At 39.6% G+C, this 57,671-nt stretch carries 53 protein-coding genes, 1 other RNA gene, 3 pseudogenes and 1 riboswitch (2 of these 58 only partly in view); of the genes and pseudogenes, 11 read left to right on the top strand and 46 right to left on the bottom strand.

The window, feature by feature from the left end:
* Together QFZ73_RS22065 and QFZ73_RS22060 are read right to left on the bottom strand one after the other, a co-directional pair.
* A protein-coding gene (locus QFZ73_RS22065) for a M14 family zinc carboxypeptidase (protein WP_251436384.1) crosses the window boundary here: on the bottom strand, window positions 1-463 show its beginning. Its footprint begins 731 nt before the window's first position; 463 of the gene's 1,194 nt are visible here — the first part of the coding sequence; the start codon lies at window positions 461-463; the stop codon falls past the left edge of the window.
* Window positions 464-1,389: 926 nt separating this feature from the next.
* Window positions 1,390-1,743, bottom strand: coding sequence for a GNAT family N-acetyltransferase (locus QFZ73_RS22060; RefSeq protein ID WP_251436387.1), 354 nt, complete (start codon window positions 1,741-1,743; stop codon window positions 1,390-1,392).
* Window positions 1,744-2,317: 574 nt separating this feature from the next.
* Between QFZ73_RS22060 and QFZ73_RS28990 the strand changes: the two are divergent.
* From QFZ73_RS28990 to QFZ73_RS22045, 3 genes and pseudogenes are all read left to right on the top strand, one after another.
* Window positions 2,318-2,858: pseudogene (locus QFZ73_RS28990) on the top strand (GerAB/ArcD/ProY family transporter).
* Window positions 2,859-3,486: 628 nt separating this feature from the next.
* Window positions 3,487-4,053, top strand: a complete 567-nt coding sequence (locus QFZ73_RS22050; RefSeq protein ID WP_285847373.1) for a DUF2238 domain-containing protein — start codon at window positions 3,487-3,489, stop codon at window positions 4,051-4,053.
* A 20-nt stretch (window positions 4,054-4,073) separates the two neighbouring features.
* The gene (locus QFZ73_RS22045) at window positions 4,074-4,649 is read left to right on the top strand and encodes a DUF2238 domain-containing protein (RefSeq protein ID WP_251436395.1); all 576 of its coding nucleotides are present in this window, start codon (window positions 4,074-4,076) and stop codon (window positions 4,647-4,649) included.
* A 440-nt stretch (window positions 4,650-5,089) separates the two neighbouring features.
* Here the strand turns inward: QFZ73_RS22045 and QFZ73_RS22040 are convergent, their stop codons facing one another.
* Together QFZ73_RS22040 and QFZ73_RS22035 are read right to left on the bottom strand one after the other, a co-directional pair.
* Window positions 5,090-5,560: a hypothetical protein gene (locus QFZ73_RS22040; RefSeq protein WP_251436397.1), complete on the bottom strand. Its 471-nt coding sequence runs from the start codon at window positions 5,558-5,560 to the stop codon at window positions 5,090-5,092.
* On the bottom strand, window positions 5,550-5,930 hold the full coding sequence (locus QFZ73_RS22035) for a hypothetical protein (protein ID WP_251436399.1): 381 nt from the start codon (window positions 5,928-5,930) through the stop codon (window positions 5,550-5,552). The genes QFZ73_RS22040 and QFZ73_RS22035 overlap by 11 nt, the downstream gene beginning before the upstream one ends.
* A 509-nt stretch (window positions 5,931-6,439) precedes the next feature.
* Here QFZ73_RS22035 and QFZ73_RS22030 point away from each other — a divergent pair.
* Window positions 6,440-6,877, top strand: coding sequence for a DUF5392 family protein (locus tag QFZ73_RS22030; protein ID WP_251436402.1), 438 nt, complete (start codon window positions 6,440-6,442; stop codon window positions 6,875-6,877).
* Between the two features lie 113 nt (window positions 6,878-6,990).
* On the opposite strand, the pseudogene QFZ73_RS22025 reads toward QFZ73_RS22030, so the two are convergent.
* The 5 genes and pseudogenes from QFZ73_RS22025 to hmpA all read right to left on the bottom strand — a co-directional run bounded on the left by QFZ73_RS22025 (window position 6,991) and on the right by hmpA (window position 13,104).
* A pseudogene (locus QFZ73_RS22025) lies at window positions 6,991-8,347 on the bottom strand (IS1182 family transposase).
* A gap of 315 nt (window positions 8,348-8,662) precedes the next feature.
* On the bottom strand, window positions 8,663-9,106 hold the full coding sequence (locus tag QFZ73_RS22020) for a general stress protein (protein ID WP_307270690.1): 444 nt from the start codon (window positions 9,104-9,106) through the stop codon (window positions 8,663-8,665).
* Between the two features lie 80 nt (window positions 9,107-9,186).
* Window positions 9,187-10,434, bottom strand: coding sequence for a glutamate-5-semialdehyde dehydrogenase (locus QFZ73_RS22015; protein ID WP_307270686.1), 1,248 nt, complete (start codon window positions 10,432-10,434; stop codon window positions 9,187-9,189).
* 38 nt (window positions 10,435-10,472) lie between these two features.
* Window positions 10,473-11,561 carry a glutamate 5-kinase gene (gene proB, locus QFZ73_RS22010; RefSeq protein ID WP_251430700.1) on the bottom strand — a complete coding sequence of 363 codons (1,089 nt, stop codon included), beginning with the start codon at window positions 11,559-11,561 and terminating at the stop codon, window positions 10,473-10,475.
* A gap of 334 nt (window positions 11,562-11,895) precedes the next feature.
* Window positions 11,896-13,104 carry an NO-inducible flavohemoprotein gene (gene hmpA, locus QFZ73_RS22005; RefSeq protein ID WP_251430697.1) on the bottom strand — a complete coding sequence of 403 codons (1,209 nt, stop codon included), beginning with the start codon at window positions 13,102-13,104 and terminating at the stop codon, window positions 11,896-11,898.
* A 170-nt stretch (window positions 13,105-13,274) separates the two neighbouring features.
* On the opposite strand from hmpA, the gene QFZ73_RS22000 reads away from it, so the two are divergent.
* Complete coding sequence (locus QFZ73_RS22000) at window positions 13,275-13,736, top strand: RrF2 family transcriptional regulator (protein ID WP_251430692.1); 462 nt, start codon at window positions 13,275-13,277, stop codon at window positions 13,734-13,736.
* Window positions 13,737-13,750: 14 nt separating this feature from the next.
* Here QFZ73_RS22000 and QFZ73_RS21995 read toward each other — a convergent pair whose 3' ends face one another.
* From QFZ73_RS21995 to QFZ73_RS21980, 4 genes are all read right to left on the bottom strand, one after another.
* A complete protein-coding gene (locus tag QFZ73_RS21995) occupies window positions 13,751-14,350 on the bottom strand; it encodes an HD-GYP domain-containing protein (RefSeq protein WP_251430689.1) in 600 nt (199 codons plus the stop codon).
* A gap of 17 nt (window positions 14,351-14,367) precedes the next feature.
* Window positions 14,368-14,667, bottom strand: coding sequence for a hypothetical protein (locus tag QFZ73_RS21990; protein WP_251430686.1), 300 nt, complete (start codon window positions 14,665-14,667; stop codon window positions 14,368-14,370).
* An 83-nt stretch (window positions 14,668-14,750) separates the two neighbouring features.
* The gene (locus QFZ73_RS21985) at window positions 14,751-14,936 is read right to left on the bottom strand and encodes a zinc-finger domain-containing protein (RefSeq protein WP_192205281.1); all 186 of its coding nucleotides are present in this window, start codon (window positions 14,934-14,936) and stop codon (window positions 14,751-14,753) included.
* A 5-nt stretch (window positions 14,937-14,941) separates the two neighbouring features.
* Window positions 14,942-15,613 carry a reverse transcriptase-like protein gene (locus tag QFZ73_RS21980; protein WP_251430683.1) on the bottom strand — a complete coding sequence of 224 codons (672 nt, stop codon included), beginning with the start codon at window positions 15,611-15,613 and terminating at the stop codon, window positions 14,942-14,944.
* A gap of 222 nt (window positions 15,614-15,835) precedes the next feature.
* On the opposite strand from QFZ73_RS21980, the gene QFZ73_RS21975 reads away from it, so the two are divergent.
* Complete coding sequence (locus tag QFZ73_RS21975; RefSeq protein WP_307270674.1) at window positions 15,836-16,249, top strand: reverse transcriptase-like protein; 414 nt, start codon at window positions 15,836-15,838, stop codon at window positions 16,247-16,249.
* Window positions 16,233-17,141, top strand: a complete 909-nt coding sequence (locus QFZ73_RS21970) for a DMT family transporter (protein ID WP_251430677.1) — start codon at window positions 16,233-16,235, stop codon at window positions 17,139-17,141. The genes QFZ73_RS21975 and QFZ73_RS21970 overlap by 17 nt, the downstream gene beginning before the upstream one ends.
* 44 nt (window positions 17,142-17,185) lie before the next feature.
* On the opposite strand, the gene QFZ73_RS21965 is transcribed toward QFZ73_RS21970, so the two are convergent.
* The 8 genes from QFZ73_RS21965 to QFZ73_RS21930 all read right to left on the bottom strand — a co-directional run bounded on the left by QFZ73_RS21965 (window position 17,186) and on the right by QFZ73_RS21930 (window position 25,996).
* Window positions 17,186-17,467 (bottom strand): DUF6123 family protein, encoded by a 282-nt coding sequence (locus QFZ73_RS21965; RefSeq protein WP_251430674.1) that lies wholly within the window; start codon window positions 17,465-17,467, stop codon window positions 17,186-17,188.
* A gap of 121 nt (window positions 17,468-17,588) precedes the next feature.
* Complete coding sequence (locus QFZ73_RS21960) at window positions 17,589-18,464, bottom strand: 5'-3' exonuclease (RefSeq protein WP_251430711.1); 876 nt, start codon at window positions 18,462-18,464, stop codon at window positions 17,589-17,591.
* Between the two features lie 85 nt (window positions 18,465-18,549).
* Entirely contained in the window at window positions 18,550-19,377 is an 828-nt protein-coding gene (locus tag QFZ73_RS21955; protein WP_307270666.1) for a sulfurtransferase, read from the bottom strand.
* A 12-nt stretch (window positions 19,378-19,389) separates the two neighbouring features.
* Entirely contained in the window at window positions 19,390-20,151 is a 762-nt protein-coding gene (locus QFZ73_RS21950; protein ID WP_307270663.1) for a DNA polymerase beta superfamily protein, read from the bottom strand.
* A 15-nt stretch (window positions 20,152-20,166) separates the two neighbouring features.
* Window positions 20,167-23,877, bottom strand: a complete 3,711-nt coding sequence (locus QFZ73_RS21945) for a dynamin family protein (protein WP_307270660.1) — start codon at window positions 23,875-23,877, stop codon at window positions 20,167-20,169.
* 193 nt (window positions 23,878-24,070) lie between these two features.
* Window positions 24,071-24,229, bottom strand: a complete 159-nt coding sequence (locus QFZ73_RS21940; RefSeq protein WP_251430661.1) for a hypothetical protein — start codon at window positions 24,227-24,229, stop codon at window positions 24,071-24,073.
* Window positions 24,230-24,377: 148 nt separating this feature from the next.
* Window positions 24,378-24,908, bottom strand: coding sequence for an isoprenylcysteine carboxyl methyltransferase family protein (locus tag QFZ73_RS21935; protein ID WP_251430658.1), 531 nt, complete (start codon window positions 24,906-24,908; stop codon window positions 24,378-24,380).
* Complete coding sequence (locus tag QFZ73_RS21930; RefSeq protein WP_307270655.1) at window positions 24,908-25,996, bottom strand: type III polyketide synthase; 1,089 nt, start codon at window positions 25,994-25,996, stop codon at window positions 24,908-24,910. Before QFZ73_RS21930 ends, QFZ73_RS21935 begins: the two co-directional genes overlap by 1 nt.
* 417 nt (window positions 25,997-26,413) lie before the next feature.
* Here QFZ73_RS21930 and QFZ73_RS21925 point away from each other — a divergent pair, with 417 nt between their 5' ends.
* Window positions 26,414-26,578 (top strand): chemotaxis protein CheC, encoded by a 165-nt coding sequence (locus tag QFZ73_RS21925; protein ID WP_307270652.1) that lies wholly within the window; start codon window positions 26,414-26,416, stop codon window positions 26,576-26,578.
* A 425-nt stretch (window positions 26,579-27,003) separates the two neighbouring features.
* On the opposite strand, the gene QFZ73_RS21920 is transcribed toward QFZ73_RS21925, so the two are convergent.
* The 14 genes from QFZ73_RS21920 to QFZ73_RS21855 all read right to left on the bottom strand — a co-directional run bounded on the left by QFZ73_RS21920 (window position 27,004) and on the right by QFZ73_RS21855 (window position 43,855).
* A complete protein-coding gene (locus QFZ73_RS21920; RefSeq protein ID WP_307270649.1) occupies window positions 27,004-28,317 on the bottom strand; it encodes a nucleobase:cation symporter-2 family protein in 1,314 nt (437 codons plus the stop codon).
* Window positions 28,310-28,909, bottom strand: coding sequence for a xanthine phosphoribosyltransferase (locus QFZ73_RS21915; RefSeq protein WP_063233348.1), 600 nt, complete (start codon window positions 28,907-28,909; stop codon window positions 28,310-28,312). Before QFZ73_RS21915 ends, QFZ73_RS21920 begins: the two co-directional genes overlap by 8 nt.
* A 161-nt stretch (window positions 28,910-29,070) precedes the next feature.
* Window positions 29,071-29,172: riboswitch (purine riboswitch) on the bottom strand.
* Window positions 29,173-29,439: 267 nt separating this feature from the next.
* Entirely contained in the window at window positions 29,440-30,957 is a 1,518-nt protein-coding gene (locus QFZ73_RS21910) for a carboxypeptidase M32 (protein ID WP_307270643.1), read from the bottom strand.
* 138 nt (window positions 30,958-31,095) lie between these two features.
* Window positions 31,096-32,444 (bottom strand): IS3 family transposase gene (locus QFZ73_RS21905; RefSeq protein ID WP_307270638.1). Its coding sequence is split into 2 segments (ribosomal slippage): window positions 31,096-32,000 and window positions 32,000-32,444, totalling 1,350 coding nucleotides; the frame shifts between segments, so codons are not numbered across the junction.
* 86 nt (window positions 32,445-32,530) lie between these two features.
* Window positions 32,531-34,447: an ATP-dependent DNA helicase gene (locus QFZ73_RS21900; protein WP_373458963.1), complete on the bottom strand. Its 1,917-nt coding sequence runs from the start codon at window positions 34,445-34,447 to the stop codon at window positions 32,531-32,533.
* Window positions 34,448-34,670: 223 nt separating this feature from the next.
* Window positions 34,671-34,871, bottom strand: a complete 201-nt coding sequence (locus QFZ73_RS21895) for a cold-shock protein (protein WP_034307871.1) — start codon at window positions 34,869-34,871, stop codon at window positions 34,671-34,673.
* Between the two features lie 192 nt (window positions 34,872-35,063).
* The gene (locus tag QFZ73_RS21890; RefSeq protein WP_307270631.1) at window positions 35,064-36,212 is read right to left on the bottom strand and encodes a THUMP domain-containing class I SAM-dependent RNA methyltransferase; all 1,149 of its coding nucleotides are present in this window, start codon (window positions 36,210-36,212) and stop codon (window positions 35,064-35,066) included.
* 638 nt (window positions 36,213-36,850) lie between these two features.
* An RNA gene (gene rnpB, locus QFZ73_RS21885) (RNase P RNA component class B) lies at window positions 36,851-37,240 on the bottom strand.
* An 80-nt stretch (window positions 37,241-37,320) separates the two neighbouring features.
* Window positions 37,321-37,632 carry a cell division regulator GpsB gene (gene gpsB / locus QFZ73_RS21880; RefSeq protein ID WP_057915139.1) on the bottom strand — a complete coding sequence of 104 codons (312 nt, stop codon included), beginning with the start codon at window positions 37,630-37,632 and terminating at the stop codon, window positions 37,321-37,323.
* A gap of 204 nt (window positions 37,633-37,836) precedes the next feature.
* Complete coding sequence (locus QFZ73_RS21875) at window positions 37,837-38,388, bottom strand: SLOG family protein (RefSeq protein WP_251430634.1); 552 nt, start codon at window positions 38,386-38,388, stop codon at window positions 37,837-37,839.
* A gap of 65 nt (window positions 38,389-38,453) precedes the next feature.
* A complete protein-coding gene (locus QFZ73_RS21870) occupies window positions 38,454-38,936 on the bottom strand; it encodes a CotD family spore coat protein (RefSeq protein WP_307270610.1) in 483 nt (160 codons plus the stop codon).
* A gap of 456 nt (window positions 38,937-39,392) precedes the next feature.
* Window positions 39,393-40,649: a ribonuclease H-like domain-containing protein gene (locus tag QFZ73_RS21865; RefSeq protein ID WP_307270607.1), complete on the bottom strand. Its 1,257-nt coding sequence runs from the start codon at window positions 40,647-40,649 to the stop codon at window positions 39,393-39,395.
* A gap of 36 nt (window positions 40,650-40,685) precedes the next feature.
* Entirely contained in the window at window positions 40,686-42,962 is a 2,277-nt protein-coding gene (locus QFZ73_RS21860) for a DEAD/DEAH box helicase (protein WP_251430626.1), read from the bottom strand.
* A 122-nt stretch (window positions 42,963-43,084) separates the two neighbouring features.
* Complete coding sequence (locus QFZ73_RS21855) at window positions 43,085-43,855, bottom strand: alpha/beta fold hydrolase (RefSeq protein WP_251430623.1); 771 nt, start codon at window positions 43,853-43,855, stop codon at window positions 43,085-43,087.
* Between the two features lie 141 nt (window positions 43,856-43,996).
* Between QFZ73_RS21855 and QFZ73_RS21850 the strand changes: the two genes are divergently transcribed.
* On the top strand, window positions 43,997-44,449 hold the full coding sequence (locus QFZ73_RS21850) for an Hsp20/alpha crystallin family protein (RefSeq protein ID WP_251430620.1): 453 nt from the start codon (window positions 43,997-43,999) through the stop codon (window positions 44,447-44,449).
* A 68-nt stretch (window positions 44,450-44,517) separates the two neighbouring features.
* Here the strand turns inward: QFZ73_RS21850 and QFZ73_RS21845 are convergent, their stop codons facing one another.
* The 4 genes from QFZ73_RS21845 to QFZ73_RS21830 all read right to left on the bottom strand — a co-directional run bounded on the left by QFZ73_RS21845 (window position 44,518) and on the right by QFZ73_RS21830 (window position 47,216).
* Window positions 44,518-45,120: a YppG family protein gene (locus QFZ73_RS21845; RefSeq protein ID WP_307270600.1), complete on the bottom strand. Its 603-nt coding sequence runs from the start codon at window positions 45,118-45,120 to the stop codon at window positions 44,518-44,520.
* Between the two features lie 76 nt (window positions 45,121-45,196).
* On the bottom strand, window positions 45,197-45,565 hold the full coding sequence (locus QFZ73_RS21840; protein ID WP_307270597.1) for a YppE family protein: 369 nt from the start codon (window positions 45,563-45,565) through the stop codon (window positions 45,197-45,199).
* Window positions 45,566-45,634: 69 nt separating this feature from the next.
* Window positions 45,635-45,913: a hypothetical protein gene (locus tag QFZ73_RS21835; RefSeq protein WP_251430612.1), complete on the bottom strand. Its 279-nt coding sequence runs from the start codon at window positions 45,911-45,913 to the stop codon at window positions 45,635-45,637.
* A 355-nt stretch (window positions 45,914-46,268) separates the two neighbouring features.
* Complete coding sequence (locus QFZ73_RS21830) at window positions 46,269-47,216, bottom strand: DUF2515 family protein (RefSeq protein WP_307270594.1); 948 nt, start codon at window positions 47,214-47,216, stop codon at window positions 46,269-46,271.
* Window positions 47,217-47,359: 143 nt separating this feature from the next.
* Here QFZ73_RS21830 and recU point away from each other — a divergent pair, with 143 nt between their 5' ends.
* Window positions 47,360-47,971 carry a Holliday junction resolvase RecU gene (gene recU, locus QFZ73_RS21825; protein ID WP_251430607.1) on the top strand — a complete coding sequence of 204 codons (612 nt, stop codon included), beginning with the start codon at window positions 47,360-47,362 and terminating at the stop codon, window positions 47,969-47,971.
* A 27-nt stretch (window positions 47,972-47,998) separates the two neighbouring features.
* Window positions 47,999-50,731 (top strand): PBP1A family penicillin-binding protein, encoded by a 2,733-nt coding sequence (locus QFZ73_RS21820; RefSeq protein WP_307270591.1) that lies wholly within the window; start codon window positions 47,999-48,001, stop codon window positions 50,729-50,731.
* Between the two features lie 36 nt (window positions 50,732-50,767).
* On the opposite strand, the gene QFZ73_RS21815 is transcribed toward QFZ73_RS21820, so the two are convergent.
* The 7 genes and pseudogenes from QFZ73_RS21815 to QFZ73_RS21785 all read right to left on the bottom strand — a co-directional run.
* On the bottom strand, window positions 50,768-51,307 hold the full coding sequence (locus QFZ73_RS21815) for a YpoC family protein (protein WP_251430601.1): 540 nt from the start codon (window positions 51,305-51,307) through the stop codon (window positions 50,768-50,770).
* A complete protein-coding gene (gene nth / locus QFZ73_RS21810; RefSeq protein ID WP_307270585.1) occupies window positions 51,304-51,960 on the bottom strand; it encodes an endonuclease III in 657 nt (218 codons plus the stop codon). The genes QFZ73_RS21815 and nth overlap by 4 nt, the downstream gene beginning before the upstream one ends.
* A 22-nt stretch (window positions 51,961-51,982) precedes the next feature.
* Window positions 51,983-52,678: a DnaD domain-containing protein gene (locus tag QFZ73_RS21805; protein WP_251430594.1), complete on the bottom strand. Its 696-nt coding sequence runs from the start codon at window positions 52,676-52,678 to the stop codon at window positions 51,983-51,985.
* A gap of 116 nt (window positions 52,679-52,794) precedes the next feature.
* Entirely contained in the window at window positions 52,795-54,087 is a 1,293-nt protein-coding gene (gene asnS, locus QFZ73_RS21800; RefSeq protein ID WP_251430590.1) for an asparagine--tRNA ligase, read from the bottom strand.
* 255 nt (window positions 54,088-54,342) lie between these two features.
* Window positions 54,343-56,202 (bottom strand): XylR N-terminal domain-containing protein, encoded by a 1,860-nt coding sequence (locus tag QFZ73_RS21795; RefSeq protein ID WP_307270578.1) that lies wholly within the window; start codon window positions 56,200-56,202, stop codon window positions 54,343-54,345.
* Window positions 56,203-56,351: 149 nt separating this feature from the next.
* The gene (locus QFZ73_RS21790; RefSeq protein WP_307272972.1) at window positions 56,352-57,032 is read right to left on the bottom strand and encodes a 4-hydroxyphenylacetate 3-hydroxylase C-terminal domain-containing protein; all 681 of its coding nucleotides are present in this window, start codon (window positions 57,030-57,032) and stop codon (window positions 56,352-56,354) included.
* A 111-nt stretch (window positions 57,033-57,143) separates the two neighbouring features.
* Window positions 57,144-57,671, bottom strand: a pseudogene (locus QFZ73_RS21785) (4-hydroxyphenylacetate 3-hydroxylase N-terminal domain-containing protein) (its annotated part continues 209 nt past the right edge of the window); the annotation flags it as partial.

The following is a 57,671-nucleotide window of genomic DNA, read 5'->3' as shown; positions in this document are numbered from 1 at the left end:
CTTCCCAGGTCATATCATTTCCCCGACGGTTCAATTCAGCAGCATCCGGATTCATTTTAGGCAAAGCGACCAAGGTAATTTCTTTACGAATTTTCTCCGCTTCAGGAGAATTGGTCCCCAAAAACTTCAAGATATTCAAGATGGCATCCGTACCAGTTTTCTCATTTCCATGGATCTCACTTTGAATTAAAACAACTTTGTCGCCTGTTCCCACAGTTGCTTTATAGATTTCTCTATTTCTATTGGAATATCCAGCTACATCCACTTTTACTTTACCTTGGCTATCACTCGCAATTTGTTCTAGCTTTTTCCCTAGTTCAGCATGATCTGTAAAACCTGAAACCGAATAAGTTTGTTGAATGGGTGTTCCCGGGGATGTTTCATTAGCTGCAAACGTTGGTGCCGCAATACTCGCCGATAAAACGGCAACTCCTAGAGCTGAAACAATTTTCCTGTTTTTCATATTACAACAATCACTCCCTTAAAATATTTTTCTATCTCATTATATAAAATGGCAAAGTAGAATTATGCCGGAATTTGATGTCGTATTATGGCTTTTTTGAATCGGGCATCCGTTTTACCTATAAGATGGGTGCTACACTCCCTTATTCAGATCGTAATTATATGCTTGTTGAAAAGTGCCGATTTTCCCATACAAAAAGATCCGCGACATGTGTATCACGGATAGTTCCCGAAAGTCCTTAAACATGTATAAAGTTAGGCTGTGATTTCGCCATGTGGTAGCGAATCCTTTCCCATTTGGGATTAATTCTGTAAGCCACATCCAGATGCAACATTCACTTGAAAATATCTAATGAGATGCAAGTTGCCTTTTCCTTTTCCTAACTTTACCAATCACTAATAATAACAATGGCAGAAAAAAACAAATCGTTAAGGAAAAAGGGGTCCAAGCTGTGGCTATAAAGTTTTGATAATGTACTATATCGGGATGAGAAAAGATGGTAATGACCATATTTTCAAAATATCTTATGAGTAAATGCATAGATTGCCAATATTCGCATAATCTATTATCATTTATTTTTGAGAGCAACGACTTCAATTTTTGCCTATTTGTGGCAGAAAGTTGGATGGTTTAGGGGCACCAAAAAAGAGAAATGAAGAAAAACTCTGCAGAGATTTCTCTCCACAGAGTTTCTATGAGCTTTCAACTAATTTTCGGATGGCAGGGCACCTTCCCTTTCTTAAACTTGTTCAGATGTTTGTTCCATCCCAAGTTTATTAATACCTGGTTTTTCCAACTTCATGACACTCTAGAAGTCGTAAAATTTCATTACTGGTACATATGTACGAAAAAAGAACAACACCCAATAGGTACCATCCCCATCCTAAAAAAATTGTACATTTATGTATGGGGTCAAGGCACCTAATTCAAGATTCCAATGTAATATATTCAGCTCCATGTTCTTTTGCCCAATTATTTATAAAACTGAGCAGACTATATCCAAGGCCACTAGGACGATGATTTACATCAGTAACCAAATCTTGTACATGTACATAGCGTTCATTATATGAATCTTCACGCCAGCTAATACCTGCTAATGCTACGATGCTTGTATCATGATATAAAGCAAATAACTGTTTACCCTCCTTACGCATATCATTTAATAATTCTAGATATTCCTTTAAAGTCAAATCAGAACGTAACTGACTCAATATAGGATAAGCCTGTAGGAATTGATGTTCAACAGTTAACTCTACTATATTTTCCACTGGTATTTTCATACTAATATTCTCCTAACCTTTATAAGTTTAATTGCTTTGCCTTCCCTTTATGAATCCGTATTCATTTTCTGACATATAAACCTATCCAATATGCTTGATAACCAAGGGCTTAAATGTTCTTCAATAATTATGTGTCTTACAGTTTCCTATTCCTATCTCTTCCTTTCTCCATATACTAGATATACCAACAAATTATATGCAAGAATCGTGCCATTCCAAAGGAAATATCAACTTATGATAATGCTGCAATTAATATGCTTAAAAAATTATCACTAACATTTGCACCAAACTCACCTATTGCAAAGCAGAATTTTGTTGCACCTTTTCCTTAATTGAAAAACGAGGCAGATTAATCAGAAAATCTCACGCAATTTACATCGTCTAGGAAAATCGCGAAGGACCGTATCAGCAAGTACAATGAGGATTGATGAAAAGGCCTGAAAAATTGAGACCGAATGAAACGGGGATGGATTGTTGAAGAAAGGCAATTAATTTCTTTCTGAATAACTTTTACATGAATAGCCAAAAATAAGGAGTATTAAGAAGGAAGAAACAAACAAAAAGGTGAAAAATAATGCCTGGTAGTTTCAGAATTTCATCACATCAATTGATGATTTTAATCCTTTTGTATTCGGTAGGAACCGTTATTTTGCATACTCCTTCTCCTTTAGTTAGTTTTGCAAAGCAGGATGCGTGGCTTGCTGCATTACTTGGGACAGGAATCGCATTAATTTTTGTATGGTTTTACATCAGGGTTGGAAATTTATATCCTGATCTCGCTTTAAATCAAATAAATGAAAAGGTTTTCGGTGTTAATCGGAAAGATGATCAATCTCACATTTTTTTCTTGTCTTTTTCCACTGCTGCCGAGACTACTTAGGAATTTCATTGAAACTTTTTGGATGCCGGATACTCCACTTGTAGCATTAAATATATTGTTAGCTGCAGTAGTGACCTTTACAGTTCGTCTTGGTATTGAAACTTTTACACGCACGTTGGAAATATTCTTCATACCCGTATTAATATTATTGACTATTTTTTGGTTTCCATCATTCCTCGAGCAAATATCCAAAACATTCAGCCAGTATTTGAAAATGGGACCAAACCAGTCATAAGGGCGACGCTTTTTTTCGTCAGTCTGTTCACGCTGTCCCCTGTTATGTTTTTAATGATTTTCCTCAAAAGTCAATGAAAATAAAAAAAGGGGGAAAAGCCATTGATCGGAGGAATCATTTTAATTCTTGTTATCATGCTGGATATCCTTGGACCCGATAGCACTGCAAGAAATATCGCTCCAAGTTATACGATGGCAAAAAAATAAATGTAGGGAATTTCCTAATGCGGATTGAAGCTATAATTGCTACGATTTTGATCTTTACAACCTATACCAGGACGGTGATGTATTTTTATGTATCGTTTGTTGTATTTTCAAACATTTTCAATATAAAAGATTATCGTCCATTTACTACAGCTTTAGGGATGATAATGGTTTTTTTCATTGATTGTTTTTCCGACGGTCCCATCATCCGGGGAATTCAATAAAAATATATGGTTATTCTATGCATCGACTTTTGGTCTGGTCATGCCTTTTTTATTGTTAATCACGGCTAAATTTAAAAACATCATTAAAAAGCACCATGGTAGCCAATGATAATACTAATGTGAGTTGGAGAATAAAACATCATAAAAATACCCCCAAGTTGGGTTTGATCGTAATGAATATTTACGAATGAGGTGAGTATATTGAAACATAAAATAATCATTATTTTTAGTCTGGTTTTTATAGCATTCATGACTGGTTTACTCATCTTTTACCTCATAAAAGATGATTCTTCCCGATGGATGGTAGCTCTTGGGGGAATATTGGTAAGTGCCTTGCCCATTTCATTACTGTTTGTAAAAAATAATCCCTTTAACATTCCAATCATAATCGGTTATTATGTTTTTGTTTTCTGTACGACATTTTTAGGGTCTATCGCAAATTTTTATGTTGATTTTAAATGGTGGGACTCTAGCCTTCACTTCTACAAGGGTATTTTCGTGGGTTTTGTCGGGATTGCTCTTTATAAACTATACATCCCTCAAAAAGCGAGAAAAGATGTTTCAGGGTGGGTCATCTTTCTTTTTATTCTCTCACTTTCAGTCCTTGCCACTGTTCTTTGGGAAATATATGAGTTCGCAGGAGATCTCACTTTTACTCATACCATGCAGCGAGGCGGTAATAAAGATACCATGTACGATATAATTTTCGGTCTTACCGGCGGCATTCTAATCTCCATTTATTCTAGTGTGCAAAAATTAAAAATATGAAGATTTGTTGAGGTAATCATATGAATCGTAAGCTAGTTATTTCGTTAAGTTTAGTGTATGTACTTTTCATGGCAGCTTTATCTATTTTTTACTATTCAGCCGATGAAACTTTCAAATCACTGGTTTCGATAGGCGGTGTGGTATGTGGGGCAGTTCCCCTTTTATTGGCCCTATTTACCAAGCTTCAATTCAATCTGCCAATTATCATTTCCTATTTAATCTTCTTATTCGGTTCACAATTTTTGGGATCTATTTTAGGTTGGTATGGACTGGGGTGGTGGGACACATTCTTACATTTACTAAGCGGTTCCCTTCTTGCTTTTACGGGAATTGCTTTATATGAACGATTGGTATACAGAAGCGCAGGCAAAGAGATATCCCCTTGGTTTGTCTTTTTGTTTACCCTCTCTTTCTCAGCACTTGGTGGTGTAATTTGGGAGATCTACGAATTTAGTTCTGATCAATTATTCGGAATGACACTACAAGGCGGGGGAAATAAAGATACAATGATAGATTTAATCGCGGATACTATTGGAGGACTTATCATTGCAGTGTGGGCCGGAGTGCGGACAAAGATTAAGGTCAAGAAAACATGAAAAAACTCTTGGTTTAATAACAGCTAACCATTTCTTAGAAGGTATATTGAGTTGACTGCATTAAAAAAACGTTCCAGCTTGGTTTCAGAAATCCATTGAGGTTTCATAAAACATTAAGAACCATAAAGAGCGAGTTTATCTACAGTTTTTTTATTTAAAAAACGTTCAAGTTGTTTTCAGAAATCCGCTCCCTGTCCGCCGACAGTCTTCCATGCCTCCTCGCCTCAAGCGCCTGCGGGGTCTCGGCTAGACAGTTATTCGGCAGGAGTGTCGCATATTTCTTCAATCCAGTAAGGGATTCATCACATATAAAAACAGTAAAAAACCATAGGAAATAACTCCCTCAATAAAATCTTGAAAGGGGTTCGGGATAAGGCCATACCTAATCCCCTTTTGTCGACAAACTGAAACGACCATCTAATGGATGGTCGTTTTTATGTTCATTTAAATATGATGGAAATGATTTTTTCCGTCGTCATCGCACTATCTACCACATATGTTCCAGGTCGCAATCCGTTGGCCTTGCCTTTCTTTTCAACCGCGTCAGAAAACTCATAGGCATTTTTAATGACTTTAGCCTTTTGCAGGGTTTTACCCACATCGATGCTTGTCGAGCCTTTAGACACAGTAAGAACAGTACGGTATATGATTTTTTCCGTTGGTTCTTTTACCGTTTCTTTTTCCGCCTCCGCTTTATCTTTAACCGACTGTGCTTCAGCAATCTGATCTTCCCATTCTTTTTCGGAATGTATGACATACCCTTCTGAAGCCAGAGACTCTTTCATTTCATCTTCTGATAGTTTCTCTGATGTGCCGGTCGCTTCACCTGGACCAAAGAAGTACACTGCACCGCATAAGCCTGCTGCAACAACAAGGCCTCCGGCAAAGCTGCGCATTGATTTAGATGTCATTGGCCACATTTCTCCTTTCATTCTTCGTTTTTATGTAAGGAGTAAGCATGTGTTCAATTTCATCTTCCGGCTGTTTTGTCTTTAATGCAATGCTTTCAAATGAATAGCCTCGCTTATGTAGGTCTAGTACTTCACGTAACAAGTTCCGCTTTTCGGAAGACATTGCAAGAATGCCTGCCTCTTGCACCGTAATTTCAGCATCTATCTCGATGTTCCTGATTTTTTCCTGTAACACATTCATTTCATCCCCAAAAGTGATAGCAAGCTGTTCCAATTGACTGTCCACTTTTGCAGAATCCTTTTTAATAAACGATAAAATGAACAGTAATACTGCTACAGCAAACAAAATGATCAGAGCCCATTCCATCATTCTATGTCCCTCCTTAATCTTTTAATCTAATATCTCGCTTTCTAATTATATATTTATTTGTTCCAAAACTCGATTTAAAAGTACTAAATACCACAATAGTCACGTATTTATGGCAAAAAAAAGGCGCGGGATGGCCATCCATAACTATTACTAATGAAAAAACGAATAATATAGCTTCCATTTGAGGACCATTTTACCATAATCCATTCATCATTTATACCATTGTTAGTATATTAAGGCAATTGATCTTTATTTGTCCCCCTCCTCATACTGCAAGAACGTTGTCTATCTGGGATAGTTCAACACATATAACTGGACAATTCCATTCATCAAACACATGCGTCACTGCGTTTACTTTTCCCTTAAAAAATTCCAAGGGGTATATTAAATGACAAACACGTTTCCAAACGATAAGATATATATTATTAGGTTCCTGTTTCATTGAATAGGTACGATTTTTTCAGTGCCATTCACTTATTGGATGCATGCAAGATATTAAGGAGGATACAATGAATATCAAAATAAATAATATACCGGGTTTCATGCAGGCCGAAATCGAACAACTTCAATCAAAATTGTCCCCCTTGTTGAAGAAAAATTTGAAATACGGTTTTTTTTCGACGGTGATGATAGGCTTTTCCATCATTAATCTTTTTTTCCTTTTATTTAAGAACGAATCTTTACCCATCTCGAAAATCGCACTTGGAATCTATGCATTGGTGGGAGCCGTAGGATTTGCCTTATTAAAAGAAAACAAACACAACCAAAAAGAAATAGTGAAAATGAGTCAAAAATATATGTTGGAAAGAATCAAAAAAAGCGGCTATTTAACAGATGCCAGAAAAAGTAACTACTTTAAAAGAGTAAATGAGCATCCGCTTACTGCCATGAATGTTTTTTTTGAGTTTCTTGCTGAAGAACAACAAAGGAAACAAATCTTTCCATAATGAGTAAAAAGGACAAAAGGGGTTCAGAATTAAAAAATTCTGAACCCCTTTTGAAATCCCCTTTGAATTTTCGCCTAAAGTCAAGAGAATTGGGGCTCTACGAGCCCACTATGTTAGGCCATTTTTGGACCTCGCCATGTCCAATTGGCCATCTTCTTTAAATTAATGGCAGCGAAAGTAAGCATCGCCTGCATCGACAATTTTAAGTCCCCTTAAAGTAGTCCAACGCATACCATGCTTTTCTTTTGCATCTGCGAATACACGCTCAATCGTTTCTTTACGTTTTGCATATATAGGTTTTACATCTTGATGATGACGTAGATGATCTGCTTCTTCCACATGTGTTTGCCAGATATGCCGTGTAACCACTTTTTGACAGTCTTTGCTTTCTGTACACCGAGATAAAAATGAGCATGTTGTACAAATTTGTTTTGGCGATTTGTACTCGCGATAGCCCTCTTTATTTGTTGTTGAGTACTTTAAAGTTTCGCCCGAAGGGCAAAGGTAACAATCAAAATGTTCATCGTATACATAGTCCTGTTTGCGGAAAAATCCTTCTTTGGTGCGAGGACGTGTATAAGGTAAAGCCGGTATGATTTCTTTGTTAAATAGGTAGCTTGTAATCGCTGGTGTTTTATAAGCTGCATCTGCGGCAACGGCTTCCGGTTTTCCAACTTTCTCAATCACTTGTTCAACTAGTGGCTCTAAGATCTGACTGTCATGTGTATTTCCAGGTGTTACAATCGTTCCCAATACAAAACCGTTGCGGTCTGCGGCCGCGTGGAATGAATAGGCAAACTGTTTTGTTCGTTCATCTTTCACATAGTAGCCACTCTCAGAATCCGTTGTACTTTCTTTAATCTCTTTGGTCTCTTCTTTATCAAATTTATCTGGTGGAAAAGGCTTTTTTCCATGGTTTTCACGATCTTGATTGATTTCTTCTTGAAGACGTCCTTGATACGCTCGTGTTTCTTTACGAACGATTTTCTTTTCAAATTTCCGTTTATTCGCACTGGCTTTCACATGTGTGGAATCCACGAAAACGTGTTCAGCACTTATTAACTTTTTATTAGCAGCTGTCATTAAAATGCGATAGAAAATCTGTTCAAATAGGTCTGTATCTTTAAAGCGTCGCTCATAATTTTTCCCGAACGTAGAGAAATGAGGTACTTTATCATGGAAACCATAGCCTAAGAACCAACGGTAAGCCATATTGGTTTCAACTTCTTCAATCGTTTTACGCATGGAACGAATACCGAAGGTATATTGAATGAAAGTCAGTTTAACTAAAATAACTGGATCAATACTTGGGCGTCCTACCTCTGAATACATATCTTTCACCAAGTCATAAATGAAAGTGAAGTCAATGGCAGCCTCCATTTTACGAACCAAATGGTTCGGTGGCACCAGTTGATCTAAAGTAATCATTTCAAGTTGATCTCGCTGAATAGAATCATGTTTAGAAAGCATCCTCATCACCTCAAGTTTTAATACTTCTATTTTAAAACAAAAATGACTCCAGGCAAAAGTGTTCTATCTAAAAGGTAAGACAAAGTTGATTGGAACGGAAGGTACGAGACTCCTGCGGGAAAAGCGCGTCTAGGGGAGACCCCGCAGGGGAAAGCCGAGGAGGCTCCCCGACCGCCCGCGGAAAGCGAGTGCCTGGAGTGGAAATCAACGTCCAAATTGTACAAGCCATAAAAATAGACAAACTCGATTTTCATCGAGTTTGTCTACAGTCTGAATCCCCATATGATATATCATAAGGGGATTTTTACTATCCATTCATTTACTTAAAACTGGATCGGCGATGACAAGGATTTTCCCTGCTTTAATATCCTCCACATATTGATCGACTTCGGCTTCCTCCATTCCAATATCCAATAATGGCTTTCTCAATCCGCCCGCTCCCGATGCTGCCCCGGCTGCGGCTCCGCCAAAAGTGGCGAAAATTGGTCCTGCTGCCAATATCGGACCAATTCCTGGTATGGCTAATGCACTCATGCCAATAAGCAGGCCTGTCAATCCCACAGCTCCACCCGCTGCTGCCCCAGCTACTAATCCATCGGCCTTTGCCAGGCTGACTTCCTCGGCTTCATTGGGTAATTTATCAATGTTTTTCGCAACTACAGATATTTGATCGGATGTATATCCTTGTTCCTTTAAATTTTCGACTGCTGAAGTCGCTTCATTTTCATTTTCATATATTGCTATAAACCTCTTGTCCATGGTATCTGCTCCTTTAAAAGTTTTGTAATATACAATACCCTTAAATGAGTTTTAATAACCTTCCATGAAAGAAATGAATTTCACTCCCGGATTTGCCCCTTGCCATAAATGAAGTACTTGCTTGATGTTAAGGCCGGTAAACCCATTGGTCCACGTGCATGCAGCTTTTGTGTGGAAATGCCGATTTCTGCGCCATAACCGAATTCAAAGCCGTCGGTAAAACGGGTGGAAGCATTGTGATAAACTGCTGCGGCATCTACTTTATTCAAAAATGCGGAAGCGTTTTGTTCATCCCTCGTTAGGATTGCTTCAGAATGCTTGGTGCCGTATCGGTTAATGTGTTCAATCGCATCGAATACACCTTTTACAGTTTTCACGCTGATTTTTAAAGCCAGGTACTCAGTTGACCAATCTTCCTCCATAGCCGTTTTCGCTCTCGGAAAGGCACTGCAAACCGCTTCATCTCCATATACTTCAATACCTTTTTCGTCCAGGAGTTCCAAAATACTCACTCCATTTTCTTCAAACCATTTTTCATGAATTAGAAGCCCCTCGATAGCATTGCATACGGATGGACGCTGAGTTTTACCATTTAAGACGATTTTCTCCACCATCGTGATATCTGCGGTCTGATCGATGAAGATATGGCAATTGCCTGCTCCTGTTTCAAGGACGGGAACAGTTGACTCCTTAATGACCGTTTCAATTAAATTCTTTCCACCGCGAGGAATCAAGACATCTAAATATTCCTTAAGATGAAAAAGTTCCTTGGCGGTTTCACGACTCGTATCCTCGATCAACTGAACTGCTTCTACAGGAATTACCGTATTCTCCAATGCTTTATGAATGGAGGAGACGAGTGCCATATTGGAGTATTTGGCTGACGAGCTGCCTCTTAATAGGACGGCATTCCCCGTTTTCAAGGACAATGTAGCTGCATCGATGGTCACGTTCGGCCTGGCTTCATAAATCATCCCTATTACCCCGATCGGCACCCGTAACTTTTTAATCAATAAACCATTCTCTTTTTCGATCGTCTCCAATTGTTCCCCAATCGGATCTTTTAAATCGATCAAAAGCATAATGGCCGCTGCCATGTCATCAATACGGTTAACATTTAACATGATCCGATCTAATGTAGACTCACTGTAGCCTTTTATCCTGCCTTCTTCCAGATCCTTTTGGTTTTCTTTTATCAAAAAATCTTTATCGATAATAAGTTGCTTAGCAATTTTTCCAAGTGCCTCATTCTTCTTTTCCGTCGTCAATCCGATTAGCTGATAACTCGCTTTTTTGGCTGCCTTACCTTTCGCCGTCACTTCACTCATTTCCAAATGCCCCCTTTTCTTACTCTGATATTGATTATCTATGCTTTCACCCATTTATCGCGATGGATCACTTCTATGGAAGTGATCACAAGCTCGGATGTCCTCTTTCCCATCGCCTGTTTTAATTCTTCGTCGGAATAAAGGACCTCACCCCGCCCCAATAATCCATTTGCACCAAAGACTTCGACAACATCCCCCTTATTGAAGACTCCTTTAATTTCATAAATTCCAGCTGGCAGCAGACTGCTGCCATTTGAAACTAAAGCCCTTTCGGCACCTTCATCAACGAAAATTTTCCCGGATACTTGTGAGTGAAGGGATATCCATTGTTTGTTTTTCGTTACTGTCGTCATGACATCATTCCCAATATACGTGCCATCACCATTGCCTTCAAGGATTGTTAGAAGTTTATCACTCCCCAACCCTGATCCGATGAATACTTTCACCCCAAGGGACAATGCAGTTTGCGCTGCAATCAGCTTCGATTTCATACCCCCTGTTCCGACATTAGATCCTGCGCCTTCTGCCATTTGCAATAAATCCGCCGTTACTTCGGATAACTTTTCAAATCGTTTCGCCCCTGGATTTGTCTGTGGATTGGAATCATAGAGCCCATTAATGTCCGTTAATATGATCAAGTTGGTGGCGTGAACCAACCCGCTTACTAAGGCGGATAGCATATCATTATCACCAAAAGTCAACTCCTCGACCGATACTGTATCATTTTCATTTATAATCGGAAGGATGCCGCGTTCAAGCAATTCCATCAATGTTGCATATGCATTTTTATACCTATCTTTTTTCGAGAAATCTTTCCTTGTTAATAAAATCTGCGCCGGAACGATTCCAAAGTGCCCTAATTGTTCCATATATGATTGAATCAATAGGCTTTGCCCTACAGCTGCAGCAGCTTGTTTTCCTTTGAGTGTGACAGGTCTCGTAGGGTAGCCGAGCTTTCGAAAACCTGTCGCTACAGCACCTGATGAAACAAGGACAACTTCATGTCCCGCTTTCCTTAATGCTGCCACTGCCTGGATATGATCGGAAAATTTATCTTGGTCGATTTCACCTTGTGTGTTGGTCAAAGAACTACTTCCTATCTTTACAACGATACGTTTCTTTTCCATCGATTTCTTCCTCCAATAAATATCTAAGACATGAAAAAAAGCCCTTTTCATCCTCGAAATAAGGACGAAAAGGGCTGCTCTCCGTGGTACCACCTTCATTGAATGCAAGTTCATGCATTCCACTTTGCCTGATAACGCCAGGATTTGCGCCTATGTTTTGCATAGGACTCAAGAAGCAGGTTCTGCGCTTTCCTGTCGCGGGCCTTCCAGCAATTGACGCCGCTCTCTGTCACAGTGATTCTCGCATACTAATCTTCTCTCAACGTTCATTGTTTTAATATAGTATGCAAAATTATCTGCTTAATGTCAATAACATTCCTTCGATGAATGAACCTTATAATGCCATGGCTGGGCCGAAGAACTCATAGTGAATTTTATCCGTATCTATCCCCAATTCTTTTAGGTAAGTAATAATGGCCTTCATGAAAGGAACAGGGCCACACACATAATAATCAGCTTCAGGTTTAACAAAACTGCTCAATAATTCCTTATCGATATACCCTTCCTTTTCAAAATTCGGCAGGTTCTTATCATCCTCACTCGGATTTTTAAAGACAAAAGATAAATGATAGCTGGCAAGCTTGTGCGTCAGTTCAGTCAGTTCCATTCTGAACGGCTGTAAATTGCCATTATCGGACGCATGAATGAATTGGACATCACGCTCGGGTGTTTGTTCAGCTACCGCATGAACCATACTCATGAAAGGCGTTATGCCAACGCCTCCGCTCAAGAATACCGCCGGTGTCCGTTTTTCCAAATCGATGGTGAAATCACCTGCAGGAGCCGTTACGTCTATACTGTCACCCATCTGAATGGATTCATGCAAGTAGTTAGAAACCCTTCCATCAGGAGAGGTTCCCGGCTTTTCTTTTTTAACGGAAATCCTGAAGTAATCTTTTCCCGGAACATCAGACAAACTGTACTGACGGTTGAATAAATAGCGTTCACCCGGTATCTCGAAACGAACTGTAATATATTGTCCAGGAAGAAATGATGGAACCTTATCTCCATTTGATGGCTTTAAATAAAAGGAAGTGATTACGTCACTTTCCCGTACCTTTTCCACGACTGTGAATCGTTTGAAATCAGACCATCCGCCGACCTGATTGGAAGCTTGGTCGTACATTTCCTTTTCGATGCTAATGAAAGCATCGGCAATGACTCCATAAGCCTCCCCCCAAGCCTGGAGGATTTCTTCTGTAGCTGCATCTTGTAACACTTCCTTGATTGCACCTAATAAATATTCTCCAACAATGGGATAATGTTCGGCTTTAACTGCAAGACTTCTGTGTTTTTGTGCTATTTGCTTTACGGCAGGTATTATCGTTTCAAGTTGATCTATATATTTAGCTGCAGCCAAAACCGTGTTGGCAAGTGCATTTTGCTGGCGCCCCTTTTTTTGATTGGCATGATTAAAAATATTTAATAATTCAGGATGTGCTTCGAAAAGATTTTTATAGAATACAGTTGTGATAGTGGTACCATGCACTTCTAATACAGGTACGGTTGATTTGATAACATCGATAGTTTTTTGGGATAACATAGTTAAACCTCTTTTCATAAACAAGTATTTTAAATACATGTTTATATTAGAACTTAAATGCATTAAAAGCAATATTTTTTATACATCTTTTCAAATAATAAGTTTTCATGTTTATAAAATGTTCACATTTATGATATAGTCAAATGGGGATAGAATGTGAGGCGATAAACATGAGGTTGACGAGTTATTCCGATTACTCACTTAGAGTGTTGATTTACCTGGCTTCCCACGACCAAAGCAAATTATCAAATATTAAAGAGATTTCTGAAGTATATCAACTGTCTAAAAATCATTTGATGAAGATTGTTCATAATTTAGGTAAATTAGGCTATATTGAGACGATACGAGGAAGAAATGGCGGTTTCCGGCTTGCAAAATCACCCGCTGAAATAAATGTAGGGGAACTGGTGCGGAGAACCGAAGAAGATTTTTATCTAGTGGAATGTTTTAAAGATCACGATAACTGTGTGATTTCTCCCGTTTGTTCATTGAAATTTGTCCTTAATAATGCCTTGGATGCTTTTCTACAGGTCCTTGATCAATATACGATTGCAGACTTCAGCGAAAATAAAGTAATGCTCAAAACCTATTTTGATTCGGTAAAGCAGAATGACGAAGAGCCCGATTTTTAAAATCGGACTCTTTTTCATTCACCGATGATTCGTTCGATCTGCCATTCTTTTTCCATTCGCAAATCTATGATCCTTTTACTGGTTTTCAATAAAACTTTAAGGGAATCGTATGGATTGATCATGATGATCGTCCCGATTCTTCCATTGGTAAGCCTGACTTCTTTTCCGACCAAAGTGGACATTAATCGGCTTACAAACTCCAGCAGGATTTCTGGATTGAATTTACTGAACATATCGCTGTTCATTTGCTCAATCACCTTATAAAACGGCATGGCCTGATGATATACACGATTTGAAGACATCATATGGAATACATCGGCTCTAGCGACGATTTTCGAATGATGATGGATATCATTCCCCTTCAGACCAAGTGGATAGCCTTGCCCATCTTCCCGTTCATGGTGCTGAAGGGCTGTTAATGCAATCGATGGTGGGATTCCAAGGATATTTTTAAGTGATTCATACCCATAAATGGTATGGCGTTTCATTTCTTCATATTCTGCCGCAGTTAGTTTACCCGGTTTTCCTATCGAAATCCTTGTTTTACCCAAGTCATGCAGCGTGGCTGCCAATGTCAGGGCTGAAAGGTTTTCTTTCGATAATCCAAGCTTCATGTCTGAATCATTGCCACTTATCTAGGAGTAATAAATATCAGGATTCTTTGCAGCTTCTGCAATGGCAGGTGCAACTTCTGCTTAAACCCTTCAATCATTTCAAACTGTATTTTTCCTTCTTTACGTATATCTTGAAAGATGTTTTTGATTTGAAAAGTAGCTTCGTTAATTCTTTCATGAATCTTTACGTTAGGTTGTACATGTTCTTCAGTTAAAGAAGCTTCACCTTTTTTCAATTCTTCCATTATGAAATCAATTTCAGGTATGATAAGAGGCGGATACGCTTTATTATTCAGCTTCCCTCTTCTATTTTTCATTGCTCTCACACTTTTCTCTATTTTTTACCCATATTACCTATCCTGTATTTCCTTGTATCATAATGAAAGCGATTTTTGGGCACTTAAGATCGGTCACTAAGTTCATTGCCCAGCTGTTTTAATTTTTCACCAACCGTACATTCTGAAATACAGAACTGGTGGGCATAAGTACGCCCCTTCTCTTTTCGAAAATGCTTTCGTAAAAAACAATCTTGGCAAAATGAAGCGAGAACATCTTCCACTTCTTCATATATTTTTTTCCTGTTCATTGTTGTTATGGCTCCTTTGACCCATCAATTTCTATTTTGCTGAAAATTGCTTTTCCCTGCAGTGCAAGAGTTGCCAGGCGATCGGCTTCCTGGTTTTCCTTTCGAGAAATTGGCTTGCAGACCGGAATGATCTTTAATTTATCCAGTTTTGCTTCAATGCGGTCCAGCCATTTATTTAAGTTTTCTTCCATACAGGGCCATTCACCGGAAAGTTGATTTAAGACAACTAGTGAATCCCCTTTAAAGACACAGCTTTGATGGTGGATTCCAAGTTCGTCCATCTGCCTGACCGCTTCATGAAAGGCTGCATATTCCGCTTCATTATTCGATTCGAATTGCTCCAATTTCACATTGGTGCGTAACCGCCAGAACTTCTTACCTTGACGAAAGTAAATGGCAACACCGATTCCTGCCACCTTTTCATCTTTTAGAAAACCTCCATCAAAAAAAACCGTCACATCCTGCGGCTCTTCCTTAACTTCCGTCAGGAGTTTCTTTAGCTCCTTCTTGGTCCATGTTGTATCGAATTCATCCTTGAATTCCACTTCCTTCAGCCTTCCTGCCTTTTCAAGATCTTCCGTAATGACCAGTGCAGTCCCGGCATCAAGCCAATCCGAAACGAAATCGGCAGATGGTTTTTTTGAAGCATGATATGTCCATTGCATAATTACCTTCAAAGATTTCCAACTCCTTATCCATTCACCATTCATGCAGAACAGCTCACAATTTCCATACCTTTTTTTCGTCATACCCTTTATAATATATTGTAAGCATTTGAATCACTCTTTTTAATTATAGTTCCCATATCAGCCTGAAATTCTCATGTTTCAATCTTAATTTTATATGAAACATTTTTTTATCAAAGCATATTAACAGTTAAACTCGAGGAGGAGCACATCTTGATCGAAGTGTATATTGATGGTGCCAGTGCGGGCAATCCAGGGCCGAGCGGCGCAGGTGTTTTCATAAATAATAACGGTGTGGTCGAGAGGCATTCCTTTCCGCTTGGAAATATGGAAAACCATGAAGCGGAGTACCATGCTTTAATCAAAGCATTGGAAATTTGCATTGACAATAAATACCAAATCGTTTCTTTTCGGACTGACTCCCAAGCCATCAACCAGGCCATTGAAAAAAGATTTGCAAAAAATAAGTATGCCATTCTGCTGGAACGGGCGCTAAAGCTTTCCGACGAGCTTGAATTATTTTTCATGAAATGGATTCCAAATCTCGAAAACAAGTCCGCGGATGAGTTGGCGAGACGGGCCATTCGATTGAATAAGCCTGAGGAAAATCATGAACAAGACAGCTGATTTTTCATTATTATTCGTTGTATTCATCTGGGGCGTCACTTTTGTCATGGTCCAAAATGCACTATCTTTTCTTGACCCCTTCACGTTTAATGCCGTCCGTTTCTTCATGGCCTTCGTTTTCTTGCTTATCCCTTATATATCGACCTTACACAAAAAGGGGAAAACTTGGAATAAGGGCCTTTTTATAGCTGGGTTTCATATTGGGGTTTGGCTTTTTCTGGGATATGGGCTTCAAACGATCGGATTGAATTATACAACTCCTGCGAAGACAGGCTTCATAACAGGATTAAGTGTCGTCATGGTCCCTGTCTTTTCCCTGCTGCTTTTAAAACATAGGCTGTCCCGCAATACAATAATAGGTGTCGCAGCCGCAACCATCGGGCTTTATTTAATGACTTTCGCTGACCGCTCCAATTTGAATATCGGTGATTTACTGGTATTTTTATGCGCAATCAGTTTTGCCATGCAGATCATTACTACCGCTAGATATGCCAGGGCCCTTCCCGCTTTACCGTTGACGCTGATTCAGGTTTCCACCGTATCTTTCTTATCATTTGTTTCAGCCTTCATTTTCAAAGAGAATCATTCCGTCATCCTCAGCTCAGAGGTCATGTTACAGAAGGATGTTTGGACTGCATTATTGGTTACGGCAGCCCTTGCCACGGCGTTCGCCTTTTTCGCACAAACCTTCTTCCAAGCCTATACGACACCTACAAGAGTGGCGCTGATCTTTTCAATGGAACCGGTTTTTGCTGCGTTATCCTCATACATATTGATAGGGGAAAAATTGACTTCCGCTTCCATCATCGGCTGCGCATTCATTTTCTTGGGAATGATATTTGCTGAACTGCCTGTTAAGAAAAAGAAACCGGTGACACAGGAGTTTTCTTGAAAAGCCCAATAAAATAAATCGGACTTCCAGTTACGAAGTCCGATTTATTTAAGCAGCCCCTGTTCTTTTGCAAACGATACCGCTGCACTACGCGTTTCAATGCCATTTTGTTTTAAGTTTTCCAAAAAGGAGATATAAAAGCTACCATCAAAATTCTTTTGTACCTTCAATGTTAATTCTATTGCTGCATTAACTAAAATATCACTTGCATTCGTGTAGCGCTTACCAAAATAAATAAAACCAATAGCGTCATTACCAAAAGTGAATCCCTTACCCTCTAAAAAACTAACATACTCTTCAGTTGATTTCGCCACTTCTTCATCCACTCCATACTTCTTGCCTTATTTTCATCTTACCGTATATCAAAGATTTTGACTATCCATTTTTCGACAAAAAAATCACCATACAAAATAAAGGAGCTCCCATTGGGAAGCTCCGCTTGTTTGATTAGATCATTCTTAGTAAAGCCCTGAATTCATGATCATTAGCCAGATTTTTGACCTTCTCGCGATCATACTGATAGACCGCATCGTCCAAAGAACATGAAATTGGTACATCACATTTTATTTCTGCTAGCTTTCTGGATAAATGAAGCATATCGACGGCGGATTCAATTTTAGCCCGCTGCCCATTCGTCAATGAAGCAACATTTTCAAGAATCCCTTCGATACTTTGATACTGGATCAATAATTTCAACGCTGTCTTTTCCCCAATTCCTTTAACTCCCGGATAGTTATCAGCTGTATCACCCATTAAAGCTTTTAAATCGATCATTTGCCTCGGTGTGATCCCTTTCCATTCAAAAAAGCTATCGGGATTATGCACTTCATAGTTACCATACCCTTTTTTTAACAATAGTACGGAAATGTTTTCATCTATTAACTGTAACATATCTTGATCGCCAGTCAATATACCCACCCGGCTATGTTGGGCAGATGCCTTGGCAATTGTCCCGATACAGTCATCCGCCTCATATCCTGAAAGCCCTATGTTAGGGATATCAAATGCTTCAACCGCTTTTTTCGCTAGGTCGAATTGAGGGATCATTTCGACTGGAGCTTCTGATCGATTAGCCTTGTATCCATCAAATAATTCATTTCTGAAAGTCTTGCTGCCCATATCCCAACATACCGCTACATGACTAGGTGAAAAGTGATTCACTGCCGTCAGCATATGCTTCAAAAAACCTTGAACGGCATTAGTCGGGATGCCTTTTGAGTTAATCATGAATTGACCAGTAACGGCCGTTGCATAAAAAGCTCTAAATAAAAGCGCCATCCCATCAACAAGCATAAAGGAAGGATGCTGCTCATTTTCTTTCATTAACACATTATCACCTCTATCATGATGTACTTCCATTTTAACATAACTGTCCCCTTTTTTAAGGATCGTTTAATTGGAAAAAATATTATTCAATTGGATTATCATCATATGAGATCCAGTCACTGAAACTGCCAATATAAACCTTCACATCTTTAAAGCCCGCTTCATTCAGGGCGATATAATTGGGTGATGCCGTTACACCTGACCCGCAGTACACAATGATTTCCTTATCTTTACCGATGTCTGTGAAATTCGACTGAAGATCTTCCTTCTTTTTAAAATAGCCATTTTCAAGAACATTCGTCCACACCTTATTTACTGCACCAGGTATATGGCCGGCTTTTTTATCAATTGGCTCCTCTATGCCCTCGTAGCGCTTAGATTCCCTTGAATCCATTAATACGATATCGTCAGGCCTATTCATTGTGTAATCCTTAACTGTTTGAAAGGATGCAAAAACGGACTCATTTAAATCGATATGATATTCTTTAGGCACATATTTCGTTTGATTCGAGTCAATTGGATAGCCCGCATCCCTCCAGGCGCGAAAGCCCCCGTTAAGAACAAAGACTTTCTGATGCCCAAGGTAGCTCAGCAGCCAGACAAACCTGGAAGCAAAAGAACCTTCCCCGCCATCATAAGCAATAAGTACCGTATCATTGGTGATTCCATTTGATTCCAGTTTAACTTTAAAGGTTTCCAGGTCAGGAAGAGGATGTCTTCCGCCATGTTCTTGAACCTGCCCCGATAAGTCCTTTTCAAGATCGAAATAAACAGCGCCGGAAATATGGTCTCTTTTGTATTCATTATACCCTGCATCAGGAGAGCCTAGCTGAAAGCGGCAGTCACAAATTCTGATATCACTGGAATTCAACAACGGCAACAGCTCTTCTTTTTCGATTATAAAACTCATCTGAAAAACCCCCTATTTCAAAATGGTCCAAATTAATTCATTAAGCTCCGTTTCCATGTTCTTCCCTTTATGTAGCCTAGTTATCTCATTCTTTATGGAAAGCGATTTCCCTTCTATTAGCGAAAGATTCTTTTCACTTTCATTATTGCTTATACGTTCTTCCATTTGTTTTGCCTTAAATATCCGGGTCATCCTGGTTTTCAGTTCTTGATCAATTGAAACCAAATCAAGTAATTCCCATACCGATAAAGGTGGCAGCGACCCCCGTTGGATGATATATTCCAGGATTAAATACGAACGGTATACTTGTACCCATATTTTTAGTTCTTTTCTTTCGGAATCCCTTGTTTTTGTCAATTGTTGAAGATTGTCACTCATCATCCGATAGTAATGGTGTCCCAGTGCCTTTTTGGAATAGCAATCCGCTATCAAACCATTCATCTTCCTATAATAATCCGGATGGGTTATCAACTTGATTGGCGATTGAAATAATTCAAAAAGAGCAGGATTACTCTTTAAGGTAAGGCGGGATGATTTAAATAGATCCCAGCCTTCCATGTCAAATAGGCCTTCTTTCAAATGAATGACTTCAACTGGCTGACTCAATCTGAGGTATGATCGCTTATCATTATGAACATATATATATCGAACATCGTAATCCGATTGTACCGATGATAAACCAAAAGAATGGCTGCCAGTAACAGCAGCCATCAATATGGTCATATCCTCTTTCTTTTCCAAGTATCTCAAACGTGAAATAAGGTTTTCTTTCATGAATGAACCTCGTTTCTATTTCAAATGCATTTTAGCCAATTCCGCTACGGCATTTTCATAATACGGTAAATCGACCGTTTCCTCCAATGCTGCCCGTAAACCTGCAAAGATATCCGATATTTCCGTCTTAAACTCTTTTTGAATCGCGAGTAACTCTTGTTCGAGTACTTCAATATACATTTCGAAAATCCGCTCACCCTGCTCTTTTACATATATAAGGGCAGGTTCATCTAAACGCTTCTGAAACCCTTCGCTCATTTTCGCTTTTTCATTTTTTTCAAAGAAAGATTTTGGATTTTTAAATAATGCCAATTCCTTTTTGAATTCCCCTGTATCTAATTTGGCAAAAGCTCCTGTAAATTCAAGGGACTCCCTCTCATTAGGTTCATATGGCTGTAATGAAAGGGTTCTTCTTATTTTTTGCATTTGCTGAAGCAAACTGCTTTGTTTCTCATTCAGTAATTTATTTACGAACATTTCCGTCCTTAAAGCCGTTGCCCGCATTTCCTGGGAAAGGTCAAAGCCTAACGCATCCAATAAGTTCTTCATCGATTGCTTGAGGACAATTTTCAAATCGCCTCCATCATCTTTTAAAACAGCCGGATTGAACGATTCTTTGAAGAAATCATTAAACCGGAAGAAGACCCGTTGTTTACTATAGAAAGTCAATTCGTCTATCTCTTTTTTCAAACGTTGCTTTTCTGCATCCCCTTTAATGACTGAGAGGAGTTCCGAAATGGACTGTGCCTCATGGGAAAGGGTCTCCAAGGCATTTCGTTTCGCTTTCTCATCCTGCCTGGAAGCTGTAATTACATCTCGTAGCAGTTCTTCCGTTCTTTTTACAGCCGCTTGAGCCGATTCAATTGCAAGTCCAGTTAAATCATTTTCTATGAAAGAATCGAATTGGCCTTGGAATTCCGAGATTCCGCTATTAGGAAGGAACGAATGCTTAAACGAACCAGGCGTTTGTTTTTCCATCAACGCTCCCTTACTCGTAAGCGGGAACAGTTTTGGAAAACGGATTCCGAATCCATTCAATTGATCTGTGACATAATCCATCACTTCGTCCAATTCGTCAGTGGTTTGTGCCAGATCGACGGCATTGACGATGAAAAACATCTTATCCATGGCGAAAGAATCTTTCACACGTCCAAGTTGTATCAAGAACTCCCTGTCTGCCCGTGAAAATGGGTGATTATAATAGGTCACAAATAGGATGGCGTCCGAATTCTTAATATATTCGAAAGCCGCTCCTGTATGCCGTGCATTTATCGAATCCGCCCCAGGTGTGTCAACAAGGACCATCCCCTGTTTTGTCATTTCACAGTCATAACGCAATTCAATTAGATCAACAAGACACGACTTGGACTCTTCTGCAGCAAAACGTTTAAATCCTTCAAGATCTACCGTAACCACATTTCCTAAATCATTTAGGTACTCGGGCAGCCCTTGATGAAACGCCCTAAGAAAGGATAAATGTGTTTTCCCCTTATCAACTTCCCCTGCCTTCGAAATGATTTGCCCTGCTAGTTGAAGTGCTTCATCTAGATTCTTTGCCGATTTATCAAAAGCTGCCAAGGCCAGGCTTACATCTTCCAACAGCATCGCTTCCGTCTTTAATTTGACGGTTGCCGTTCCATGTGGATGCTCAGCGTCTGAAGACATGATTTTGTTGATTGCGGCAGTTGTCGGATTTGGTGAAACAGGAAGGACGCTTTCTCCCATCAACGCATTGGCGAAGGAAGATTTACCCGCACTGAATGCACCGAAAAGGGCAACCGTGAACGTTTGCTGTTCCAAGCGATTTGCCTTCTCTTTCAATTCTTTATAAAGTGATTGAAACCCTCTCAAAGGTTGGATCAGCTTTGCCGCCTGTTGTAAACTCGTTGCAGTCTCCATCAGCTTTTCTTTTCCGCGTAAATCAGTAGCATCAGAAGTAGAAACAGTCAAGGAAGGTACAGCTTCTTTGTTTTCTTTATCATGTTCCGTTTCAGGTTCGTTGACGGACCTTGAAGTACATACTTCATCGGTTTTCATGATCTTGACTGTAATATTTCTTTCCTCTTCATTCCATTGAGTTAAAAGCATATCGATATCGCGCTCATCGACTAATGATTCAGTTTGTTGAGCAATGGCTTCTAAACGTTCCGTTTGGTACTCAATTTCCGCATTCATCGCAGCAGTAACTTTAAGGGCCTCCGCAAATTCAGAAAAACCTTCAAGCTCCTTATCGATGGATTTAGACTGCCGTTCCACTATTCCTTCCATAACCGTAACCATATTATTCAAAAACCCTTCTGATACATCACGAGCTTTCTTTTTGATGGCTGATGCTAAATCATTCGTATAGTTTAAAACGTATTCACCCGTAATATCAACTTGAGGCTTCAAAGAGTTTTTTATGTAAGATTCCGTTACCTCGATCTGAAGTGCCTGAGCCTTACTTTCTAGTGTTGACTCATGGATTTCCGCTTGATTAAGCGTTTTAACCGCTAATTCTTTAAGATGCCATTCAAGCTGGGTTTTCACCTTTTCTTGTAAATCGGTCAAGAATGCCTTGATACGTGCCTCACGTTCGGCATCCGTTTTTTTCTTGGCAAATAAGAGACCCATTTTAAAGTCCGGCTGAGCCGATTCCAAGAAAGATTTACCTAGGTCCCGTGTAGCCGCGGGCATGATGTACGCACCTTTTAGTATGGTTTCTAATGCATCAGCATATTGGACCTTGATTTCCTCTATACGTCCAGTTAATGATTTTTTTTCTTTCAATAGGCTGTCCACTTGATTCGTCAGGTGTATTCGCTCTTCAAGAGGAAGTTCTGATAAAACTTCAAAATCATCGGCATGTTCCTCTTCATACTGCTCCTTCAGCCAATTAAGATGCCTTTCGACAAGGGCATTTGCCGATTGCATGATGGCATCCTTCCCATCATTTAGACCTTTGCCCGCCATTTTATATATGAATTGCTTGACCACTTCTATTTCATTTTCGCTATTGTTCAAGTCTCTTACAGATGTATAAAAAATACCATCAGGATATACATTCCAGTTCGCAAATGCTTCCGAAACGGAAAGCTTGAAGTCTTGAAAGCTAAGCTCGTTCTCATCATGCTTATCGATCATATTGATAATTAAGTATGTCGGTTTTTCAGCCTCTAACAATTCTTTCGTGAATAGGAAGTTCACTTCTGATTGGACGTGATTATAGTCCATGACATAGAAGACGACATCAGCTAGATGCAAGGCAGATTCCGTAGAAACTCTATGAGCATCATCTGTCGAATCAATTCCTGGCGTATCCATGATCGCACATGAATCCGGCAGTGAAAAATCATTCGAACTTATCGTTATCGCCGATACTGAATCACCATCCTTGGCAAATTTCTTAACCTCTTTAAAATCATAAGGTGCAGGAAATAAGACTGGTGGCTGATGATGGTAAAAGACTTTGGCATAGTCTTCCCCTTTTTGGACTTTTACCGTATTTGCACTTGTTGGAATCGGACTTGAAGGCAGTACTTGATCACCAAGGAGAAAGTTGATCATACTAGATTTTCCCGCTGAAAAATGCCCGCAAAAAGCAATGATGAACTCCTCGTTATTGACTTTCATGATTAACTGTTTCAGTTTATCGGCATTGCCTGTATCACCTGCCGATTGAAATTTCTCATACATGGCAGTCAAAATCCCCAATTTGGACTGTTGCTTTAATGTTTCTTGAATCATGAATCCATACCCCTTAATCTATCGTCATTTTGATATTCTTATTGTAAACGATTTCGTTTGTTATTCATACCATCAGCTTTATTTTTACTATATGATTCATTACAGGTCATGTTCAAAAAAAAACCACCGATTGGTGGATTCATGCAGTTTGTTTCATATATTGACTTTGAAATGTAAAAAAAAACCAGGATTTTTACCTGGTTGTAGGGGTGGGGTTAAATGCAGCTCGGTTCTCCATTGGTGACTCGGTATAAGGTTTTACTGCCTTTGCCGGTTTTTGAATATTATTCAATACATGTTTCATCACAAAACCATATGTAGCGACTGTCAATAAAATGAATACCCAAACCATTACCAACACCATCCTCTTATATATTAATTAGCTTTTAGTTATAGTTATTAAAATAAATTTATCGAAATCCGAATGAGAATAATTTTCATCTTCATTTAGAATCTTATCACGAACGATAATCATTTTCAATAAGAAATTGAATTTTTTATTATTTTCCCTTAAAAACCGCAGAATATTCCGTATGTTCCTTTAATGCCTTCTCTTCTAGTGGGATTCTTACCGTCATCATCCAAACATTCAAAAAACTAAAGATGATAGCAGTATAATATGCATTGAATAGCAAGGAAATAACTATTATTTCAGTTGCCACTATGATATAGTTCGGATGTTTGAAATATTTATAAGGACCTTTTATGACCACATCGGCATCAGGAACCACTATAATTTTGGTGTTCCAATGTTTTCCCAATGATCGGATTACCCAAATCCTGCCTGACTGCGCAATTAGAAAAAGGGTCAGCCAAATTGGCCAAAGTCCAGCCACATCTCTTTCAAGCACGACCACTTCAATAATGAGAACAATAAAAAAACTAAGGTGCATTAAAACCATCCATCTGTAATGGGACTCACCGTACTCTACTGCTCCTGCAACTTTCAGCTGTTTTTCATTTTGTTTGGCGATATATAATTCAACCAGGCGCTGAATAGCGATCAAGATGATGAAAATGGCGAAGATCATCACTTCCACCTCATTAACACAAGCTCTGATGAAAAACCAGGACCCAATGCAGCAGCCAATCCAACCTCACCTTTATTCCCGCCACGCTGCATGAACCTCTCCAGGACATACAAAATAGTTGCAGAGGACATATTGCCAAATTCCCGCAATACATTCATTGACTCTGCCGTCATGCTTTCATCGAACCCGAGGGATTCGTGATATGCATCAATTACTTTTTTGCCTCCGGGGTGAGCAATGAAATCTTTTATATCCCTAAGATCTAAACCATTCTCCATTAAGAACTCTTGAACATTAGGTTTAAGCCAATCTTTGATGATTGTAGGGATATCTTTCGAAAAGACCACGTATAACCCTTGATCTTTAACATCCCACCCCATTACATCCAATGAATCCGGCATAAGCGTAGATTGCGAATCCAAAAATTGCAAATGTCTTACTTTTTTTGAAAACTGTCCATCCGGCACTTCATCACCGCAAACCAAAACACAGCTTACTCCATCAGAAAATAAGGAAGTTCCAATTAAATTGCTTTTGGTGATGTCATTCTTTTGAAATGTCAGACTGCATAACTCCACACTTAAAACAATGACCTTCGCCGTCGGGTATGCTTGGCAATATTCAAAAGCACGCGATAGGCCACTTGCTCCCCCCGCACAGCCAAGTCCCCAAATCGGAATCCTTTTAACATGAGGGTTAAATGGAAGTTCATTCATTATCCTGGCATCAATGGTCGGGGTAGCAATCCCCGTGCTTGAGATAAAGAAGAAAGCATCTAGCTCGTTTGCCTGCAGTTCTTCTTTTAAAAATTCTGTGTTGACTAAGCATTTTTCTATAGCTTCTTTCCCAAACTTGACTGCCTGCTGAATATATAAATCATTCCGATCGGCAAAAGCATGATCCTCTTTAAACCAATCAAGATCATTTGAAAAATATCGATTTTCCACTTGTCCATTCTTAAAGGCTTTTAATAACCGTTCTATATTCTTAAATGAGGCTCCAAATATTTCTCTCGAAAATTCCATGATTTTTTCCTGGGAAAGTAAATATGGCAGCTTTATATGAGATGCAGATAATAAATACGGCATGATTCCACCCCTTATTATTCATGATATGGTTAATATACCCACAAGGAAATCAATTATGCTTTATCGCTAAATGGTCATATTTATTGGCGATTCAGAATATTTTTTCTTTTTTTCTAAAAAAACTAGGTAAAAAAGACTATGAATTTGATAAAATAGAGAACCTAACCAAACAAGCAGAAATGAAATGGAAATCAACGCTATAAAAGTGTTAAATGGGACCCTCCTGGCAGTTAAGTCCTTTTCCTCTCTCTATGGACATTCAAACGGTGTCCCTCATTAGACAGCCTTTCGAACAGGAATCCTAGCGTCCTTATTGCATGTAAGGGGATATCCGCGGAAGAATAAATATTGATGGAACAAACGTGATGTATGGGCAAAATAGGTGAACGCATGTTTGGCATGCCCTTATAAGGTGAAATGCTTAAATCTTTTGCAGCAGAACTCGGTAACATGCTTGCCGGTAATATCGCCACCTCTTTAGCAGGAGAGAATGCATTAATTGATATTACCCCTCCAACCGTCATCGTGGGCAATACCAAAATGTATGGATTTCATGGAGCAATCAATTTACCATTTCATTAAAAGGTGTAGGTACTCTTCATATCATCCTAATGATCGAAATGTAATCATGAAACATAAACCCCCTTACCCATAATAGGTAAGGGGGCGCTTTCATTCTTCTTTCTTTACTGAAGATTGATTTTGCACTTGAATAATGATATTTTGAAGCTCCTCTTTTCCACAAACACTGCACCTATTCTCCTGGCTTAGAATGGTTCGACAATGAATACAATATTTTTTCTCCATCCCTATCACTACTTTCCTGAACATATACTATCAATATATTCAAAAAGTGAAGAGAGTTTCCTTTTATCTGACAAATCTCCAATTTCTATATCAATGATATGTCCTCGGCCTCAATGAAAAAAATGCCCACAATCTCATCGTCTGAGGATTGTGGGCATTTTAAAGGGCGAATCTATCAAGTTCACCAAATCTATTTTTAATCAGGCTATATTTTGCCCTTCAATACGCGTTTCCTTCACTTTCCCTTTTGTAGGGATGATGTTAAAGACAATATTCAAGAAAATGGCTGTCAAACTTCCGGCTACAATACCGTTTTCCGTTAAGATTTGAAAGCTTTCCGGAATTTGCGCAAATAGCTCAGGAACGACCGTCACCCCAAGTCCCATACCTACGGAACAAGCGATGATCAATAAATTTTCTTGAGAAGCAAAATCCACTTTGCTCAACATCTTAATTCCAGCGGCAATTACCATCCCGAACATCGCAACCATTGCACCGCCAAGCACGGATGAAGGGATAATGGTCGTGAATGCACCAATTTTCGGAACAAAACCAATGAAAATGAGAATGCCCGCAGTAGTGTATATGACATTTCTTGTTTTAATGCCTGACAATTGAATCAATCCGACATTTTGTGAAAAAGCCGTATATGGAAACGCATTGAACAAACCGCCAATCATGATGGCAAGCCCTTCAGAACGATATCCGCGAGCTAGATCGTCTTCTGAAATCTCTTTGTCCGTTATTTCACCAAGGGCATAATAAACACCAGTCGATTCCACCAAGCTGACGATCGCCACCAAAGTCATTGTAATGATCGCCGTGACGTTAAATGTCGGAGTTCCAAAGTAGAAAAAATGAGGCATATGCAGCCAAGTGGCACTGACCACTGAACTAACATCCACTTTTCCAAGGAAGAAAGCTGCAAATGTTCCGACTAACAGCCCCAATAAAATAGAAATGGAGCGTACGAATCCCGATGAGAATTTATACATGAATATGATGAATAACAAAGTTCCAAAACCAAGAGCTACATTGTTCAAGTCTCCGAAATCAGCAGCTCCTTGGCCTCCACCAAGATTGTTGATGGCAACAGGAATGAGCGTAATGCCAATAATCAAAACGACAGATCCAGTGACAATGGGTGGGAAGAACCTTGCCAGCTTTCCGAAGAATTTACTAATGATAACGACGATAAATCCCGACACCAATATAGATCCATAAATGGAGTTGATTCCATATTGTGTACCAATTGCAATCATCGGGCTAACTGCTGTGAATGTGCAGCCTAGGACGACCGGAAGCCCAATTCCAAAGAATTTATTTTTCCACACTTGCAATAAAGTTGCTATCCCGCACATCAAAATGTCTATTGAAACTAAATAAGTTAACTGCGCTGCAGTCAATTCCAGCGCCCCACCAACAATCAATGGAATGACGACTGCACCGGCATACATGGCAAGAACATGTTGTAATCCTAAGGAAGCAACTTTTAATGGTGATTGATTAGACATTGACGGTTGCTCCTTCCTTTTCATCAGCGAACGTTATCTCACCGAATTTCAACTCAGCAATTCGCGCAAGTGATTCCACTTGAAAACCTTGTTCCCTAAGATCCTTACCACCACTTTGGAATGCTTTCTCAATCACGATGCCGATTCCGGCCACTTCTGCTCCAACCTGCTTACAGATTTCCACCAAGCCCCGGGCTGCCTGTCCGACCGCAAGGAAGTCATCGATGATCAAAACCTTATCTCCTGCTTCAATATATTTATTGGAAACCGTAATGGTGTTGGTTTCTTTTTTTGTAAAGGAATGGACGGACGCCGTCACTAAATCATTTGTTAAAGTAAGTGATTTACGTTTACGGGCAAAAATTAGCGGAACTTCCAATTCCAACGCAGCCATCAAACCAGGTCCAATGCCTGAAGATTCAATCGTCAGAACTTTCGTTATTTCCTTTTGTTCGAAACGTTTTACGAATTCTTTACCAATTTCTTTCATTAAGATAGGATCCATTTGGTGATTTAAGAATGAATCTACTTTTAAAATATCTTCTGATAAAGCTTGACCCTCGGACAAGATTTTTTCCTTTAAAAGTTGCATGAAGGTTCCTCCCAATCTTGGATGTTTATTGACCCATAAACACGCAATTGTTTCCCGGCATATAAAAAAGCCCAAGAAACATTGCGACACTTTTTTGGAGTGAAGCAATACTTCTTGGGCATGAATGAAAAATGAATCAGCAAAAGCCTTCATTTACGCAACAAGACCTATTACTCACCCATAGTCGAATTATTTACGGTAATCCGGTAGAAACTTGCAGGCCATATCCCTGCCATTATACGAGTGAAACTTTATATTTTAATAATATATGAATTATAACAACGCTGACTCTATTTGAAAAGTGATTTTTGATAAAAACCGAACTTTCAATTAAAAAAATAAATCATCATTCGTATAATTAGAAAATTACGAAATCACGAAGCCTAAATAACATGGAATTTTTCCTATCAAGAAAAACAGCATCCCGTCTTCATATTCCATTTACTAGCATTACACTCATGCACTTTTGTGGTGACCCATAAAAAAGGAAGAAGGCCTTGACATTTAATCCAAGTCCTTCTTCCATTGATTCATTTGATTTTATAAACTTCTTTATATTTTTTTTCAAGATACTGTATTAAATGCTGAACATTCAAGCCTTCCCCTGTCGTTTCTTTCAAAATCTCAAGAGGCTTTTTTGTTTTTCCGTATTTATGTATCTTTTCATTAAGCCATTTCCTGATTGGAGCAATATCACCCGCTTCCAACAGTCCATCAAAATCAGGCAAATCTTTAAGCATCGATTGCTTGATTTGGGCTGCATACATATAACCCAATGCATAAGAGGGGAAATAACCAAAGCTGCCATCTGCCCAGTGTACATCTTGCAACACGCCCATGGCATCATTTTCAGGCACAATTCCCAAATAATCCTTGTATTTTTCATTCCAGACTTCCGGTAAATCCTTCACTTCAAGTTCTCCATTAAAGAGAGCCTTTTCCAGTTCATACCGAATCATAATATGTAGAGGATACGTCAGTTCATCTGCTTCAACTCGGATGAACGATGGTTTTGATTCGTTAATGCCCCGGTAAAATTCATCCAGCGTCACATCATTGAATTGTTCGGGAGCATACTCTTTTAATAAGGAGAATTTATTTTTCCAGAAGCTATGGTTCCGTCCTATGAAGTTTTCGAAAAACAAAGATTGGGATTCATGGATCCCCATTGATGTCCCGCTATCGAGAAGCGTTCCGGTTAACTCTTCGGCAATATTCTGCTCATAAATGGCATGTCCACACTCATGAATGGTACCAAAGATTGCCCCCCTAAAATCATTTTCATCGTATCGGGTCGTCACCCGGACATCGCCCCTATTTATTCCAGTCGCGAAAGGGTGAACGGTTTCATCCAGCCTGCCAGCCTGGAAATCGTATCCTAGCTGTTTTAAAACTTCCAAGTTGAGTTGATGCTGTTTTTCTTTTGGAAATTCTTTATAAAGGAACGCTGTTTCAGGTCTATGTTCGCTTTCAGCAATCTGTTTTACCAAAGGAACGATCCTCGAACGAAGCTCACTGAATACGCTGTCAAGTATATCTACAGTCATGCCTGGTTCATACATATCTAAAAGGGTATTATATTTCATCCCTTCATATCCCCAGTACTCTACGAACCTACGGGTATAAGCTACAATTTGCTCCAGATAAGGTTGAAATAAAGAAAAATCCGCTTTTTCCCTTGCCTCTTCCCATGCACTTTCAGAACGCGATTGTAAAATGACGAATTCCTTATATTCGTTTGCAGGAATTTTCTTATTCCTTTCAAACTCTTTTTTACACTCTTGTACCATTTTATTCGTCGTTTCACTAAGAGTGGCTTTCTCCATCGAAAGTTCTGAAATGAAGGATTCCATTTCTTTACTTGTGCTCATATTAAACACCTCGGAGGAAAGCACGCCGATAACTTCGGAACGCTGCTCAACTCCCTTTTTCGGTGAACCTGTACGCAAATCCCAAAAAATTAACTCGAGAGCTTCATTATAGGCCGAGATTTTCTTTACATATTCTTTAAAATCTTTTTCTATCAGATCGATACCCTTTTTTTTCATATTCACTGCTCCTTCCAACTAGACTTTACCATATTATACAAAAATCTTTCATATCAGAACCACTCCGATTAATAAATTAAAATAAAATAAGAGCCAAGTGGCATGAAGTGAACCCAAAAAGTTAGACACTTTATTTACTTAGGCAGCCTTGAGGGCATGAACCCGGTAATCTACCGGGCTCATGCCTTTTAATTTCACCTTGATTCTTTGATGATTGTAGTAATGGATATATTCTTCTAGTTCTTGTTTGAAATGCTCCATGCTTTCAAATTCTTGAAGATAGAGTAATTCGGATTTTAATAAGCCAAAGAAGTTTTCAATGACCGCATTATCGAGACAATTTCCTTTGCGGGACATGCTTTGTGTAATGTTATGTTTTTTCAAATCATGCGAGTATTGTTTCATCTGATAATGCCAGCCCTGATCTGAATGGAGAATGGGTGAATCTTTCGATTCCAAGCGATCAAAGGCTTTATCCAGCATTTTGGAAACGAGCGGATAAACAGGACGAGATTCGATATTATGGGCGATGATTTCTCCATTAAACAGGTCTAGAATGGCCGATAAGTATAGTTTCTCCCCAGCTAGATGGAATTCTGTGACGTCTGTCACCCATTTTTCATTGGACTTTGCCGCCTTGAAATCACGTGCTAGAATGTTGGGCGCAATCTTGCCGATGTTCCCTTTGTACGAACGGTATTTCTTCATGCGAACTAATGACTTCAATCCTAGTTCATTCATCAATCGGAGAACTGTTTTATGATTGATGCGAGCACCTCGGTTACGTAATTCTAGGGTGATACGCCGATACCCATAACGCCCTTTATGCGTATGGAATATCTCTTTGATAAGGGATTTAATTTCTGTGTATTTATCCTCACGCCCGAAGGCGTTTACCCAATAATAGTACGTACTCCGTGCCATTTTAGAAATGGATAGAAGCAGATTTAAATCAAATTGTTTCCTTAGTTCATGGACTACTTTCGCTTTTTCTTTCTTTGTAAGGCTTCCTTTTCTTGAACTAAGGCATTCAACTTTTTTAGATAGGCATTCTCTGCACGTAAGTATTCTAATTCGGCAAGAAGTGCTTCTTGAGAGCCATTAGCTGGCGATTTTTTCTTAGTTTCTTTTTTCATGGATAGACGCCCCTTTTTCTTTGGTTTAAGGGCGTCTATACCTCCTTCCTGAAACTGATTTGCCCAATTCAAAAGTGTAGAATCGGAAGGAAGGTTATAGTGTACAGCGGTCTCGTTGATCGATGCCCCATATTCGTTCATATTTTTAAGTACTTCTAGTTTAAAGGGCAAAGTGTAATTTGTATAGGATGAAACAAGTCCCTCCATCCCATGTTTTAGATAGCGAGCGACCCATCTTTTCAGAGGGGATAAACCTACATTTCTTTCTTGAGCAATGGATTTATAGGATTTTTTCCCTTCTAAGTACTCTAAAACTGCATTTGATTTTTCGTCTATCGTATATTTAGTCAAAAAAACTGCACCTCCAATTGTTAGATGTTGTCTAACAATTGGGGTGCAGTTCAGGCACCTTGGCTCTTATTTTGGATTGGATTGACTTAAAGCGTTACAGGAAGAATGGATACAATCTTCTCTTTCACCTGTTCCGAAAGATCCTTTTCAATCAAGATCTGGACTGTTCCCGAATCGTTGCTCGTCCTGATCAAACGCCCAATTCCCTGGCGCAATCGAAGGAGCATGTATGGAAGATCCACTTCTTCGAATGCATCGGTAACCGAGTTGCGTTTGGCCTCGAAAACTGGATCGCGTGGCGGGAATGGAAGGGAGTGTATCACTACATTTTGTAATGAAGGCCCTGGAACATCAAGCCCTTCCCATAAATGATAGGAGAAAAGGACAGATTGCTCATCCTCTTGGAACTTCTTAACAAGCTCGCTGATTTCGGCTTCCCCTTCAAAATAAAATGGATAAGAGGATATTGGACAGTTTTCCTTAAACCAATGCAATTCTTCTTTTGATTGGAATAATACTAGTGTTCGACCTTCATTTTCCTCAATTGTCTTCATTGTATATTGAAGTTTTGCCAATTGGTCTCCATTTTCGAATACCGGCATGTTCATTTTCATGACTTCATCGTAATCAAATGGTGATTCAACGGAGAAGCTGTCATACTTTTCAATCCCTAAACTATCTGCAATATATTGAAAGGATTTATTATCCGCTAATGTTGCCGATGAAAAAATGTAAGGGATTTTTTTGGAGAATACCTGTTCAGACAAAATATCCTGTACAAGCCTTGGCATGATGACCAATGTTTTGGTCATTTCATTTTCTTCAAACCAGGAAATGGCCTGTTCATCCTTCACAAATAGAGAAAGGGAGTATCCCAGCTGCTCCAAATATTCTTCCGTCACTTTTAAATCATAATCATTAATCGTGTACATTTCTGCTTCAAAAACAAGGTTTTCCTCTAACTCTTCAACCTTTTTGTGAAGCTTTTGGGCAAAGTTTGTTATTTCTTTAGACATCGGGATCTCATAACGATTAGATCCGCTGACATGTATCGCTTTTTCATCCAATAAATCAAAAAATTCTTCATTGATATCAATCAAGTCCTCAATGATGTATAAGGTTTCTTCACGAACCTGATTGGCTGTAAGCAATTCTAAAACCGAAGCAAGGGTTTGTTCCCCAACTTTATAAGTTAAAGCCTTTTGAGCAGCAAATTCCAAAAGATGACCTTCATCAAAGACAACGCAGCTATGATCAGGCAGCAATGGTAACTGTCCTTCACGCTTACGTTTTTCCTTAGTCCATACATGCTCCATGAAGAAGTCATGTGAACAAATGATCAAATCACTTGATTTTCGGTAGTGGTCCCGTGATAGGGTTTGCCCACAACGATGGCGTTTATCACAAGTAAAACAGTTTTGAAGCTGATCCCAGCCAACCTTAGACCAGTCTTCATCATTTAAATATGGATACTGTTTACGGTCCCCGTATGCTGTATAGGCGTTCATGGATGAGTTATCATGGACAAACTTGGGAAGTTCATCATAGAGCTGATCTATTCCCTCTGAATCTTCATGATTCACTGCGTAATCCAATTTCTTAAGACATACATATTGATCGTGATATTTGGCAAGCCGAACATCCACTTCAATACCTAAAGCATTCTTGATTTTTTGGATGTCGCCTTCCTCTTTGACAAGCTGTTCAATCAACGTTTCATCTGCACAAGAAATAATTGCCGGTTTATTCGTATATCTCGCATAACAAATCGCATATAGTAAATAGACCAATGTCTTACCGGTCCCTACGCCTGCTTCAGCAAAACTTACATTCTTTTCTTTAAAGGCTTTTTCTAACTGAAAAGCCATGAAGATTTGTTCGTCACGCAGCTCAAATCCTTTTTCGGGAAGAATATCGTAAAAAACATCACCGATCCATTCTGAAAGCTTATCGTAAAAAGAATCTTCCTTTGTTACCGAAAAAGGCAGTGTTTTAAGCATCATGGTCTCCCCTTTTATCTATCATCAGTATATAGAATCCGAATCATTATAATCTTAAGCAAAAGTATATTATCCTTTATTTCACATTAATAGTCAAGATAATTACCAACTATCAGAAATGAAACGTATTATGTATGTTTTTCTATGTATGCTGCTGGTTGCCCGATTCGTAAAATAAAAGACAGGCCCCAAAAGAGAGCCTGTCTGTAAATAATATAGGGTTGAATTAAGCTTTGTTTACGTTTGATGCTTGTGGTCCACGTTGACCTTGTTCTACATCAAATGTAACGTCTTGGCCTTCTTCAAGTGTTTTGAAACCTTCGCCTTGGATAGCTGAGAAATGTACGAATACATCGTCTCCACCTTCACGTTCGATGAATCCAAAACCTTTTTCTGCGTTAAACCATTTTACTTTACCTTGTTCCATTTTTGTTGCCTCCTAGTGTGTTCTCCACACATTATATTACTATTCTTGCTCATTGAATATTAAGGTATTCCTTAAATCTGAACAAAAATAATTCATTATTAGAATAACAGAAAAGGAAATGATAAGCAAGACTGGAACCTATTATGAATAAATCGTCCTGACTATCAAAATCCTCCATTATATTCTACCTACTCATTCACCTTGAGGCTGCCTTGGCGGCCTTTTCCCCCAATATTGATAAAGGTCAGCACGGATGAAACCATTGAACAATTTCCTTTTTTTCGTTGCAGGCTTACCGTAATGCTGTTCGAAGTCAGGATTGGAGGTAATCATGTATACTGACCATGTATCAAGCTTCTTGAAGGCTTGGCCCATTTCTCTATACATCTGCTCAACCGCTTTTTTCTCACCAAGACGTTCTCCATAAGGCGGGTTTCCGACAATGACACCATACTCTTTCCTGGTCGAGATATCCCTCACTTGCATTTGTTTGAATTCAATCAGATCACCAAGACCGGCTTCAAAACTATTCGCTTTAGCTATATCGACCATTCGATGGTCAATATCACAACCGGATATGTCCAAGTACTGATCATAATCGGCTAAATCTTCTGCCTCAATCCGTGCTTCATCCCAAACCTTGCTGTCCATCCATGACCAGGTTTCAGAAACGAATTCCCTGTTAAACCCAGGTGCTATGTTCTGCCCAATTAAGGCCGCCTCGATGGGAATCGTTCCAGATCCACAAAATGGATCTATGAAAGGTTTATCCGGTTTCCAATTGGTCAGCATGATTAACGCAGCCGCCAATGTTTCTTTAAGGGGTGCCTCACCCTGCCCTGTCCGATATCCCCGTTTATGCAAACCCGCGCCTGAAGTGTCCAAGGTAAGTGTCACTACATCTTTTAAAATAGACACTTCAATTTTAAACAAAGGGCCAGTCTCTGCAAACCAAGATACTTGCTTATATTTGCTTTTCAATCTATCAACAATCGCCTTTTTGACAATAGCCTGACAATCAGGGACACTGTAAAGCTTTGACTTAACTGATTTTCCACTCACGGGGAACTCGACATCGGCTGATAAGTAATCTTCCCAATTCAATGCCTTTGTTTTTTCAAACAACTCATCAAATGAATATGCTTTAAATTCTGCTACTTTAATTTTCACCCTATCGGCACTGCGCAGCCATAAATTAGAGCGGGCAATGGCGGTTTGATCCCCTTTATACGTGATTTTACCATTTTCGACTTGACAATCGTAACCAAGATCCCGAACCTCCTTGGCAACAATTGATTCCAATCCCATTGCTGATGTTGCGATAATATCGAATTGTTTCATTAATCCTGCACCTTCTTTCCATTAATCCAAATCAATGGCACCTTTCCCGAATTTCTTCATTTATATATTTAAGAATCAGGCATTGATTTTTTACATGTAAACCTTATTTAAAAGGTCCACCGCCTTTTTATATTTTTGTTAGAATTCTTGATTGTTTGCCTATCTTATATAACGATCATGTAGCGAGAACATTTATTAATTACCGTGAATAAAGCTTTACTCCATTATCCATGTACCTTCAGATACACACTGTAATTATATGAAATGATCCAAACCAATTATGTATGCTTCCCATCCATTATCCTGAAATTTGAAGTTCTGTCTTGATACCTTCATTTTAGGGCTTAAAGAAGAGTTAAGGAACCTGTATGAATAGGATACCCAGAATCAAGGAAATGCTTAACATTCCAACATTATTTTTAAAAAAGCTACCGACAGACTTCATTTAAGCCATTTTCTTTCCGCCTGACACTCTTAGTATGGAATGAAAAACTTGCCAAGTTCTAAGTTTAACACAGCGGTGTTTCAGAAAACGAAAAATAAATGGAAATGCCCAATCTTTTTTAATCGGGCAATCTCCATAAACAAAAACTCCCCTTTTAAAAGGAGAGTTGTGCTTTTGGTGTTATATGATAACGTTCTGTAAGCCATGTTTTGTTCCTCAGTACTGCAAGCGACTCGCGTCTCGTACTTCGGCGGTAATCATCTATCTACAGAAGCATGTGCTTCTGTCCTTCTCCTCGTTCAATTCCAAGGAAGAAAGCGCCCCTACCATTAATTTGGGTTTCTCGCTCGTGGGGTTTACCTCGTTCCACCCTTTACATTTCTGTAAAGGCTCCGTCACTGTGGCACTTTTATAGGTATTCATGCCATATCCAAAAGGACTTAGGCATTTTCCCAGCCGTCAGCAATCCAAGATTGCTGCCCAAGCTTATTTTTTCGCCAGGCACGAACACTACGGACATCGCAGTCCGTGCGAGCATGGACTTTCCTCTACTGCATAAATGCAGCAGCAATTACCCAAACGTTAACATAACATTATTGATTATACCCCATTATTCTTGAAAACACAATACCAAAATCATTTTCACTTTTACAAAGCAAAATCTCAGTCAAAAAGCTTGTTTCCAAAAACGTGCTTTTCCAAGTTGGATAACCGTTTAAGGATGTCAAAGTTAGTGGTTCCCGGAGTGGCACTTGGAGCAGGTTGATTAGGACGTTTTGTACTCTCTTCGGCATGTTTTTTCAATTTAAGATTTTCTTGTTTAAGATCTTCAATTTCCTGATGGAACACTTCATAATCTTTAATGATCAGATCCAGGAATTGATCCACATCTTCAGGTTTATAACCGCGCATGGCTGTTTTAAAATCTTTTTCAAGAATATCCTTAGCCGTTAATTTTATCTTATCGGATAGCATAAGACTTCACCTCAATACTTTCGCCAATACAATCGACTTTTTATTATTTTTTCAAATCTGCTTGGGTTTGTCAACGAAACACCTTTTTAGTATGCTTACTGTTTCAGTGAACGATATGTATTCACATTAAATCTGTATCTAAATTTCATCATAATATGATTATGCTTTAGAAACAACTTTTAATCCATAATTATTTTCACTCCATCATTCTTCGGACCAGCTGGCTTCTTCCGCAGCCAGTTGCAGATCATCAAAGTTTATCTGAAAGATGGGGTATGCCTGTGTTTCCGCTTTTTTCATCGCCTCGAAATAAGGATATCGGGCTGATCCCTCTTTTTCGGCTTCGAAAATGATGAGCATGGCATCGCTTTTATGGACCATATACCTATTTTTGATTTTCAGCTGTTGTGGACTTTCATATGGTTTGTTGAAAATGGACTCAACAAAATCGGCACGGGCCAATATGGATCGGTAATAGTCTTGATTCATCTCGTTCCACGACTCTTCCTGTTTCAGGAAAGGAGTAAGCACCCCTAATTTAAGCTGATGATATTCTTCCTTTAATTCGAACACCACTTCTGCACCCCATAGTTCCGTACCCAACTGACCTGAGATGATCACCCATTCCAGCCCATCTTCCGCCAATGGAAGGAGACGTTGCTTCATCGCTTTCTTTATATATTTTACGGCTTCATGGTCATTTTTGAATATCCCGAATTCAAAAGCCTTATAGCCCGTCATATACAAAACCTTCATTGCTTGGCTAATCTCCTTTTAACATGATTATGTAAGAAAACAAGGGCTTAATAAGCCCTTATTCTTTAATATCCGAAATGTCTAGGCGGACAGCCTGGGTTATGCGGCGGCCTTCCACAAATCAAGTGTTGATTATAGCACTCGTTCACCACGGATTGAGTATGCGGGAAATAGTGCTTATACGTGTTCACATGTTTATTGACATTTGTTGTATGTGATGGATGAACGACAGGAATCACTGTGTTCGATACATTCGTATTGACAAATTGCTGTGTTGGAGAGACTTGCGCTGGGGCAACTTGAGATGGAGAAGTTTGTGTTGGACCATATTGCGCCGGAGACACAGCCGATGGACTATAGGCTCCCATTACGTTAGAGTTTTTACCGGTTGACGCTCCCATTACGTTGTTGGGTTGTTTACCGGTTGATGCGCCCATTACTCCAGGTGCGTTCCCGTATGCTCCCATTACATTGTTGGATGCTCCCATTACATTGCTGGATGCACCCATTACATGGGGTTTATTTCCTCCACAATTACGAAAATACATTTATAATTCGTCCCCTTTCATCATGATAAGTTTAGTCTTACCATTACAGACTATGAAAAAAAGGGGATACGTGTACTGATGAATTGACCTATTTATACAGAATAAGTATAAAACGATGTATAGCAGCTGTCGATAAGTACACTATTATATTAATGCTATCCCTTCAAATGCACTGAGGGTAATTTTCTACAAAAAGGAATAGAGACTCTCTTTTAATGAAGTAAATAAAACAATCGTTAAACAAAGGACAACAAAAAATAGAAATAAAGTCGTTTTATACATTTCTTCGCTCCGCTTTCACCTTGAATTTATGATGTAAAGGAATGAAATGAACGCTTCGGAATTTCACCCTCAACTCTTTCCATTTTACACATAATAGTTGAAGGCTACAATAATTGTATACATATTTTTTATTTTCTGCCTTTAGCACTATAAGACCATTTTGATTCCCATATTTTATACAGAAATACCCTTAGATTGCTCTTTCTTTTCGAGCCGATGGATCCTCTTTTCCAATTCCAACTGTTTTTTCCCCGGAGTGATCCCTTCCCTCACCATCTCTTGATGTGCGATTATTGAACATTTTAGAGCAAGACCTACGTCCTTAAATTGATGTTCATATAATTTTGCACATTCAATCTGTGCCTGTATCCTAATTTGCACATTCCCTTTTAAGGCGACTTCCTTCCAAATTCCCAACGCTTCATTGAATTGTTTTTGCTTCTTTTTCTGGAAGGCTAAGGCATGGCCAGCTATTATCCGATCTTCCTCATTCCCCGCTTCCACTATTTTTTGATAGGTCTCAACTGACTCTTCTTTTTTTCCCAAATAAGCGAGCCATCGAGCAATTTCCATGGACTCTTCCGTATATCCATCTATTTGGAGGATTTTTCGGGACAAATGAATATACAATGTGATCAATGACAAGATATCCAATTCATTATGCTTCATGATCCCAAACAGAATTTCCGGATTCTTCCTCTCAACAAAATCAAAATAAATCATCGGCGCCAAATATCCTGGAATATCATCTTTCCTATGTACACCTAGAATATCTGTTTCGACTGCTGATAATTTCACTCGTTCCAATTTGTTTCTCCAAAGGCGTCTTGAAGCATGATATAAATCGAAATGTCCGAATTCCGGCAGTTTTGGTACATGTTCTTTTATCAAGGTATGTCTGGTTTTTAGCTGGGGCCAATCAAAGGATTTACCATTATATGTGACAAGCGTTTCGTAATTGATGTTTTCCAGAAAGCTTTGATAAAGCGGGATTTCACTTCCGGGCTGCGGAAGGATATGTTGCTTCACGACTACTTCTTCTCCTTCTAAATAAGCATAGCCAAGTAAAAAAATGGTATTGCCGGCTCCGCCTCCAAGCCCTGTCGTTTCGGTATCGAAGAAAAACAGATCTTCACTTTTAACGCCCTTAGCGGATAATGGATGCTCCAATGAAGTTTGATTCCACGCTTTTAGGACCTTTTTCAGCTCGGAAAATGCATATAACCCGTGTTTGTGATTTATAGGGTAGCGGACTTCCCTAATGAAACAATAGTCACCATCGAAATGGAAGGAAACGGTATCGTTCTCCAGCCACTTTTCAATGTAAGGGATTTGTTCATTCACTGTCTGGTCATTTTCATCTATAGGAGAAGGATTTTTCCCTAGGTTCATATGCGTTTTCATACGGTTCAATTTATTTTTTAAAGACATTAAATTACACCTCTTTTCTATTATCACTGCAATCTATTAATGTTTTTGCTTACAGAATTGACCCAATAATTGTTTGGCATCACTCTTGGCTGTTTTCGTTGCGGATTCCGTCCCGATACAGGAAGGACAGCCGTTTTCACACGTGCAATTTTCGATCATTGATATTGTTTCCTGCAGAATGACTTCAGAGTTTTCATATACTTTATCACTTAACCCTATGCCTCCTGGATAACTATCATAGATAAAAATGGTCGGTTTTTCATTATGCGCTGCTTTAACCTGCGGATAAACATGAATATCATGCGGATCGCACATAACATATAGCGGGATCATGTAATTAAGAGCATGGGAGGCACCTATCATTCCTTGTTCTATTCGATTTTCGTCCCACTTAAATATATCGGAATCCATGGAAAGCATGGCCGAACTCGTGTGCAGTTCCATCTCCGGGAGACTTATTGGTCCTGAACCAATATTTTCATGAGTTTCGAATTTGATTTTTTTGAAGATCGTAGGCATCGCCCGGATTGCGACATCACCAAAAGCAGCTGCTGTGGAAGCGAAAGTTCGCTGTTTATCGACTTCCAATACAGACAATTGAACAGCAAGGTTAGCATCCGTATAATAGTCTACATTGACTTCACGTACATAAGCTTTCTTTTCATCCCAATCAAGTTCTTCCACCTGAAATTGTATTCCCTGGTGCAAATAAATGGCTTCATCGTGGAGAAGGGTCATTGCACTGAACGTATCCATTTCCCCTATGACCCGATTAACCGGTGCATTCGTTTGGTCGATGATCACGACATTTTCCTGTGCCGCTGAACGCAGGCTGATATTGCTTGCGGGAAAAGCATCATTCATCCAATGCCATTTGTCCCCATTCAGGTGTAAGACCCTTTCTTCCGTAAGGAATTCAAGAACGTCCATAATCTCTGTTTTCCCAAAGGTATCGCCTTTTTTAAATGGCAGCTCATATGCTGCACATTTTACATGATCAACCAAGATCAAAAGATTATCCGGATTGATTCTTGCAGTTTCTGGATTTCTGGTAAAGAAATAATCGGGATGCTGTACGATATATTGATCAAGGGCACTAGAACTGCCGACCATGATGATCAATGCTTCACCATGCCTTCTTCCTGCTCGTCCCGCCTGTTGCCAGGCACTCGATATGGATCCAGGGTAACCAGTCATTATGCAAACCTGAAGCTGGCCGATATCGACACCCAACTCAAGTGCATTTGTGGAAACCACTCCATAAATGGAACCATCCCTGAGGCCTTGTTCAATTTCTCTACGCTGTGTTGGCAGATATCCACCGCGATAGCCTCTGATCGATTTTGGCCCCAATTGCTTTGACACAAGTTCCTGTAAATATGTCAATAGAATTTCCACACGAACCCTGCTTCGCGCAAAAACGATGGTTTGAATTTTATTTTTCAAAAATTCATTTGCCAGCTTCCTGACTTCCAAAACCGCACTCCTTCGTATGTTCAGCGGTTTATTGACTATTGGAGGATTGTAAAACACAAAATGCTTTTTCCCACTTGGGGCTCCGTTATTATCGATAAGGACCATTTGTTTTTCCGTAAGCTCTTCTGCCAACTCTTTTGGGTTATTGATCGTAGCGGAAGTACATATGAATACAGGGTCGCTTCCATAAAACTTGCATATCCTTTTTAACCTTCTTATGACGTTGGCTGTATGACTTCCGAAAACGCCGCGGTAAATATGAAGTTCATCGATGACCACATACTTCAAGTTTTCAAACAAAGAGACCCATTTCGTATGATGGGGCAGGATTCCTGAATGGAGCATATCAGGATTGGTGATCACGATATGCCCGGCTTGGCGGATTTTTTGCCTGATATTTGAAGGTGTGTCCCCGTCGTATGTATAACTATTTATCTCAGCATCCATTTCATGAATCATTTCATTCAATTCGCTTTTTTGATCATAACTCAGCGCTTTTGTCGGAAAAATATAAAGCGCCCTTGTTTTTTCATCTTCCAGTATTTTTTGAAGTACCGGCAAATTATAGCATAATGTTTTACCAGAAGCTGTTGGTGTGACCGCTACAAGGCTATTGCCACTGACAGCAGTATCAAATGCAGTTGCCTGATGGATATACAACCCATTTATCCCCCGTATTTCAAGAGCATGCTTGATCTTATCATTCATTGCATTTGGAAAAGGAACATGTTTTGCCTCTTTCGCTTCAATTACTTGCCAATGTACTATATTATCTTTAAAATCTTCATTTGTTTTTAAATCCTTGATAACTTCTTGTAAATTTTTTCGCAGTTTCATAATAGCCACCTCATACTCCTATTCTACCGAATGAACGTTCTATGCAAAAGGGAAACTATTTCCTATTCAAAAAAAAAAGCTGGCAACGTCAACATCTCGTTTCCAGCTGGGTCTTTTATCATTTAATTCTTCTCGACAAAACGAATGATTTCTTGGATTAGTCTGCTTGGAGCTTCCAACATTCCCATATGGCCGCTCCCCTCAAGTATAACTTCATTGATATGGCTTCCTTTTACAGAAAAGGTTTTTTCAACGGGAATCACCTTATCCTGTTCTCCTGCAACCAATAGGACAGGCAACTTCGTATCTTTGAGTACATGATTTCTGTCTATTCTGTTCCTCATGGCATGTAAAGACCCTATCGCACCAATTACACTTGTTTTATATCCGATTTCCTTTGTATGGTCAATATTGGGATCATCGGAATTAGCGAAAAGCTTTGGAATAAGTCCGTCAATGAAGGCAGGGATTCCCTCACTTTCGATTTTCTCGACAGATTTTAAGCGCCCCGCCTTTCCAGTCTCATCGTCCGGGAAAGCGGTAGAATGTACCAATGAAAAACCAGACAATTTCCCAGGAAACCTTTCTGCGAATGCCAAGGTGATATATCCCCCAAGCGAATGACCAAACATATATACCCGTCCGATTTCCAGTTCTTCCAAAAATGACGCAATATCAGCAGCCATATCTTCAATCGAGAATGATCCCCCTATTTCCTCACTTGCACCATGCCCCCGTAAATCAACGGCAATAACCCGGTATTCATCCTTTAATTCAGCAATGATATCACTCCAATATTCATGGCTTCCGCAAAATCCATGGATAAACAACAATGTTTCATTTCCTTTTCCTTTCCCGGTATCTATGTAGGAAAGCTTGCTATTATCTGTCATATTAATCCCTCATTTCCTTTACTAATGATTCAGTAACGTTATTCCCTATAGACATGTATCTGAAACCCAACAGTGCATTCACATTTCTTCATTCCTCACATAGCCTATAGGCAAAGGAATTTTTTAGAAAGGAGTACCGTGATGACCTCTTCTGAAAAAAATAATAATCGGAATCGAATAGAACCCTTTACCCATTTCATTAACAAAATGGATCGGCTGTTTTCCGAAAGGCCCCCTAAAGGCATGCTGCAATCTCTTGACGATTTTTTCGGTTCGGCGAAAGAACGCAGCTTTCCGGTTGATGTTCACGAAACGCATTCAGAATATACCCTTACCGCCACGTTGCCGGGAATTGCTCGCAGCCAAATATCAATTGATGTACTGGACCATGCCGTAACCATATCTGCAAAGAATGTAGATAGAAAGCATAAAAATCAAGGATTGTTCCAAAAGGAAGTTTCAGCAGGTACTTTTTCAAGAACCATTTCCTTTCCAAAACCGATTGATGAAGCAAAAGTGACCGCTCGACATCGCGATGGCATCCTCACGCTTAACCTACCCAAAATCAGAGGGAATCGGGTTGAAATCCATTAGGCATGAATAAAAGCAGACTTAAAAAAGTGGCTGGTCACTTGTAAGTCTGCTTTTCCTTTATTCACCATCTAAGCTTTTAAGAAGCCCCCTACTCCTTTTACCATTGAAGATACTTGAGAAACGGTATTCATCATTTGTCCAGCTGTATTCATCATCTTCGTTATATCCATGGAGCCATCTTGTGTTTTGAATTGATTCATGACCGATTTGAAGCCCGATGGCTGGGGTTTTTGCATGAATTGCTGCTTAGGATATGGATTATGTGCCTGCTGCTGACTTTGCGGAGGTCTTTTAGCTGGCTGTAACGGATTCGCGAACGGACTAAAAGCTTGCGGCTGCTGATTGGACTGGATTGGGTGCATTTGTGCCATTGGGTGCATTTGTGCCATTGGCTGCATTACACTGCTGCCCGGATAAGCTCCTACATGCATCGCCTGCTGCTGGACTGGTTGGAATGGGTGATAGGCCGCCTGCTGATAATGATCATGATATGGCGTCATATAGCCCCCGGTATCCTGGAGATGATATGGATACATAAATGGTTGTTCAAGATTTTGGTTATTGGGCGGAGGATACGGCATTGGCTGTTGGTATCCTCCCCAATTTTCCGGCATTGATTGAGGAAACTGTCCTTGATTTGGGGAGATTTGGTTATAACCGGATCTCATCATGTCAATGAGCCCTCCTCTTTTTTCATTACATGGTTCTGATAATATATGAAAAAAGAGGTAATAAGTGTAGGTGTTTTTATGATAAAATCCGATCGATTTCCGTTTTTACATTATTAAGGATGAATTCGACCGATTGGACATGGCTTTTAAATCGCTTATAACTTGTTTTAGGAAAAAATGCCTGAACGGCCACATCAGAAAGGTTATGGGCGGTTTGTTCGATTTGCTCGGGGAAAAGATGCCTAAATTCGGTTTCTTTCATCCACTCCTTCATTCCGTTTTCCCATTCGATACAGACGGTCCTGACCTGGTCTGCAAACGGCTTGACTTCCGAAAAGAAATCCTTTTCCTTTCCTTCCTTGCGTACACCCTCATAGATATAATCCGCTTGGTCCGTATATTTTATTAATTGTTCTGTTAATAGCTGCAGTTTTTCTTTTTGCAAAATATATTCCTCCGCACATTTGTTTCCCTTAGTATAATCCAGTTCTTTATAAAATGATATTCCTCCGGATTATACGTGCAATTCGGTGAAAACCTTGTGTCTTCTTATTATTGTTTTTTCCGGGACAATGGAAAAGGAATGGTTCACACCTTCAGCATTCACCCAATAATCTTCGGCTTTCTCAATGGCTTCCTGGGCTTCATTAACTAATGTATATTGCTCTGCCCATAGTTTGCACCGCACTGTATTTACAGTTTCCCCATATGAAATTTCCAAACGATCCAGGCTGGTACTGATCTCAGCTATCATCCTTAATATCTCTTCTGTTGCGACACTTTTATTGACCATGCTGATCCCTCCCATTCTTTACCTGTACTATTCTTTTTTTTATCTGAAAGCCCTTCATGACTGACAAAACTAGAAGGGAATCGGCAAAGAAAGTGTATTTCACTTAATTTATTATGCCCTTCGACAACAATGGCAGAATGAAGAATGAAGTTTTATACAAGAATACAGACAGGAGGTGATTTTATGCAGTCGAATGAAAGCAGACAGCAAAAAAACGAAAAACGACAAAAGCCGCCCACTGCAAAGGCAGGAACGGGAAACCCGAAACTTAGTGGGGAAAACCGCCCCTCTACGTAAGACATAAATACTGAACGATAAACAGGGAAGGCTTAATCGACGCCTTCCCTGTTTCCTATTATAAAATCCAATTTTTTATTATTGCTGCCGTGTGCAGCTGCTTTTGTTTATGGTCAAACCAATCGGTCAAATGCGGGTCTTCTTCCCATTTGGGTTTAATGAACCATTTTTTTTTAATCCTTTTTTTCACATCCCATTGCTCTGTCTCCCCTACCTGATGATGAATCAATGGATATACTCCCCTCAGCATCGGGGTTTCATGGTACCTTGGTTTTTTTCGATATTGTTCATAATCATATCTGGCACCCGTTGGTTCAGTCCTGCAGGAAAATTCATAAAATAGCGGAAACAACTCTTCGGAAAATAAAAGGCCAGCCAACCTTTTCCCCATTTCAATCCTTTTATCGATATTTCTAAAATGCGAAACGGACGAGCCATACAATTCTCCATGGCAAGTAGGAAATAAAACGGTGCTAAAATGCATCCAGTCCTGCAGGAAAAATAACAGAGAATGAAAAACGAAAGATTGCTTTTTAATAACCGGTTCTTCAATGATATTTTGTTCATTTATGATAAGTGCAGTGACTAATTTTTCTCGATTTCCATGTTTCCAAAAGGAATACCATTCGTTCATCATGAATTTGGTAATAAAAAAATAATGACATAAGTGAAACAAAGGGCGTCCATACTTCGTCGAATAATGATAGAGAAGTAATTGCGGATAAGCATCTTGGAATATTCTCCAGTTGGCTTCCTCATAAGTTAGGAATAAGTGATTCCTGTATTTAAGGCCAAGCAAATGGGAAAACCAAATCCCTTCAAGATCACACATATTCCAGCCTGCATTTCTAGAAACCATCCCAGCTAAAAATGACCATTGGATTTCCGGATGCATTCTGAAAAATTGTTCATATGCCTTTGTTCTTGATATATTATCCCTATTCCCTTTAGCGGTTTGGGCTTTTATGGAATGGAGCAATTGCTTTTCCGTCATTAACATTTGCATCTATGTGTCCAGCCTTTCTATAGCGATGAATTGTGACATATAGTTGTACATAAATCCTATCGTTCTAAGAAACAATTCTTTTTATTCACATATTGGATTCTTTTTTTGCTAATATAGATAAGTGAAAAAAAGGAGGGGTAAAAGTGGCATTTCATTATCCCAACGGACGAAGATTTGTACCGCAGGCTATGGAAGAAAAGAAAAGCCCACTAAAAAAAAACAGTTACAGCAACCGGGGAAAAACATTGGAAGACGATTTGAACGAAACCAATCAGTATTATTTAACACACGGCATTGCCGTCATCCATAAAAAACCGACACCCATTCAAATTGTCGATGTCCATTACCCGAAAAGAAGTGCTGCAGTCATTAAAGAAGCCTATTTCAAACAAGCATCGACCACCGATTACAATGGTGTTTATAAAGGAAAGTACATTGATTTTGAGGCAAAGGAAACAAAGAACAGCAGTTCTTTCCCTCTGAAGAATTTTCATGACCATCAAATCGAACATATGAAACATATCGTTCAGCATGACGGAATTGCATTTGTCATCATCCGGTTTTCCGCAATGGATGATATATATCTAATGAGTTCTGAACAACTGAGTTTTTATTGGAAGAGAATGAAAGACGGCGGACGCAAATCTATAACTCTTCAAGAGGTTGAAAGCAGTTCACGAAAGATTACTCTTGGCTTTCAACCGAGAATTGACTATATTAAAGTAGTAGATTCGCTCATCTCAGAAAATTTTTAGTTTTTTTAGAAAGGCAGGTTAGCTGTAATGGCTGAAAAATATAATACTAGGGAAGAACGCCGAAAGCAGGGGCAGACACAAAAAAAGGGACCGAAGAAAGGCCCTAATAAGCCAACCAATATGCTTAAGCGCATTTTCCTTATACTTGTTACAATCGGAATAATAGGCTTGGTTGCCGGAGGAGCTGCAATGGCTTACTTTATAAGCGACGCTCCAAAACTTGACGAAAAGCTTTTGAAAGATCCGGTCACATCCAAGATTCTCGATGAAAATGGTAAATTGCTAGCTGAAATCGGAAAGGAAAACCGGGATTATGTAAATTATGAAGACATCCCCGATCTTGTCGAAGAAGCTTTCCTGGCAACGGAAGATTCCCGCTTTTATGAACACCACGGGGTAGATTTCTTACGTCTGGGCAGTGCCGTCATAGCCAACGTCAAAAACGGATTCGGCTCAGAGGGTGCAAGTACATTGACCCAGCAGGTTATCAAGCGTTCTTATTTAACACCTGATAAGACCATTAAAAGGAAAGTCCAGGAAATGTGGCTATCCATACAGCTTGAAAGAAAATATACAAAAGAAGAAATTTTCGAAATGTATGTGAATAAGATTTTCTTTGCAAACCGTGCCAACGGGATCTTAACTGCATCGCAAACTTATTATGGAAAAGATCTTAGCGAATTGAAATTGAACGAAGCGGCCATGCTTGTAGGATTACCGCAAAGCCCAAGCAGGTATGACCCGTATAAATACCCTGAACGTGCGAAAGAACGCCGTGATATTGTCCTGCACTTAATGAATAAACATGGTTATATCACCGAAACGGAAATGAAAAATGCACAAAGCATCGATATAACAGAAGGACTTCAAGAAATCGATAAGAGCCAAATCGATACGACCGCATACGATGCGTTCATCGATTTGGTAATTGAGGAAGTCGGGGATATGGGTGACTATAACGTCTTTACCGATGGATTGGAAATCCAAACGACCATTGATAAAGATGCCCAGGAATATGTCTATAACATGTTGAACAGTGATGAAATCATCAATTATCCAAGTAAAGATCTCCAAGCAGGAGTCACATTACTCGATACAGAAACTGGTGAAATTAAAGCAGTGGGCGGCGGCAGGAACACGACGGTTAAACGCGGCTGGAATTATGCAACGGATGCCAAGCGATCACCTGGTTCGACCATTAAGCCGATTCTGGATTATGGTCCTGCCGTAGAATATTTAAATTGGTCCACCTACCATCAAATCAAGGATGAGGAATATACCTACAGTGATGGAACACCGCTTAAAAATGCTTCCGGACGACATTATGGTACTGTAACGACTCGCGAGGCACTAGCACGGTCATTAAATATTCCTGCCTTAAAAACGCTTCAAGCAGTCGGCTTGGACCGGGCACGTGATTTTGCCACCGACCTTGGCATTCCTTTTGACAAGGAAATTACCGAATCTGCAGCATTGGGCGGCGGTAAGGATGTTTCAACGCTTGAACTTGCCGGTGCATACAGTTCATTCGGAAACAACGGTATCTATAATGAACCTCATAGTGTGAAAAAGATTGTTTTACGTGATAAAACAACCATCAAAAACAAGACGGAATCAAAACCGGTCATGAAAGATTCCACAGCTTTCATCGTGACGGACATGTTGAAAAGCGTCATGAAAGAAGCTTATGGAACAGGAAGGTTAGCCAATATACCTAGTCTCCCGGTAGCCGGTAAAACGGGGTCAACCAATTTCACGCCTGAACAGCGTGCAAAGAACAACATCCCATCTTCCGGTGTAAAAGATAGCTGGATGGCAGGTTATACAACCAATTATACAGTTGCGGTTTGGGCGGGTTATGATAATGCATCTGGAGAGCAAATGGAATATCTGGGTGAATCATCTCAAAGGATCCCTAAATCCATCTTTAAGAATTTAATGGAACATATGGCTCAATCAAAGGAAACGAAAGACTTTGATCAACCTGACAGTGTTGTGAAGGTTGGAGTCATCAAAGGTTCGAATCCAGCTGTTAAAGCCAATGAATATACACCAAGCAGTAAAATCACTTATGAATATTATGTTAAAGGTCACGAGCCAACACAAGTGACGACAGAATATGAAAAAATCGACTCACCTGGCATTAACGCTTCTTACAACCAGGAAAGCAATGAAATCAATCTATCATGGTCATATCCTAAAGGTAATGGGAATACCCAATTCGAGGTTAAGATGTCCGTTGATGGCGGAGCACAGAGCGTATTAAAAAAATCGAAGGATACTAGTTTAACTATCCCTAATCCAACCCCTGGAAGTAAATATACTTTCTCAGTGGTAGCTCTAGTGGATAACCAACAAAGTGATCCTGCGAGTACATCTGTCAATATACCTGCTGAAGCCGTTGTCCCTGAGGATACTGAGGACGAGGTGATTGAAGATCCGGCCGAAGGTGAGGATACGGAACAAGAAACTCCTGCTGAAGGCGAAGAAGATAAAAAAGACGAAGACAAAAATAACAATGGCGAAAACGGCAATATCGACAATAACGGCAATAATGGCAATAATGGAAATGGCAACAATGATAACAATGGTAACGGAAATGGCAACAACACTGATGACGGAAATGGGAATAAGGGTGATGAGGACGTCGAAGGCGGAGATGATGCCACTGACCCTGGAACGGTAGAAGAGGAAAAACCAGTCGAAACCCCTGTCCCGGACCCTAACCCGGACCCAGATCCAGACAAAGATACGGAATAAATAAAGATTGACCAAAAAAACGTCTAAGCTTTTAGCTTAGACGTTTTTTTGGCTGTTCTTATTTTTGATCATGAACTTCACATATTGTTTTTCGAATTCTCGGAACAACTCACTTAGCTGTCTATAAGAATGAAAAAAAGCGGGTCTTGCCAGGATGAAAGAAAGCCTTTCATCCATGTTCACTGGAATATTGTTAAAGGATTCTATTTGGACCCTGAAATCATTCAATACCACTGGCTTCCCATGTATCCAGAACACTGCGGTTAAAAATAAACCTATACCCTGCTTCATGAGTCCCAAAGTCTGTCCCACTTTTCGCTCAGAAAATAGCAAACTGCATTCTGAATCAATTCCCTTCCATATTTCCAGCAGTTCCTTTACATGCATTGCCCCCTTAGTCCAAGGAGCATACGCCTCTACATTATTATAATAAAGTAACTCATATGGGAAAGCCTCGAATGGGATCGATTCACTCCAACCTATATATCGCTCTTTTTCCAAAATGGTTTCCTTTTCAGGAAAAAATAAAGGATGGTCCAGTCCTTCAGGGACTTTTAATGATATGGACTGCGTCAATTGGCTTCTTTCCTTTTCATTCTTTTTTTTCCTTCACGGCATAATTCGAGAAGCGGGCAGGTTTCACATCTTGGTGACTGGGCCTTGCAATGATAGCGTCCAAAGAATATCAGGCGGTGATGCGTAACGGACCATTCATTCTTTGGTATCTTAGCCATCAACGTTTTCTCAACTTCGAGGACACTATCCTTCCAACGGCATAATCCCAGGCGCTTGGAAACACGCTCTACATGGGTATCCACAGCAATCGCTGGCACATCAAAAGCAACAGAAACGACTACATTCGCCGTCTTTCTGCCAACGCCAGGCAATTTAACAAGCTCATCACGATCTCTGGGAACTTCCTTACCGTATTCTTCGATCAGCATGCGCGACAACTTTTGTATGTTCTTAGCCTTGTTACGAAACAAACCGATTGAGCGAATGTCATTTTCCAACTCTTCTATCGGAACGCTTATGTAATCCTCAGGCGTTTTATATTTCTGAAATAAATCCTTCGTGACTTTATTGACTAATACATCCGTACACTGAGCTGACAGGGCAACAGCAACCACCAATTCAAATGGATTGGAGTGATTCAGCTCACAATGGGCATCCGGAAACATTTCACCCATCGTATCCAGACAATATCGAATTTGAGCTTTATTCAACATATTGGTTCTCCTTCAATTTACATTACTGCTCGAGCCAGTTATAGAAAGGCACATCTTTCAATGGTTGTGCAGTTTCCGTCTTTCGGTCCCTCTTTTGGTGAACTCTAAATTTTTGTCCTTGCTCCCTTGCCTGTTCCAAGGTTCTAATTCCATTCTTTTTCCACTCAAATAAAATTCGATCAATGTATCTGAAATTCAATTTTCCGGAAATGACAGACTCCCTTAGAGCTGACTTAATGATCTCAGGTTGATGGTCGTCCTCCATCCACATTGCCAATGTCTCACATTCAAATGGAGATAAAGGGCGGCCAAACTCCTGTTCAAAAATCGTATAAAGGCTCTCCCCCGCTTTTTGGATTTCAGCAGACTCTGATTGTTTCAAAGATTTCAAGAAACAGTCCATCATTTTTTCATAAAGTGGAGACAAAGAATATTTTTCCTGTCCGATTTCTTGGTTCCCTTCAACCACCATTTCAACAAATCCCCTTTGGACCAAACGCTGGATCAAGAATAGACATTCCGTTTCCTGCAATGTCATTCGGTCAGAAAGTTGGGATGGTGCAGGAAAATGGTTACCTTTATCGATGAAGCTTTGCAATTGTAATAATAGGACCATTTCTTGTTCATTCAGTCCCATCGTACTATAGTTAGTCAACAAAAAGGATGGAATCGTTATCGTTCCTTCCTTAAACCAAGCATATAAATGTTCTTTATTCATGTTTTTGGACACCTCTGGTTAAGTATAACATGAATAAGGCTCCCCGAATAAGTTTATAATTTTAACAAAAAACGGTTATCTGCCTAATATGGCAAGATAACCGTTTCATTACGAGATCAAGGATATAATCGATTTAATAGACGTGGGAACGGGATGGTTTCCCGGACATGCTCGACTCCACTGATCCATGCAACGGTGCGTTCTAAACCCAAACCGAAGCCTGAATGCGGTACAGAGCCATATTTTCTTAATTCCATATACCATTTGTAAGCATCTTCGCTCAAGCCATGTTCATTGATTCTCTGTTCAAGCAATTCCTGATCATGAATCCGCTCTGAACCGCCAATTATTTCCCCATATCCTTCCGGGGCGATCAAATCGGCACAAAGAACGACTTCTTCCCTGTCAGGGGCTGGCTGCATATAAAAAGGTTTGATTTTGGTTGGGTAATGAGTTATGAAAACGGGCTTATCATAACTTTCCGCTATCGCAGTTTCATGCGGAGCTCCAAAATCATCACCCCATTGGATATCGTCAAATCCCTGTTCATGAAGGAACTTAATGGCTTCATCATATGTAATACGCGGGAAAGGAGCTTGAATTTGTTGAAGCTTCGCTGTATCACGGCCAAGTGTATTCAACTCAAGCTGACAGTTTTTCAATACGGATTGGATGATGGAAGAAACGAATTGCTCCTGAACCTCCAGGTTTTCTTTAAATTCGATAAAAGCCATTTCTGGTTCAATCATCCAGAACTCGATTAAATGTCGTCTTGTTTTGGATTTTTCTGCCCTAAAGGTAGGACCAAAGGAAAATACCTTCCCAAGTGCCATGGCAGCCGCTTCCATATAGAGTTGACCACTTTGTGAAAGGTAAGCATCCTCATCAAAGTATTTAGTCGCGAACAATTCACTCGTTCCCTCTGGTGCGCTTCCAGTTAAAATTGGGGGATCCACTTTAACGAAACCTTCTTCATTAAAGAATTCATATGTAGCACGGATTATTTCATTCCGGATTTTCATGACTGCATGCTGCCGTTTTGAACGCAGCCACAAATGGCGGTTATCCATTAAGAATTCAGGACCATGCGCTTTAGGTGTAATGGGATAATCCAATGATTCATGAATGATTTCAATATCTTTCACCTGTAACTCATAACCGAACGGCGATCGTTCATCCTTTTGAATGACACCTGTTACATACAAGGATGACTCTTGCGAAACCGATTTCGCACGAGCGAAAATTTCTTCACCCACTTCAGCTTTCACGACCACACCTTGAATGAAACCAGAGCCATCACGGATTTGAAGGAAAGCAATTTTCCCACTGGAACGTTTGCTGGCAAGCCAGCCTCCAATTGTAACTTCTTGATCGACGAATTTGCTAGCATCTTTTATTGTAATTTTCACGGAATTTACCTCCAAAAATAGCTTAACTTACTAATGAATTTACTCTACTTATTATACCCATAGCCCTGCTTACAAGCAAATAAATCAATTGAAGCGGAAGTTCCATGCCTTATATATCATTCTTATTATATTTTTGTAGCGCATTCGCCAGTTTGCATGATAGATTACTTTTCACTAACGCCCAAGCTCTTATAAAATCATTTCAGTATATGTATCAATCGACCATTTCTATTTTTAAACAAAGGGTTGAATCAATCAACCAATGGTAATCATTTTCGCCTTTAACAGGGTTTCAAATGATGCATATAATTGAAAAGCACTTTTAGGATTTCTTATTTGGCAGGAAAGCAGCTCTTCAAGTCTTTTGATCCGATAGCGTAAACCACTCATTGAAATGTTCAATTCTTTCATACTGCATTCAAGATTTCCACCGCATTGCAGAAATACATAAAGCGTTTTCAATAATTCATTCATTTTTGGATCATCTTTCATCAATAAAGGACCCAGCATTTTCTCAGCTTTTTGCAGGACCGCTGGAGTACTCCCAGTATGCATTAAAATGGATAACAGATCGACTTCTTCAAATTTGATAATATCCCGAGTTCCTTCATTCATATTCAAAGCGGTTAAAGCTTCTTGAAAAACATCGTGAGCCCGTTCCAATTCATCACTTATTGTGCTAAGTCCCATTTTAAAGTTATATCCGCTGAAAACTGTATATAGATGATTGATGCATTCCTTGGTTCGAAATTGATATTCATTTCCAGGACTTAGCGGTATAAGCAATACGATATGACCATCCCTTAAGGCTGTTAAGACGACTTGATTCCGCTTCTTAAAGAAACTATTAATCTCTTCGATGATTTTCTGCTGAATGAAATAGTCATTCTCTGTCCCCCGATCGGAGGAAAAACGATACCCCAGCACCGCAATGGTGAAAGGATGATCCAATGAAGCGTCTAAATACATGCTTTTTTTGATTATTTCTTCTCTAGTAGCAAACTCTCCATTTAATATTTGTTCAAGAAATAAACCTTTCACCCTTTCTAGGGCTTCAAAACTGCTTTTCTCATTTAAGAGGAATAAGGAACCAGTCATGGACACCCTCTCAAGAATCATTCGATTGATTTCCAGGTTCGTTTTTCCTTCGACTTGATTTGATTGCGCAAAGGCACAATAGCCGTAAGTTTTATTTTGTAACGTAATGGGGGTATAAAGCAGCTCCATCCCATCTTTTACGATTCTTCCGGTCTCCAAGGTGACAGGACCATTTTCCCTCATCAGTTTGAGCTGATTCCTGACTTCCCTTACCTTCCCTTTGTGAAACCCAGCATGATAAACCTGATTGCTATTGAAATTCTCCATCAACAAAGGTATTTTTGTTTTCTGATAAACCATCCTCACTATGGATTGAAGGCTTCTTCCGTTAATTAACTCTTCTGTCAGCAAATTATGAATATCCATCACTTTTGACAAACTATTGCGTTCCTCCAGCAGCTTTTCATATGTTACGGCAAGCTCTTGTACAATCGGTTTGGTTTTATAATATTTCAACTCATCCTGAATCTCCGTGCCCCATAAATGTATCGATTTACCTTCGTATCTACACTCTGATTGCCCTGCTCCCTTACAGGCACTTTCCTTGAAAATCACTTCATGACCGCAGACCGTAGAGTAAAATCCACTTGCATATCCCGTCAATGTATAACAGACTGGCTTTTCCGCGATGCCTGTTTGGGTGATATGTTCCTCTGCCTCATAGGAATTCACCCAAACCCCTTCCACCTTTACAGAGTGTACATCCGCTTGACTACCCATCGATAATTCCAGTTTCGTAGTATTAACCTTTGTATACCCCTGCAGCATATGTAAAATGGGGCCTTGCCTCAGTATCTCCCTAACCGTTGACAGATTCCCTTTTAGTGCCTTTTTAGCATCATTGACTCCGATATTCCAGCCATAACGTATTAAAAAAGACTTCATTCTTTCAAATCCAATATTCTCGATCAAGTCCTTTCTTAGGGTTCCGAAAATTGAAGAGGAAGTCAGGATCATCCTCTCATCATTTAAATGAATTTCACCATCATCATTCTTAAGGTTCAAAAGATTCGTCATGATTCCCCCTGGCTTCCTTTTACATAATATTATACTTTTTCCACACCTTACCTATCAAGATAAATGTAAACGCATTCATATCATGCAGTAGTGGAAAAACCGATGGGATTCCGATACAAACCATTCTTTTTCATGTTTTCTTAATCAGATTAATTCATTCGGAGCTGGATCAAATCAGCATTAATGCCTTCATCTGCATTTATCCACTTTTCATTTGTCCAGCCATGAAGGCCATAATCGTTCATGGCCAAGTCCACAAAAGCTTTGAATTTATCCGATTGTCCATTTAATTCTGCCATTTTCATGGTTTCAAGCCTAATATTTTCATGGTTACCCGCATAATTGATTTCATATAACTCATTCCTGCCACCAAATTCCGTTCCGATGGAATCCCATATAAGTTTCATCAGTTTTACCCTTTCCACTGCCGAAACCCCACCTGAACCCTTATAATATTTATCGAGATACGGACGGACCTCAGGGTTTAAAAAATCCTTGGAGCTTGATGGGAGTTGAATGAGATTACCTGCTACAACCTGTTCAAATATCTGTTTCACCTTTGGCCAAACCATAGGTGCGAACACCCTATATGCAGTTGCATATGTGCTATTGGGGAGAACAGTGCCATTCGGTCCTTCCACCGGATCTGTAGCCATCGCTGTCGAGATTGCCCAAAACATATTCCTGTAAGCAAGCACTTCCCCGATATTGGCTTGAACTCCCCTAAATTGATTCGTTCCTGCCATTTCCGTAGCCTTCATCAGAAGCCCAGCCATAAAGTCCAATTTCACCGCATAGCGTGTGCAGCCATGAAATGTATATCGATTCATCCACCCAGTCTTGGATCTAAAACCATTTGCAATTTCCACATTATTATAGGCGAATACATTCTCCCATGGGATGAATACATGATCAAGGACGATGACTGCGTCATTCTCGTCGAACCGACTAGAAAGCGGGTAATCGAAAGGAGTGCCTGTCCTGGCAGCCATTTCTTCAAAAGACTGTCTGCTGATCATTTTTAATCCCGGCGCGTTCATCGGCACAAAGAAAATCAATGCATGGCTTCTATCTCCTTCCCCAAGATCGACAGGAGAATAATTCGCGACAAAATTATAATTCGTAAGTGCTGCAGAGGTTCCAACCATTTTGGCTCCGCTTACAATTATTCCATCATCCCGCTCTTCCACCGTACGTACAAATACCTCTTTATTTTCATGTAGCGGTTATTCCTGTCCATTGCCGGATTTATAATTGTATGGTTACAGAAGGGAACGTCCCTTGTGTTTTTTTCATACCATCTTTTCGCATTATCTTCAAATCCCTTATAAAAATCGCTATACGGTCCCAATGATCCTGTAAAAGCAGCTTTGTAATCAGGGGTGCGACCCATGAAACCATAGCTCAATTTTGACCATTCTGCTATGGCATCCCTTGCTTCAAGCAGCTCTGTTGCGTTCTTTGAGGCC

Source organism: Peribacillus sp. V2I11 (assembly GCF_030817135.1).
Taxonomy (GTDB): Bacteria; Bacillota; Bacilli; order Bacillales; family DSM-1321; genus Peribacillus; species Peribacillus simplex.
The sequence above is the reverse complement of the archived record's forward strand: the minus strand, read 5'-3'. Positions and strand labels throughout refer to the sequence as shown.

Excerpts from the sequence above, each read along its gene's own strand:
- gpsB (WP_057915139.1), bottom strand. The coding sequence starts at position 37,632 with ATGCTATCCGATAAGATAAAATTAACGGCTAAGGATATTCTTGAAAAA.
- QFZ73_RS22000 (WP_251430692.1), top strand. The coding sequence starts at position 13,275 with ATGAGGTTGACGAGTTATTCCGATTACTCACTTAGAGTGTTGATTTAC.
- QFZ73_RS21795 (WP_307270578.1), bottom strand. The coding sequence starts at position 56,202 with ATGACGAATCTTTTGAACCTTAAGAATGATGATGGTGAAATTCATTTA.
- QFZ73_RS22015 (WP_307270686.1), bottom strand. The coding sequence starts at position 10,434 with ATGAGTGAAGTGACGGCGAAAGGTAAGGCAGCCAAAAAAGCGAGTTAT.
- QFZ73_RS22035 (WP_251436399.1), bottom strand. The coding sequence starts at position 5,930 with ATGATGGAATGGGCTCTGATCATTTTGTTTGCTGTAGCAGTATTACTG.
- QFZ73_RS21845 (WP_307270600.1), bottom strand. The coding sequence starts at position 45,120 with ATGATGAGATCCGGTTATAACCAAATCTCCCCAAATCAAGGACAGTTT.
- QFZ73_RS21995 (WP_251430689.1), bottom strand. The coding sequence starts at position 14,350 with ATGAAGCTTGGATTATCGAAAGAAAACCTTTCAGCCCTGACATTGGCA.
- QFZ73_RS21875 (WP_251430634.1), bottom strand. The coding sequence starts at position 38,388 with ATGAAGGTTTTGTATATGACGGGCTATAAGGCTTTTGAATTCGGGATA.
- QFZ73_RS21915 (WP_063233348.1), bottom strand. The coding sequence starts at position 28,909 with ATGCAACTTTTAAAGGAAAAAATCTTGTCCGAGGGTCAAGCTTTATCA.
- QFZ73_RS22060 (WP_251436387.1), bottom strand. The coding sequence starts at position 1,743 with ATGAAAATACCAGTGGAAAATATAGTAGAGTTAACTGTTGAACATCAA.
- QFZ73_RS21990 (WP_251430686.1), bottom strand. The coding sequence starts at position 14,667 with ATGAAAAATAGAAGAGGGAAGCTGAATAATAAAGCGTATCCGCCTCTT.
- QFZ73_RS21850 (WP_251430620.1), top strand. The coding sequence starts at position 43,997 with ATGACCTCTTCTGAAAAAAATAATAATCGGAATCGAATAGAACCCTTT.
- QFZ73_RS21930 (WP_307270655.1), bottom strand. The coding sequence starts at position 25,996 with ATGCCGTATTTATTATCTGCATCTCATATAAAGCTGCCATATTTACTT.
- QFZ73_RS21925 (WP_307270652.1), top strand. The coding sequence starts at position 26,414 with ATGCTTAAATCTTTTGCAGCAGAACTCGGTAACATGCTTGCCGGTAAT.
- QFZ73_RS21820 (WP_307270591.1), top strand. The coding sequence starts at position 47,999 with ATGGCTGAAAAATATAATACTAGGGAAGAACGCCGAAAGCAGGGGCAG.
- QFZ73_RS21970 (WP_251430677.1), top strand. The coding sequence starts at position 16,233 with ATGAACAAGACAGCTGATTTTTCATTATTATTCGTTGTATTCATCTGG.
- QFZ73_RS21835 (WP_251430612.1), bottom strand. The coding sequence starts at position 45,913 with ATGGTCAATAAAAGTGTCGCAACAGAAGAGATATTAAGGATGATAGCT.
- nth (WP_307270585.1), bottom strand. The coding sequence starts at position 51,960 with ATGTTGAATAAAGCTCAAATTCGATATTGTCTGGATACGATGGGTGAA.
- QFZ73_RS21910 (WP_307270643.1), bottom strand. The coding sequence starts at position 30,957 with ATGAAAAAAAAGGGTATCGATCTGATAGAAAAAGATTTTAAAGAATAT.
- QFZ73_RS22045 (WP_251436395.1), top strand. The coding sequence starts at position 4,074 with ATGAATCGTAAGCTAGTTATTTCGTTAAGTTTAGTGTATGTACTTTTC.
- QFZ73_RS22030 (WP_251436402.1), top strand. The coding sequence starts at position 6,440 with ATGAATATCAAAATAAATAATATACCGGGTTTCATGCAGGCCGAAATC.
- QFZ73_RS22020 (WP_307270690.1), bottom strand. The coding sequence starts at position 9,106 with ATGGACAAGAGGTTTATAGCAATATATGAAAATGAAAATGAAGCGACT.
- proB (WP_251430700.1), bottom strand. The coding sequence starts at position 11,561 with ATGGAAAAGAAACGTATCGTTGTAAAGATAGGAAGTAGTTCTTTGACC.
- QFZ73_RS21950 (WP_307270663.1), bottom strand. The coding sequence starts at position 20,151 with ATGAAAGAAAACCTTATTTCACGTTTGAGATACTTGGAAAAGAAAGAG.
- QFZ73_RS21865 (WP_307270607.1), bottom strand. The coding sequence starts at position 40,649 with ATGTCTTTAAAAAATAAATTGAACCGTATGAAAACGCATATGAACCTA.
- QFZ73_RS21935 (WP_251430658.1), bottom strand. The coding sequence starts at position 24,908 with ATGATCTTCGCCATTTTCATCATCTTGATCGCTATTCAGCGCCTGGTT.
- QFZ73_RS21955 (WP_307270666.1), bottom strand. The coding sequence starts at position 19,377 with ATGAGTTTTATAATCGAAAAAGAAGAGCTGTTGCCGTTGTTGAATTCC.
- QFZ73_RS21940 (WP_251430661.1), bottom strand. The coding sequence starts at position 24,229 with ATGGTTTGGGTATTCATTTTATTGACAGTCGCTACATATGGTTTTGTG.
- QFZ73_RS21855 (WP_251430623.1), bottom strand. The coding sequence starts at position 43,855 with ATGACAGATAATAGCAAGCTTTCCTACATAGATACCGGGAAAGGAAAA.
- hmpA (WP_251430697.1), bottom strand. The coding sequence starts at position 13,104 with ATGTTATCCCAAAAAACTATCGATGTTATCAAATCAACCGTACCTGTA.
- QFZ73_RS21890 (WP_307270631.1), bottom strand. The coding sequence starts at position 36,212 with ATGAAACAATTCGATATTATCGCAACATCAGCAATGGGATTGGAATCA.
- QFZ73_RS21960 (WP_251430711.1), bottom strand. The coding sequence starts at position 18,464 with ATGAAAGAAAATGAGCAGCATCCTTCCTTTATGCTTGTTGATGGGATG.
- QFZ73_RS21895 (WP_034307871.1), bottom strand. The coding sequence starts at position 34,871 with ATGGAACAAGGTAAAGTAAAATGGTTTAACGCAGAAAAAGGTTTTGGA.
- QFZ73_RS21945 (WP_307270660.1), bottom strand. The coding sequence starts at position 23,877 with ATGATTCAAGAAACATTAAAGCAACAGTCCAAATTGGGGATTTTGACT.
- QFZ73_RS21920 (WP_307270649.1), bottom strand. The coding sequence starts at position 28,317 with ATGTCTAATCAATCACCATTAAAAGTTGCTTCCTTAGGATTACAACAT.
- QFZ73_RS21805 (WP_251430594.1), bottom strand. The coding sequence starts at position 52,678 with ATGAATAAAGAACATTTATATGCTTGGTTTAAGGAAGGAACGATAACG.
- QFZ73_RS21900 (WP_373458963.1), bottom strand. The coding sequence starts at position 34,447 with ATGATGCTTAAAACACTGCCTTTTTCGGTAACAAAGGAAGATTCTTTT.
- QFZ73_RS22040 (WP_251436397.1), bottom strand. The coding sequence starts at position 5,560 with ATGACATCTAAATCAATGCGCAGCTTTGCCGGAGGCCTTGTTGTTGCA.
- QFZ73_RS21985 (WP_192205281.1), bottom strand. The coding sequence starts at position 14,936 with ATGAACAGGAAAAAAATATATGAAGAAGTGGAAGATGTTCTCGCTTCA.
- QFZ73_RS21830 (WP_307270594.1), bottom strand. The coding sequence starts at position 47,216 with ATGCAAATGTTAATGACGGAAAAGCAATTGCTCCATTCCATAAAAGCC.
- QFZ73_RS21790 (WP_307272972.1), bottom strand. The coding sequence starts at position 57,032 with ATGAATCGATATACATTTCATGGCTGCACACGCTATGCGGTGAAATTG.
- QFZ73_RS21860 (WP_251430626.1), bottom strand. The coding sequence starts at position 42,962 with ATGAAACTGCGAAAAAATTTACAAGAAGTTATCAAGGATTTAAAAACA.
- QFZ73_RS21870 (WP_307270610.1), bottom strand. The coding sequence starts at position 38,936 with ATGTATTTTCGTAATTGTGGAGGAAATAAACCCCATGTAATGGGTGCA.